Source organism: Arcticibacterium sp. SM2516, assembly GCF_057914865.1.
Genome location: NZ_CP195290.1, coordinates 5,535,479 through 5,593,149, shown reverse-complemented (window position 1 = coordinate 5,593,149; position 57,671 = coordinate 5,535,479). Strand labels below are relative to the sequence as shown.

The 57,671-nt window shown below is 37.9% G+C and carries 50 protein-coding genes (2 of these 50 running past the window's edge); 23 read left to right on the top strand and 27 right to left on the bottom strand.

Features of this window, described 5'->3' with window-relative positions:
- A protein-coding gene (locus ACSBFT_RS22785) for a right-handed parallel beta-helix repeat-containing protein (RefSeq protein WP_489602566.1) crosses the window boundary here: on the bottom strand, positions 1–7,119 show its 5' portion. Its footprint begins 3,321 nt before the window's first position; the window shows 7,119 of its 10,440 coding nt (coding positions 1–7,119); the start codon lies at positions 7,117–7,119; its stop codon lies off the left edge, out of view.
- 59 nt (positions 7,120–7,178) lie between these two features.
- Positions 7,179–7,490 carry a LytR/AlgR family response regulator transcription factor gene (locus ACSBFT_RS22780; RefSeq protein ID WP_463044987.1) on the bottom strand — a complete coding sequence of 104 codons (312 nt, stop codon included), beginning with the start codon at positions 7,488–7,490 and terminating at the stop codon, positions 7,179–7,181.
- 292 nt (positions 7,491–7,782) lie between these two features.
- On the opposite strand from ACSBFT_RS22780, the gene ACSBFT_RS22775 reads away from it, so the two are divergent.
- On the top strand, positions 7,783–8,418 hold the full coding sequence (locus ACSBFT_RS22775) for a LuxR C-terminal-related transcriptional regulator (protein ID WP_489602565.1): 636 nt from the start codon (positions 7,783–7,785) through the stop codon (positions 8,416–8,418).
- A gap of 128 nt (positions 8,419–8,546) precedes the next feature.
- Here ACSBFT_RS22775 and clpB read toward each other — a convergent pair whose 3' ends face one another.
- Complete coding sequence (clpB, locus tag ACSBFT_RS22770) at positions 8,547–11,171, bottom strand: ATP-dependent chaperone ClpB (protein WP_489602564.1); 2,625 nt, start codon at positions 11,169–11,171, stop codon at positions 8,547–8,549.
- A 246-nt stretch (positions 11,172–11,417) separates the two neighbouring features.
- Between clpB and ACSBFT_RS22765 the strand changes: the two genes are divergently transcribed.
- Positions 11,418–12,206, top strand: coding sequence for a 2-oxo acid dehydrogenase subunit E2 (locus tag ACSBFT_RS22765; RefSeq protein WP_489602563.1), 789 nt, complete (start codon positions 11,418–11,420; stop codon positions 12,204–12,206).
- Between the two features lie 11 nt (positions 12,207–12,217).
- Here ACSBFT_RS22765 and ACSBFT_RS22760 read toward each other — a convergent pair whose 3' ends face one another.
- Positions 12,218–13,003 (bottom strand): enoyl-CoA hydratase/isomerase family protein, encoded by a 786-nt coding sequence (locus tag ACSBFT_RS22760; protein WP_489602562.1) that lies wholly within the window; start codon positions 13,001–13,003, stop codon positions 12,218–12,220.
- Between the two features lie 171 nt (positions 13,004–13,174).
- Here ACSBFT_RS22760 and ACSBFT_RS22755 point away from each other — a divergent pair, with 171 nt between their 5' ends.
- Complete coding sequence (locus tag ACSBFT_RS22755) at positions 13,175–15,121, top strand: KUP/HAK/KT family potassium transporter (protein WP_463045997.1); 1,947 nt, start codon at positions 13,175–13,177, stop codon at positions 15,119–15,121.
- A gap of 114 nt (positions 15,122–15,235) precedes the next feature.
- Positions 15,236–16,300 (top strand): NAD-dependent epimerase/dehydratase family protein, encoded by a 1,065-nt coding sequence (locus ACSBFT_RS22750; RefSeq protein ID WP_489602561.1) that lies wholly within the window; start codon positions 15,236–15,238, stop codon positions 16,298–16,300.
- Between the two features lie 70 nt (positions 16,301–16,370).
- Here ACSBFT_RS22750 and ACSBFT_RS22745 read toward each other — a convergent pair whose 3' ends face one another.
- On the bottom strand, positions 16,371–16,493 hold the full coding sequence (locus ACSBFT_RS22745) for a hypothetical protein (protein WP_463045999.1): 123 nt from the start codon (positions 16,491–16,493) through the stop codon (positions 16,371–16,373).
- A gap of 252 nt (positions 16,494–16,745) precedes the next feature.
- On the opposite strand from ACSBFT_RS22745, the gene rsgA reads away from it, so the two are divergent.
- From rsgA to ACSBFT_RS22730, 3 genes are all read left to right on the top strand, one after another.
- Positions 16,746–17,678, top strand: a complete 933-nt coding sequence (gene rsgA / locus ACSBFT_RS22740) for a ribosome small subunit-dependent GTPase A (RefSeq protein WP_463046000.1) — start codon at positions 16,746–16,748, stop codon at positions 17,676–17,678.
- 259 nt (positions 17,679–17,937) lie between these two features.
- Positions 17,938–18,606 (top strand): GNAT family N-acetyltransferase, encoded by a 669-nt coding sequence (locus tag ACSBFT_RS22735; protein WP_489602560.1) that lies wholly within the window; start codon positions 17,938–17,940, stop codon positions 18,604–18,606.
- Between the two features lie 25 nt (positions 18,607–18,631).
- On the top strand, positions 18,632–19,522 hold the full coding sequence (locus ACSBFT_RS22730) for a DMT family transporter (RefSeq protein ID WP_489602559.1): 891 nt from the start codon (positions 18,632–18,634) through the stop codon (positions 19,520–19,522).
- A gap of 43 nt (positions 19,523–19,565) precedes the next feature.
- Here the strand turns inward: ACSBFT_RS22730 and ACSBFT_RS22725 are convergent, their stop codons facing one another.
- Positions 19,566–19,811, bottom strand: coding sequence for a type B 50S ribosomal protein L31 (locus ACSBFT_RS22725; protein ID WP_463046003.1), 246 nt, complete (start codon positions 19,809–19,811; stop codon positions 19,566–19,568).
- 144 nt (positions 19,812–19,955) lie between these two features.
- On the bottom strand, positions 19,956–21,038 hold the full coding sequence (locus tag ACSBFT_RS22720; RefSeq protein WP_489602558.1) for an aminotransferase class V-fold PLP-dependent enzyme: 1,083 nt from the start codon (positions 21,036–21,038) through the stop codon (positions 19,956–19,958).
- Positions 21,039–21,056: 18 nt separating this feature from the next.
- On the opposite strand from ACSBFT_RS22720, the gene ACSBFT_RS22715 reads away from it, so the two are divergent.
- The 4 genes from ACSBFT_RS22715 to tatC all read left to right on the top strand — a co-directional run bounded on the left by ACSBFT_RS22715 (position 21,057) and on the right by tatC (position 24,172).
- Entirely contained in the window at positions 21,057–21,188 is a 132-nt protein-coding gene (locus ACSBFT_RS22715; RefSeq protein WP_489602557.1) for a hypothetical protein, read from the top strand.
- 82 nt (positions 21,189–21,270) lie between these two features.
- Entirely contained in the window at positions 21,271–21,813 is a 543-nt protein-coding gene (locus tag ACSBFT_RS22710) for a DUF4494 domain-containing protein (protein WP_463046006.1), read from the top strand.
- 116 nt (positions 21,814–21,929) lie between these two features.
- The gene (glyA, locus tag ACSBFT_RS22705; protein WP_489602556.1) at positions 21,930–23,213 is read left to right on the top strand and encodes a serine hydroxymethyltransferase; all 1,284 of its coding nucleotides are present in this window, start codon (positions 21,930–21,932) and stop codon (positions 23,211–23,213) included.
- A gap of 92 nt (positions 23,214–23,305) precedes the next feature.
- Positions 23,306–24,172 (top strand): twin-arginine translocase subunit TatC, encoded by an 867-nt coding sequence (tatC, locus tag ACSBFT_RS22700; RefSeq protein ID WP_463046008.1) that lies wholly within the window; start codon positions 23,306–23,308, stop codon positions 24,170–24,172.
- Between the two features lie 519 nt (positions 24,173–24,691).
- Here tatC and ACSBFT_RS22695 read toward each other — a convergent pair.
- The 12 genes from ACSBFT_RS22695 to ACSBFT_RS22640 form a co-directional block, all read right to left on the bottom strand.
- The gene (locus ACSBFT_RS22695; protein WP_489602555.1) at positions 24,692–26,008 is read right to left on the bottom strand and encodes a TolC family protein; all 1,317 of its coding nucleotides are present in this window, start codon (positions 26,006–26,008) and stop codon (positions 24,692–24,694) included.
- Positions 26,001–29,189, bottom strand: a complete 3,189-nt coding sequence (locus ACSBFT_RS22690; RefSeq protein WP_489602554.1) for an efflux RND transporter permease subunit — start codon at positions 29,187–29,189, stop codon at positions 26,001–26,003. The genes ACSBFT_RS22695 and ACSBFT_RS22690 overlap by 8 nt, the downstream gene beginning before the upstream one ends.
- A gap of 6 nt (positions 29,190–29,195) precedes the next feature.
- The gene (locus tag ACSBFT_RS22685; protein WP_489602553.1) at positions 29,196–30,308 is read right to left on the bottom strand and encodes an efflux RND transporter periplasmic adaptor subunit; all 1,113 of its coding nucleotides are present in this window, start codon (positions 30,306–30,308) and stop codon (positions 29,196–29,198) included.
- 208 nt (positions 30,309–30,516) lie between these two features.
- Positions 30,517–31,188: a DUF2461 domain-containing protein gene (locus ACSBFT_RS22680; protein WP_489602552.1), complete on the bottom strand. Its 672-nt coding sequence runs from the start codon at positions 31,186–31,188 to the stop codon at positions 30,517–30,519.
- A 78-nt stretch (positions 31,189–31,266) separates the two neighbouring features.
- Entirely contained in the window at positions 31,267–32,214 is a 948-nt protein-coding gene (locus tag ACSBFT_RS22675) for a hypothetical protein (protein ID WP_489602551.1), read from the bottom strand.
- A gap of 82 nt (positions 32,215–32,296) precedes the next feature.
- The gene (locus ACSBFT_RS22670; protein ID WP_489602550.1) at positions 32,297–33,127 is read right to left on the bottom strand and encodes a ThuA domain-containing protein; all 831 of its coding nucleotides are present in this window, start codon (positions 33,125–33,127) and stop codon (positions 32,297–32,299) included.
- A gap of 284 nt (positions 33,128–33,411) precedes the next feature.
- Positions 33,412–33,819, bottom strand: a complete 408-nt coding sequence (locus ACSBFT_RS22665) for an OmpA family protein (RefSeq protein WP_463048058.1) — start codon at positions 33,817–33,819, stop codon at positions 33,412–33,414.
- Between the two features lie 220 nt (positions 33,820–34,039).
- Positions 34,040–35,089, bottom strand: coding sequence for a DUF2452 domain-containing protein (locus tag ACSBFT_RS22660; protein WP_489602549.1), 1,050 nt, complete (start codon positions 35,087–35,089; stop codon positions 34,040–34,042).
- 90 nt (positions 35,090–35,179) lie between these two features.
- Positions 35,180–35,551 carry a hypothetical protein gene (locus ACSBFT_RS22655; protein WP_489602548.1) on the bottom strand — a complete coding sequence of 124 codons (372 nt, stop codon included), beginning with the start codon at positions 35,549–35,551 and terminating at the stop codon, positions 35,180–35,182.
- 2 nt (positions 35,552–35,553) lie between these two features.
- Entirely contained in the window at positions 35,554–35,676 is a 123-nt protein-coding gene (locus tag ACSBFT_RS22650) for a hypothetical protein (RefSeq protein WP_463048055.1), read from the bottom strand.
- An 88-nt stretch (positions 35,677–35,764) separates the two neighbouring features.
- Entirely contained in the window at positions 35,765–36,214 is a 450-nt protein-coding gene (locus ACSBFT_RS22645) for a hypothetical protein (RefSeq protein ID WP_489602547.1), read from the bottom strand.
- A 497-nt stretch (positions 36,215–36,711) separates the two neighbouring features.
- A complete protein-coding gene (locus ACSBFT_RS22640) occupies positions 36,712–37,812 on the bottom strand; it encodes a Fic family protein (RefSeq protein WP_489602546.1) in 1,101 nt (366 codons plus the stop codon).
- Between the two features lie 242 nt (positions 37,813–38,054).
- Between ACSBFT_RS22640 and ACSBFT_RS22635 the strand changes: the two genes are divergently transcribed.
- From ACSBFT_RS22635 to ACSBFT_RS22625, 3 genes are all read left to right on the top strand, one after another.
- The gene (locus tag ACSBFT_RS22635) at positions 38,055–38,489 is read left to right on the top strand and encodes a hypothetical protein (protein WP_489602545.1); all 435 of its coding nucleotides are present in this window, start codon (positions 38,055–38,057) and stop codon (positions 38,487–38,489) included.
- 457 nt (positions 38,490–38,946) lie between these two features.
- Complete coding sequence (locus ACSBFT_RS22630) at positions 38,947–40,824, top strand: ABC-F family ATP-binding cassette domain-containing protein (RefSeq protein WP_489602544.1); 1,878 nt, start codon at positions 38,947–38,949, stop codon at positions 40,822–40,824.
- Between the two features lie 87 nt (positions 40,825–40,911).
- Positions 40,912–41,547 carry a DedA family protein gene (locus ACSBFT_RS22625; protein ID WP_489602543.1) on the top strand — a complete coding sequence of 212 codons (636 nt, stop codon included), beginning with the start codon at positions 40,912–40,914 and terminating at the stop codon, positions 41,545–41,547.
- Positions 41,548–42,053: 506 nt separating this feature from the next.
- Here ACSBFT_RS22625 and ACSBFT_RS22620 read toward each other — a convergent pair.
- The 5 genes from ACSBFT_RS22620 to ACSBFT_RS22600 all read right to left on the bottom strand — a co-directional run bounded on the left by ACSBFT_RS22620 (position 42,054) and on the right by ACSBFT_RS22600 (position 47,435).
- Entirely contained in the window at positions 42,054–42,962 is a 909-nt protein-coding gene (locus tag ACSBFT_RS22620) for an OmpA/MotB family protein (protein WP_489602542.1), read from the bottom strand.
- Between the two features lie 134 nt (positions 42,963–43,096).
- Positions 43,097–44,464: a sensor histidine kinase gene (locus ACSBFT_RS22615; protein ID WP_489602541.1), complete on the bottom strand. Its 1,368-nt coding sequence runs from the start codon at positions 44,462–44,464 to the stop codon at positions 43,097–43,099.
- Positions 44,461–45,153: a response regulator transcription factor gene (locus tag ACSBFT_RS22610; protein WP_489602540.1), complete on the bottom strand. Its 693-nt coding sequence runs from the start codon at positions 45,151–45,153 to the stop codon at positions 44,461–44,463. The genes ACSBFT_RS22615 and ACSBFT_RS22610 overlap by 4 nt, the downstream gene beginning before the upstream one ends.
- Before the next feature lie 384 nt (positions 45,154–45,537).
- The gene (locus ACSBFT_RS22605; RefSeq protein ID WP_463048048.1) at positions 45,538–46,449 is read right to left on the bottom strand and encodes an OmpA/MotB family protein; all 912 of its coding nucleotides are present in this window, start codon (positions 46,447–46,449) and stop codon (positions 45,538–45,540) included.
- Positions 46,450–46,640: 191 nt separating this feature from the next.
- Positions 46,641–47,435, bottom strand: a complete 795-nt coding sequence (locus ACSBFT_RS22600; protein ID WP_489602539.1) for a UDP-2,3-diacylglucosamine diphosphatase — start codon at positions 47,433–47,435, stop codon at positions 46,641–46,643.
- Between the two features lie 154 nt (positions 47,436–47,589).
- Between ACSBFT_RS22600 and ACSBFT_RS22595 the strand changes: the two genes are divergently transcribed.
- The 6 genes from ACSBFT_RS22595 to ACSBFT_RS22570 all read left to right on the top strand — a co-directional run bounded on the left by ACSBFT_RS22595 (position 47,590) and on the right by ACSBFT_RS22570 (position 53,078).
- The gene (locus tag ACSBFT_RS22595; RefSeq protein ID WP_489602538.1) at positions 47,590–48,057 is read left to right on the top strand and encodes a TspO/MBR family protein; all 468 of its coding nucleotides are present in this window, start codon (positions 47,590–47,592) and stop codon (positions 48,055–48,057) included.
- A 485-nt stretch (positions 48,058–48,542) separates the two neighbouring features.
- Positions 48,543–49,499 (top strand): RraA family protein, encoded by a 957-nt coding sequence (locus tag ACSBFT_RS22590; RefSeq protein ID WP_489602537.1) that lies wholly within the window; start codon positions 48,543–48,545, stop codon positions 49,497–49,499.
- A gap of 91 nt (positions 49,500–49,590) precedes the next feature.
- Positions 49,591–50,862, top strand: coding sequence for a mandelate racemase/muconate lactonizing enzyme family protein (locus tag ACSBFT_RS22585; RefSeq protein WP_463048044.1), 1,272 nt, complete (start codon positions 49,591–49,593; stop codon positions 50,860–50,862).
- 91 nt (positions 50,863–50,953) lie between these two features.
- A complete protein-coding gene (locus ACSBFT_RS22580) occupies positions 50,954–51,505 on the top strand; it encodes a DinB family protein (RefSeq protein ID WP_489602536.1) in 552 nt (183 codons plus the stop codon).
- A gap of 119 nt (positions 51,506–51,624) precedes the next feature.
- Positions 51,625–52,662: a DUF4056 domain-containing protein gene (locus ACSBFT_RS22575; RefSeq protein ID WP_463048042.1), complete on the top strand. Its 1,038-nt coding sequence runs from the start codon at positions 51,625–51,627 to the stop codon at positions 52,660–52,662.
- Between the two features lie 194 nt (positions 52,663–52,856).
- Positions 52,857–53,078 (top strand): PspC domain-containing protein, encoded by a 222-nt coding sequence (locus ACSBFT_RS22570; protein ID WP_463048041.1) that lies wholly within the window; start codon positions 52,857–52,859, stop codon positions 53,076–53,078.
- 119 nt (positions 53,079–53,197) lie between these two features.
- Here the strand turns inward: ACSBFT_RS22570 and ACSBFT_RS22565 are convergent, their stop codons facing one another.
- Positions 53,198–53,398: a PspC domain-containing protein gene (locus ACSBFT_RS22565; RefSeq protein WP_463048040.1), complete on the bottom strand. Its 201-nt coding sequence runs from the start codon at positions 53,396–53,398 to the stop codon at positions 53,198–53,200.
- 17 nt (positions 53,399–53,415) lie between these two features.
- Positions 53,416–53,742 (bottom strand): HesB/IscA family protein, encoded by a 327-nt coding sequence (locus ACSBFT_RS22560; protein ID WP_463048039.1) that lies wholly within the window; start codon positions 53,740–53,742, stop codon positions 53,416–53,418.
- Positions 53,743–53,807: 65 nt separating this feature from the next.
- On the opposite strand from ACSBFT_RS22560, the gene ACSBFT_RS22555 reads away from it, so the two are divergent.
- The 3 genes from ACSBFT_RS22555 to ACSBFT_RS22545 all read left to right on the top strand — a co-directional run bounded on the left by ACSBFT_RS22555 (position 53,808) and on the right by ACSBFT_RS22545 (position 57,058).
- A complete protein-coding gene (locus ACSBFT_RS22555; RefSeq protein WP_463048038.1) occupies positions 53,808–54,431 on the top strand; it encodes a YiiX/YebB-like N1pC/P60 family cysteine hydrolase in 624 nt (207 codons plus the stop codon).
- A gap of 251 nt (positions 54,432–54,682) precedes the next feature.
- Positions 54,683–55,048 (top strand): BlaI/MecI/CopY family transcriptional regulator, encoded by a 366-nt coding sequence (locus tag ACSBFT_RS22550; RefSeq protein ID WP_463048037.1) that lies wholly within the window; start codon positions 54,683–54,685, stop codon positions 55,046–55,048.
- A gap of 69 nt (positions 55,049–55,117) precedes the next feature.
- Positions 55,118–57,058 (top strand): M56 family metallopeptidase, encoded by a 1,941-nt coding sequence (locus tag ACSBFT_RS22545; RefSeq protein WP_489602535.1) that lies wholly within the window; start codon positions 55,118–55,120, stop codon positions 57,056–57,058.
- Between the two features lie 57 nt (positions 57,059–57,115).
- On the opposite strand, the gene tamL is transcribed toward ACSBFT_RS22545, so the two are convergent.
- A protein-coding gene (tamL, locus tag ACSBFT_RS22540; protein ID WP_489602534.1) for a translocation and assembly module lipoprotein TamL crosses the window boundary here: on the bottom strand, positions 57,116–57,671 show its 3' portion. 1,754 nt of this gene lie beyond the right edge of the window; only the last 556 of its 2,310 coding nucleotides appear in the window; its start codon lies off the right edge, out of view; it ends in the stop codon at positions 57,116–57,118.

The following is a 57,671-nucleotide window of genomic DNA, read 5'->3' as shown; positions in this document are numbered from 1 at the left end:
GACAGCAATACCTGCTCTATCTTTACTATTGCTACTTTGCGTAGTTAAGGTCAAGGTATTATTAGAGACCGTTACGCCACCTGCTGGATTCTTAATTTCAATGCCATATCTACCTCCACCCGTAATGGTATTATTATCAATGACGTTTGGCCCAGTTAATTCATTCAAACTTGTTAAGCCCATTCCGTTATCTCCAATACCTATATCTATGGTGTTATTTGAGATGTTGACTGCGGATGCTGTTCCGTCTTGAAGTTCAATACCACAACAGTTACTATTATTAACCGTATTCCCTGTTATGGTAATATTTTGCTTAAAGCCATTCCAAATGACAATTCCCCTTGCTCCGGCAGTATGCCCTGTAATGAGTGAATTGGTAATCGTCACGCCATCTATTGGGCCGTTGGCATAAATTCCAGAACCGCCTACGTTATCTTTAATGGCCACTTTACTAATATTCAGTCCATCATTTCCGCCTATGGCATATATACCCGCATCTGAATTTCCACTTGCTCCGCTGAAGTTCTGAATGCTTAGGTTGCTGATATTTACATTTTTCACGCCGTTGGCAATTTGAATACCATCACCATTGCCCGATAAACCTGTACCATCAATGATTTGAAGTGAACTATCACCCGCAACACCCTGAAGTGTCAATGATTTATCTATTAAGACTCTTTCATTATAGGTACCAGCACAAACTTCAATAACATCACCTGCAGTGGCATCATCTATAGCTGCTTGTATTGTGGCATAACCTTGAATACTATTAAGATTAGACACTGGTAAGGATATTACTTCTGCCGTTGTGGTTACACTAGAACCGTTATTGTCAGAAATAGTAACCGTGTAAGAACCTGCATCCAATCCTGTGATGGTAGCTGTACTATTCACTGTTGTAATAATACTTGCCCCACCCCATGACAACGTATAAGGAGTAACACCTCCGCTAAATGTAACTTCTATAGTACCTTTGGTAGCACACAATTCTGGGCTAGCAATAGCACTTGCTATTGTAATAGTACTACCATCACACGTTCCTGTTGGTTGGAATCCGATGCCGGCTCCATCTCCTCCAGCTGTAAGATATGGACTAAACGTGATAGCGGCAGAAGCTTTACTTAACATCTTACCTGTCAACAAATTATTATCTTCTATCTCATTGAAGACGGCAGTGCCATACCAGTTACAACCCAAGGCAGCAGTAGAACTTGGAACATAATTGACCACGGCATATCCTAAATCAGAAGTACTACCATTGGTAAAGCTACCTGTATCAAAACTATTGTTTTCAACTGTTACGGAAGAAACAAAAGCATTGTTTTCAAATTTCAATCCGTTCAAATCATAACCTCCACCTGCTCTATCTGAGGTTTTAGTACTGGTGAGATTAGAAACCTTATTTCCAGTTACACTTCCGTCTTGTGTATTTCCTTCTAATCCTATAGCAGTGGCTATATGGCCTGAAATATTAGATATTTCATTTTGGTTAATAACGGCGTTCACTACTTTTCCAGTATTGGTCAAGAAGCTTCCATTTCCACCTACGTTTATTTGAATACCGTAGGCTATCTTCCCTGTTGGCCAGTTACCATCATTTACCGTAACATTGTTTATGATGTTTCTCTCAATATTTAGTCCTGTAAGAACACCCGTAGAAGTAGACTGTAAAATTCCTATTGCACTAGAACTATATCCTGTAAGACTTGTGCTGCTGATATCATTGATACAGTTATCTGAAATATTAATACCACTATTATTAGTACTTGCTACTGTATAAATAACTGCATGAATATTCCCTCCAGTAAATGAAGTACCTATATCATGAATATTATTAAACATGACGCTTGCATTGGAAACTTTCCCAATAACAACGGCATTCGAGCTCGCTGGTGCCGTAATTTCAAAACCATTGATAACTACATTATCTGCAGTAATATGAAATGGTAATCCTGATGCTACGGAAACAATGGACTCGTCACTTCTTGTTCCTGCACAATCCTTGTCAACGTTGGCTCCTAGGATTACTAACTCTTTATTTACGACTACATTCTCGGCGTAAGTACCTGATTCAGCTACTAAAGTGTCTCCTGCTGAAGTCTCTGCGTCATCTATTGCCGCTTGAATACTAACAAATGATTCTCCATTTGATATATTCAATACCCTACAATTAATAGCTACACCTACTCCAACTTCATCACTTAAGAAAGGACAAAAGTTAACATTAGCACTCGCCTTGTCTCCAGAACCAGGACCAAAATCAGAAGGACCAGCTGCATCTCCCCACCAGTTAGAACCAGCATTTACTTCCGTAGATGAATAATTATGAACTCCGTCAAGGTTACCCGTGATATTATTATTACTAATAACCATTTGACCTACTGTACCTCCAATACCAACGCCTTCAAAGGCATTGTTTGTAATATTATTCCCGCTAACTTGAACATCCACAGGGCCATCAGAGGAGATACCAACTTGATTCAACACAAAACAGTTATCTGTAATATCAGCATCGGCATTTTGTAAGTAGGTACCAGTATGCCAGCCCGTAAAATAGTTATTACTAACCGTCAAATTAGTGGTACCCGCAATTTCATTTACTACACCACGAGATACATCAAAATCAAGTGTACCAGTCCGTTCAATGTAATTATTCATTACAGAAACGTTACTTAAACCACCCACAATATGAACAGCTGCCAATTCTCCTGCAGGAGCCAAAGCACCATCAAGTAACTTGAAACCGTTTATAGTTACATCTGAAGAAGTTACTTTTATATAACCTTCAATTGTAGCCTCACTTCCTCGTGTATCGCAACCTGATATTCCAGCATGCGGACCTACTAAGCTTATTCCAGTTGGAATTATTAAACTTTCTGTAAAGGTTCCTTGATTAACATTAATAATATCACTAACCGCAGCAATATTAATCGCCCTTTGTATACTTCCAGAATTACTGGTTACAAACCATTCTGTGTTCTTCACTTTTACCGTTCCTAAGGCAGCATTGTCCATTTTATGGGTAATCTTGTCTTCAATGGTGAAGTTTTCAGCCAAGCTTGCCGTAGCACCCGTTTTCCCTTCAAAGGAAGCTGCGGTGGCATCAAAATCATTGGTATTTGCCACGACTTTGATATAATCACCCGATTGTGTGTTAAATGAAATGTCTCCTGTTGGTGAAACAACTTTAGAAGATGCGTTTTCAATTGTAAGACCGTTTGTTCCGCCATTCACGACAATTCCAGCTCCTAGCGTTGCTTGTACTGCGGCATGCGTACTACTTGGATTATCTAGCAAACGAATACCAGTTCCAGTAGCAGTAATATCTACTCCTGAAATAGTTGCATATGCTCCATCGGAAGCAACTGAAGCATAGCCATCAAAGTTGTTAAGGAAAATACCAGTTTCAACTCCTGTTATACTTCCGCCAGTAATTGTGGCAAAGCCATCATTTTTTACATTCCAAACATTAATACCTTCTTTACCTGAAGTGAACGAAGTAATAGCACTTCCATCAATAGTGTTATTACTTACAATACTCGTACCCATATTATTTCCGAGTGAAGCAAGTAAAATACCACGCCAAGGACGAGTTGTTAATCCAGCTTGTGTCGGATTATCTATACCCGTAATTGTATTATTGGATATTGTCCAAGGTGAATATCTATGAAGGTTAAAGAAAATACCTAAATAACGAGTTTCAATGGTGTTGTCTTCAATAACTTGATATTGAGGTGCTCCCACATGTGCTGTTTGGAAATTTCCGGTTTGTATACCGATTCTTACATTAGTAAGAACATTGCTTTTTATATTGGTATAGTGGCTGTTACCTATATACATACCGCCTCCCCAATTATCATATCCACTTCCAGTATTGTAATAACCCAAGTCTCGTATCAGGTTATTTGAAATTTCGTTGCCAGTTTTTGACGTATTTGCGTCAGATGCTGCAGATCCGAACATGAAAACCCCAAAATAACCTACATTTTCAATTATATTGTTTGAAACACTGAGGTTGTTAATATTAGAAACATCAACATTAATAGCTATTCCTGCATCAATATCAGCACTGTTGGTGCCAATCCAGTTGCTTGTCAATGTGGTGTTATCCCCATTAAGGGTAAAACCATCAATTTTAACATTACTGGCTTTGATTGAAAATATAGCCCCATCTGCAGAAGTGCTTGCGGGAACCACTACCGCCTCAGCAACACGTCCTACTCCATTTGGTGAAATACCATAGTTTGGACCTCTAATATCCAATTCTTTATTGACCGTAACATTCTCTGAATAAGTACCCGCCAAAACAGTAATCACATCACCGTTATCGGTATCGGCATCATCAATGGCCGCTTGAAGTTTGGTGAAAGACTCACCGGTATCCTCATTTTTAACTGGGCAGTCCTTTATCACTCCAGTACCTGCGAGACCGTCTAGGAAAGGACAGAAAATGACCTTTTCACTAACGCTATTTCCAATCCCCAAACCTTCTCCGGAAGGGCCGCTAATATCTCCCCACCAGTTTTCACGGGCATCCACTATTCCAGGAGATGAGCTTAGCAAACCAAAGTCATTATCAAAAATGGAGTTTTGGTTTATGCTTAAAGTTGCCGCATTTGCCAAACTCACTCCAGAGGAAACTTTGATTGCTCTATAATTGTCAGAAATTGTATTTCCTGTAAGTGAAACCTCTTTAATATTAAATCGAAGGTATACAGCGGCATCTGTCGATTCCCAGTCACTTACAATATTATCTTGAACATTAACCCTGCTTGTATTAATATAAATCCCGACGCCAGACCCAACATGACCGGTAACGATATTTCCAGAAATTACGGCATTATTACCAAAGGCACTATTTTTATTAAATTCAGAGCCATTTTTATTACCAACCATAATTCCATTTGCAGCAGTATTATTATACAACTTGTTATTGGTAATATTTATAACAGGTCCGTCATCATATAAATAGATCACCGCATCACTTGATCCACAGCTGTACAATTCATTATTATCAATATCTGTATTTGTGGAACCACAACAAAGGTTAATTCCATCTCCATCTGCGTCATAAATTTTGTTATAACTAATTTCACCTCCGTCTACATTTCTCAATTGAACCCCTTCGTCCGTAGAGGAACCATGAACAATACAGTATTTAACTTCCATTCCTGTCTTAACTGGAGCACCATCTGCTGAAGAAACTAAATCACCCGTACCATTGGTAACTTCTAATCCATTTATCACCACGCCAGCAGCAGTTACATAAATGATACGACTTAAAGTACCTCCCCCATCTAAAACAGCTTCCTCTACAGAACCCGCTGTTCTTAATGCTGCGGCCGTTCTAGGATCCACGTCTTTCTGAGGGCCATAAATAGTCAAAGATTTGTCTATTAGAATCGTTGATGTCAGGTTGTAAACACCCGCCCCCACATGAATAATTCCTCCAGAAACTGAGACATCAACAGCCTTCTGAATGGTAGCTAACGGATGTGTTTCATCTCCTGTATTATTGTCATCACCAGCGTCATCCACATAAAGATTATTATCATAGACCACTACATTTACTGTGGCCGTCCCCTTACATTCATTGCCGTTAGTAACGGTAACGGTGTATATGCCTGCCTTACTAGAGCTTGCTCCCGTAATGGTTTGCAAGCTATTATTACCTGCCGTAAAACCATCCGGACCTGCCCAACCGTAATCACCAGAACCAACATCTATTGTGGCCGTTAAACTAATATCTTCTCCGCCATTATAAACCCCTGCCAAACCAGACGTGGAACCATTACTTGCCACCACCGAAACTTCTGGTAAGGCATTAACCACTACCGTGGCACTTCCTGTGAGTTGACCTGCCAAAGCCACACATCCTTTAGCATCAGTAAGAGCTGTGGCGGTAAAAACTTCACCGTCTGCAACACTTTGAACTTCAAAAGGGCTGGTAGAAACGCTACTTGGCCCTGAAGAAGTAGTACCATTGGTATAAGTCAGATCAAATGGTGCATTTCCTGTTAAGACTATAGAAATTGTAGGCATAACATCTCCTACACAAATAGGATCAATGCTGCTAACTAAGGCTGTAGGTAAAGCATGAACAGTACCACTTAGATCTACCCCTAGACCTGCACCTGAAGTAAAACCTCCACCAGTTACTGTTACTTTTCCATTATAACTTCCAGCAATCAAACCATTTTTTAATCTCACATAATAGGTTTGAGACACACTTCCTCCAGAAGGTGTCAATGAAAGACTGGCAGCATAAGTAATTCCGTCTGAAGATACCTCAAAAGAAATTGGAGCAGTAATGGTAATGTTAGTGGCCGTAAGTCCATCCCCTTTAAGATCAAAGGTTTGAGCAGTTCCAGCAAAGTCTAAACAAGCATCGAGTGCTAAAGTTGTTTCTGTAGTCCCTAAAACCCTTCCATTAATAGAAAAATCTGCCCCGCTTACGGCATTATAGATATAAAAAGAACCATCTGTATCCGTAGCATTATAAGGAATGAGCCTAAATCCTATTTCCTTCTTAGTTTGCTGTAAATCTAAATCGCCCATCAGTGTTCTAACCGGAGATACAGCTGCACCACCTGGAGCAGTGCTCCCAAAGTAAAATGGCCCTTGAGAAATACCCGAAAAGGTAGTTCCACCATTTATAGTATACTCCAGTTTGCCTTCCTGCGGTCCAGTCAAAGTTCTACGATAAGAAAATGGATCTAGACCTAGAAGTGAAACAGCAAAACCATCTTTAGGTTTAAAGCTAAAGTTAATGACGCTTTGATTTGTAATGGCACCGGCAGCGGTCGTTTGCCAATTGGTGCCTCCCCAGCCACCTGGCTCACCACCAGAACCTGCATTTACACCCGCACCTCTGGAAAGCCCCATTACATTTTCAATATTGGAATTCAAAACATTTGGTGCGAAAGGGCTCGTTCCATAATCTACAACAGCACTAACGTCCCAACCAACCAATGGCACTTGGGCTTTTACTGCATTAGGTGTAACGATAAGTGCACCTATTAAAAGGCAGGTAACACCATAGAAAGCGGAAGCGTATTTTTCCAAGACTTTAAACTTTAAAGCCTCAATAAAATGAGACAAGGTAATTGTTGAATTCATATTTTTATAATTTGGGGTTGGAAGAATGCTAAATTTTGAAAGAAGTATAGATATGTGTTCTAGGAGGCAATTTGACTGAGCATGTTTTGCCTCCTCCTTGAGACTTTGATTTCCTTACCATTTTTCAAGCGGATGAAATTGGTATGATCTTTAAGCAAGACTTGTTTGATGAAGTCCTTATTAACCATCGTTGATCTATTTACTCTGATAAAGGACTTTAATTCAAGCTTCTCTTCATGCCTCTTTAAAGTCAGAGATGAGATGATTTTACGACCGTCGTTTAGATGAAAAAGTGTGTAGTTTTCCAATGCTTGTAGAAGCATTATCTTTTCAATTTCTACAGGATTATTGCGTTTTAAATAGTAATTCATATTCACAGGGTTTCATGGCAAAAGTTGAACAACAAAATTGCTGTAAACACCAAGCTGAATCAATTCCATCTAAAAGGTAAATCAGTTCCTTTAATCAGGTATTATATACCTGATTAAAGCTAATATTAGCCCAAATTTCCACTGCTTTAGGGCAAGCGTGAGTTGGAAGCCATTTTTTGTACTTACCGAATAATAAATATGACTTAAAATATTTGACTATGAGTACGAATATAAGTTTCTTGTATATGAAATGTAAGTATACCTCTCCATGTAAGCCAAAAAGAAAACTAAAATGACATCATTAATAACCACTAAAATACTGGTTTTAAGTAATCAGTTATTGTACACCGAAGCCCTCAAAAGTCTACTTGAATCTCAAAAAATATTTACTGCTGAGGGCATCTCCATATCAAACCCAAACTTTGATAATATTTTATCTAATTCAAGTCCACAGCTTATACTTATGGACGCCAATGGTATGGGTCAAAATATCTGGGATCTGCTTCATAAAATTCATAAGAACCTTCCGCTAGTAAAAATCATTATGCTGGCAAACAGCAATGAGCCCGTTTACTTGGACTTCGCAAAAAAGAATGGTGCATCAGGGTTTATTCTTAAATCCTCTCCATTAGAACTACTCTTGGCAGCTATAAAAATCATTCAAAATGGAAGTCAGTTCTTTGATACTGGAGATTTTAGTTACCCAAACAAAAAAAACACTTCAAGCTTAGAAAAAAAGTATAATCTCAGTAAACGAGAAATGGAAGTTATCACCTTAATTAGCTATGGTAGCTCCACCAAGACCATAGCGGAGCAGCTTGATTTAAGTTTCCATACCATAGAAGCACACCGAAAAAACATCTATAGAAAGCTGAACATTAATAAAATAACACAATTGCTCAATCTTTATTCCGAGTTTAAAACCTGATGCTCTATGGTTATTAGGAAGTATTATACCTGAATTATCAATGGGTCCGATGTCACAAGTTATAACACAAAAAAACCGCCTCAGAAACTGAGACGGCTTTAATCATCTATTCAATCCTAACCATTTCTTTATAAAACCTCGGTGTTTATCAAGTTTTCAAAAACTATAGCTCCATTGGCTCCTAGTTCCATCATAATCACCGCATCTTTATCTATTTCGTTTGCCAATATTTTCTTGGACAACTCATTGAGTACCATTCTTTGAATCACTCTTTTTAGAGGTCTAGCACCATAAACTGGGTCAAAACCGTCTTCTCCAAGTTTATCTAACACCTCCACTGTGGCGTCAAGCGTAATGCCTTGCTCCGCCAATCTATCTTTTATGCCTTTAAACTGTATTTCTACAATCTGGCGAATGTTAGACTTACTTAGTGGATCAAAAAGTACTATTTCATCTATCCTGTTTAAAAACTCTGGTCTTACAGAAATCTTCAACAAATCCATCACGCCTTCCTTTGCTTCCTGCTTATAATACGTAGCCCAAGCAGATTCGTCACCTTTGGTCTCCAAATATTTTTCTTGGATAATCTGAGAACCAATGTTAGAGGTCATGATAATAATGGTATTCTTGAAATTGGCCACCCTACCCTTATTGTCTGTTAACCTTCCATCGTCTAGCACCTGCAGCAATACATTCCATACATCTGGGTGAGCCTTTTCTATCTCATCTAAAAGTATCACAGAATATGGCTTACGTCTAACCGCCTCAGTCAGCTGACCACCTTCTTCATAGCCCACATATCCTGGAGGGGCTCCCACTAGTCTACTTACCGCATGTCTTTCCTGATACTCACTCATATCTATCCTTACCATGGCGGTATCGTCATTGAAAAGATACTGTGCCAGCGTTCTCGCCAATTCTGTTTTCCCTACACCGGTTGTTCCTAAAAACAAGAAGCTACCAATCGGTTTTTTTGGGTCTTGCATTCCTGCTCTCGATCTCCTCACGGCATCTGCCACCAATTCTATGGCTTCCTCTTGCCCTGCTACTCTTTTCTTCAATTCATCTTCCAAATGAAGTAATTTCTCTCTATCACTTTGAAGCATTTTAGAAACCGGTATTCCTGTCCATTTCCCTACCACCTCTGCAATGTCTTCGGAAGTCACTTCTTCGTTGATAAGGCCATCTTCTCCAGCTTTATGGTTAGCCGCTAGTTCTTTTAATTTTTCTTCGGATTGAGGAATTTTTCCATATCTAATTTCTGCTACTTTACCGAAATCTCCAGAACGCTCCGCCTGCTCTGCTTGGAATCTTAATTGATCAATCTGCTCTTTTAAAACTCTTATCTCGTCTACCTTACCTTTTTCGTTCTCCCATTGAGCTTTGTAGGTATTGAACTTTTGATTCAGCTCCGCCAATTCCTTGGAAAGAACGGCTTCCTTTTCTTTATCTTTTTCTCTCCTAATGGCTTCCCTTTCAATTTCAAGTTGCATGATTCTTCTTCTAAGCTCATCCATTTCTTCTGGCATAGAATCCATTTCTAGTCTTAGTTTTGATGCCGCCTCATCCATTAAGTCAATGGCTTTATCTGGTAAAAACCTATCCGAAATATATCTGTTAGAAAGCTCCACGGCAGATATAACGGCATCATCCTGAATTCTAACGCCATGGTGAACCTCGTACTTTTCCTTGATACCTCTCAGAATAGATATGGCATCCACTACATTGGGCTCGTCCACCACCACAGACTGAAAACGTCTTTCTAGTGCTTTATCCTTTTCTATATGTTTTTGATACTCTTTTAAAGTAGTGGCTCCGATAGCATGTAGCTCTCCTCTGGCCAATGCAGGCTTAAGCAGATTGGCCGCATCCATGGCTCCTTCTCCGCCACCAGCTCCTACCAGCGTATGAATCTCATCGATGAACAAAATTATCTCACCATCCGAATCGGTTACTTCTTTAATAACCGCCTTTAATCTTTCTTCAAACTCTCCTTTATATTTAGCTCCTGCCACCAAAAGTCCCATATCTAACGATACCAAAGTTTTAGATTTCAAGTTTTCAGGAACATCTCCCTGAACTATCCTTTGAGCTAAACCTTCCACAATGGCTGTTTTACCCACACCTGGCTCACCAAGAAGGAGCGGATTATTTTTGGTTCTTCTAGACAAAATCTGAAGCACACGTCTTATCTCCTCGTCACGCCCTATCACTGGGTCTATCTTTCCTTTCTGTGCCTGCTCGTTCAGGTTGATGCTGTACCTAGACAGGGCTTGATATTTATTTTCTGCGTTTTGATCTTTCACTGGGTTATCTTTTCCTCTTAATTCTTTAATTGCCTTTTCTATTCCTTTTTCCACAAAGCCCTGCTTTTTTAACAACTGAGCCACTTTATCTTTACCACTCGCCAAAGCCAGGTAAAGCATTTCTACACTGACAAACTCATCACCAAACGTCTTTATTTTTTTCTGTGCCTCCGACAATACCGACGACAATTCGTTGCCTAAATAAGGTTGTCCTCCTGCCCCGCTCACTTTTGGATATCCATCTATCAAAGATTCCAATTCATTTGAAAGGGTTATTTCTTGTACCCCTAATTTATTAAACAAATAAGAAGAGGTGTTGGGGTCTTGGTCTATAAGGGCTTTTAATAAATGGCCAGGCTCCACAACCTGCTGTTGATTTCCTTGGGCAATTTGAACCGCCTGCTGAATAACTTCTTGTGCCTTTATGGTATATTGATTTAAATTCATGGTTGTTGATTGTCTATTATTTTATGTTCTAACCTAAAATTCTATTCCAATGACTTGGTTTAGGTTTCGTTTTCTTATTAACTAACGGTCAAAAAGTATGCGAGAGGCCATAATCGGAAAACATGTCACATAAAACCCTCATTATCAACACAAAAGAAGCCACTATGTCAGCCTCGCTAATTTCCAATATTCAAAATGAGGTCAAACTGACTGATTTCCGAATTAGAAAGCAAATCCTATTTTTGCATGATGCAAGACCTCAATAACGATTGGCGTAAAACCGCCAGCACCCTTTATAAGAAACCCGAAGATTCCAAAATCCTTGGCTCCGTGGAATTAGACATCACGGAACTTCAGGAATATATTCAAAGAAAAAGGAAAGAAGGTCTTAAAATTACTTTAACCCATTTCTTTACCTTGGCTACCGCACGAGCTATAAAAGAAAGGCTCCCAGAACTCAACACCTTTATCAAAAGAGGAAACGTGAAATCTTACGAAGAAATCAATGCGACCGTTAGCGTGCTTCTAAGAGAAAACGAAATGGGTTCGGTTAAAGTCAATAAAGTAGACCAACTCAATTTTACTGATTTAGTACCGCTACTAAAAGTGAAAATTGCGGAGGCTAAATCTGGAACAGAGAATGGCACCATGCAATTCAAAAAGACCATGGCATCTATTCCATGGCCCCTTAGAGGTTTGTTTTATTGGTTAATCAGAAAAATGCTGGTCGACTGGGGTATATCTATCGGTGGTCTATCGGCCAATAATATGGGCTCCTATATTGTCTCCAATATTGGCAGTTTGGGTCTTGACAATGGCTATCCCGCCTTGTTTCCTGCTACCAATGTATCCTTTGTACTCATTATGGGTGGTGTAAAAGAAGCAGCTTTGGTGGTGGATAAGGAAATTAAGATAAGAACGGTTATTACGCTTTCTGCAGCTCTGGATCACCGTGTGGTAGACGCCTCTCATGCAGGTATTCTTTTCAAGTATTATAAATACATTGTAAAGCACCCCGAACTGCTAGAAAAATAACTTGGGGTCATTTACTTCCCTTTAAAAGCAGGCTTTCTCTTCTCCACGAAAGCGGTAACACCTTCTACGAAATCCTCACTTTCCCCACAAGCTGTTTGAGCCTCGGCTTCCAAAGACAAGACTTCTTTTAGGTTGGAATAAAGACTTTGGTTTAAAACCTTTTTCATTTCACCTATTGCAAAAGTAGCGGCATTTCTATAATAATTAAGTAAGCCATCAACTGCCTCGTCCAGTTGTAATTTTGGTACTGACTTACTCACTAAACCTAATTCCAAGGCTTCTGGCATATAAACTTTCCGCCCTGTACTACAAATCTCAAACGCCTTTTGCGTACCTATCATTCTTGGCAGAAAAAACATAGAACCCGCATCCGGCATGAGGCCTATTTCCACAAAAAGCTCCGACACATAGGCATCTTCATCTGCTATTATTAAATCACACGCCAAGGCTAAAGACATTCCTGCCCCAGCCGCTACACCATTCATTTTACATATAACTGGTTTTGGGCATTCTCTTAAAGCGAAAATAACGGGCTCATAATTTTCTTTCAGTGTTTCTCCTAACGGTTTTTCTACACTAATAGCTCCCTCTTTTAAATCTGCTCCAGAACAGAAGGCCTTATCGCCAGAACCTGTTAACACCACCGCTCTTATCTCTGTGTCTGCTGATGCCTGTTTTACAGCTATCGCCAATTCTTTTAAAAGTCCTCCATTCAGTGCATTAAAGACTTCTGGCCTTTGAAGTGTGATAAAGCAAACGCTATTTTCACAACCAACTTTAAGGTATTTGTAATTCATTATTTGATGATGCGTTTTTTATATTTAGGCAAATTAGTGAAAATAGTCTAGGAACAAATCAATGTTTTATTTGTAGAATTTTAACATATGTTTATCAATCCGAACTAATTTTCAGAAATTGTCGCCGCCATCTATGCTCTTTTAAATTTGTAGAGGGCAAATCAAGAAGTAATGGAGCAAAAAAGTAATCTTGACAAAATTTCAGCCGCAGGTCTACTCGTGGCCATGGGAATCATTTACGGAGACATAGGGACTTCTCCCTTGTATGTAATGAAAGCCATAATTGGTAACAGCCCCATCTCTGAAGAACTCGTTCTTGGTGGCGTTTCGTGTGTTTTTTGGACACTTACCCTTATTACCACGGTTAAATATGTCATGCTCATATTAAGGGCAGATAATAATGGTGAAGGTGGTACGCTAGCCCTATACGCTTTAGTAAGGCGACATGCCAAATGGCTCACTATTCCTACCATGATAGGTGGAGCTGCTCTGCTGGCCGACGGCATCATTGCCCCTCCTATTTCGGTTTCCTCTGCCATTGAAGGTCTAGAAATTTTATATCCAGACATACAGACCATCCCCATTGTCATTGCCATTTTAACACTCCTTTTTGTCATTCAAATCTTTGGCACCAAGGTTGTTGGTTACGCTTTTGGACCCGTTATGGCGGTATGGTTTACCATGCTGGCCATCTTAGGCATTATAGCCATAGTGCAGTTCCCATCTGTTTTAAGGGCCGTAAATCCTTACTACGCCTTTAATCTATTGGTTCATTACCCTGGAGGTTTTTGGCTACTTGGAGCGGTATTTTTATGTACCACAGGAGCAGAAGCTCTATACTCCGACTTAGGTCACTGCGGAAGAGGTAATATTAGAATTAGCTGGGTTTATGTTAAGATATGTTTGCTCCTAAATTATTTCGGGCAGTCTGCTTGGTTACTCCTTCACCTCGGCGAAAAGCTTGGGGACAGAAAACCTTTCTTTCAACTCATGCCAGAATGGTTTATTTTGCCTGGAATATGTATCGCCACCTTGGCCACAATCATTGCCAGTCAAGCCATGATAAGCGGTTCGTTTAGTTTAATCTCCGCTGCCATCAGATTGAACTTCTGGCCAAAAGTAAAAATCCACTATCCTTCAAACGAAAGAGGTCAACTATATATACCAAGCACCAACATACTCCTTTATATTGGCTGTATTGCCGTGGTGTTATTCTTTAAGCGTTCAGAAAACATGGAGGCGGCATATGGACTTTCCATTACCATTACCATGCTCATGGACACCATTATGATGACCTATTTCCTCTATACGCATAGAAGTAATAAGGCTTTGGTATTCCTTTTCTTAATCGTTTTCTTAGCCATTGAATCAGCTTTCCTTTATGCCAATTTGGAGAAATTCCCATACGGAGGCTGGGTCTCTATACTCATCAGTGGGCTACTGGTTTCCGTCATGTATATTTGGCTGAAAGCCCATGAAATCAAACTGAGACTTACGGTCTATTATAAACTAGATAAATACCTGGAATCTTTAAAGGAGCTTTCAAAAGATATCACTGTTCCGAAGTATACCACACACCTTATTTTTATGAGTAATGCCTCTCGTGAAAGTGAAATAGAGTCTAAAATCATTTACTCCATCTTCCAAAAAAGACCAAAACGTGCCGATGTATATTGGTTTGTGCATGTGGACACCACAGATCAGCCAAACACACTGGAATATAAAATAAAGCAATGTGCCCAAGATGACGTTTATAAAGTAACCTTTAGGCTAGGCTTTAGAGTCCCACATAAAATCAACCTTTACTTTAGACACGTGTTGGAAGAGATGGTAAAAAATGCTCAGGTCGACATCAGAAGTAGGTATGAGTCTTTGAATAAACATAATGTAATCGGTGATTTTAGATTTGTGGTTTTGAAGAAATTCTTATCCTACAATAACGATTTACCATTTTGGGAAAATCTGGTTATGAAGGCCTATTTCTTCATCAAACAATACACCATGTCCGAAGAAACGTGGTTTGGCTTAGATTCTTCTTCCGTAAAAATTGAACATGTTCCTCTCATTATAAAACCAGTTGAAAACATTCCTTTAAAGGAAATTCCGTGGGAAGACTAATAGTTTATATAATCATTTGAAAACTTAATAATCCATATTTTTAAATAATTATAGCCTGTCAAATGGTAATTTTGCCTAAAGACATACTATTTATTGACAATCATACATTACTAAATGACAATATTAATTACTGGCGGTGCCGGATTTGTGGGTTCTTCGTTGGCCCTAGAGCTAAAAAGCAACTATCCTACTTATCACATTATTTGTCTAGATAACCTCAGAAGAAAAGGCTCCGAACTTAACGTTTCAAGATTGTCGAAAGCTGGGATAGAATTTGTTCACGGAGACATCAGAAATAAAGAGGATTTTGACGCACTTCCAAATGTAGATTTTGTCATAGAAGCATCTGCTGAGCCTTCTGTTATGGCGGGTCTAAACGGCGGAACTCCAGATTACTTAATGAACACCAATTTATTTGGAACAGTAAACTGCTTGAATTATGCGGTGAAGTCCAAAGCGGCTTTTATCTTTCTTTCAACGAGCAGAATATACCCAATAAAAACCATTGAAACGTTAGAATTCAATGAGGAAGAAACGCGTTTTGCTCTTTCGGAAAACCAAAAAGTAACAGGCGTTTCAGAGAAAGGTATTGCTGAAAACTTCCCTTTAGAAGGTGCCCGCTCACTTTATGGTACCACCAAGTTAGCCTCTGAACTTATCATACAAGAGTATAATGAGTTCTACGGCTTAAAAACCATCACCAATAGATGTGGTGTTTTAACTGGTCCGTGGCAAATGGGCAAGGTAGATCAAGGTGTTATGGTGCTCTGGATAGCGAAGCATTACTTTGAAAAGAAATTGTCTTTCATTGGTTACGAAGGAACGGGTAAGCAAACAAGAGATATGCTTCATGTAAAAGACCTTTATAGACTTATTGACTGGCAGATGCACCACATTGATGAGATAAACGGTGAAACCTATAATGTAGGCGGTGGCGTAGAAGTAAGTACTTCTCTTCAGGAACTCACAAAAATTTGTCAAGAAGTTACGGGTAAAACCATACCTATAGACAAGGTGTTGGAAAACAGACCTGCGGATATTAAATTATATGTAACAGACAACACCAAGGTAACGGAAAGAACGGGCTGGAAGCCAGAAATTGGAATCAAACAAATCGTAGAAGAAATTACCGACTGGATAGCCGAAAACGAGGAAAACCTGAGACCAATCTTAAGTTAAAATTGAGCACAGGTATCTCTAGACAAGGTATTGCCAAAAGTTTAATAATACATAAGAAGAGTAATTCAAATTACTTCCAATATGGTTTATTATTTCCTTGGGTAGTAGAAGTTTTTACTTTTTTGCCACTAATACTGGCTACCACTACACTTACTGCCAAGGCAGCGATTCCGAATAATACGCTCTTTTTCATTTTGTTTAAATTTAGCTGTTATTAAGTTGTATTTGTTAAGACTTTCGATAGACTAAAATAACCAAGTAAACTGTTATTTTGTTGCCTTATTTCTTAAAATTATCTTAAAATCTGATTTAACGGTAAGAAATTTATTTTCCGTATCGTATTTAATCTTACTAATTAGTGTATTGACACAATTTATGCCAATTTTAAGGCTCACTTCGGGCATTATTTCTAAGCTCATTTTGAATTATTAAGAAAATTTTAAGTTTGAAAAACATTAAAGGAAAAGTCTGGAGATCAACAGGGTCTTGGTACGAGGTCCGAAAAGAAGACGGCACCACCATTAGATGTCGACTGAAAGGTAAATTCAAAATCAAGGGATTAAAAGTGACCAATCCGCTTGCCGTAGGCGATGATGTGGTTTTTGAGATGGAGGAAAAAGCTACGGACCTTGGCGTTATACATGAAATTGTACCACGGAGAAATTACATGATCAGGAAATCTGTGCATAAAACTGCACACGGACATCTGATAGCCTGTAATATAGACCAAGCCATTATGGTGGTCACGCTAAACTTCCCGAAAACATCTCTAGGCTTTATTGATAGATTTTTAGTTTCTGCTGAAGCCTTTCGTATTCCTGCGGTATTAATTTTCAATAAGAAAGACCTACTAGATGAAGTAACGGCAGCCTATCAAGCAGAAATAATGGAAATGTATGAGGGTATAGGGTATCCATGCTACAGCATATCTGCATTAAAAGGAGATAATTTAGAGCAAATTGACGCACTCATAGAAAATAAAACCTCCTTGATTTCTGGACATTCTGGTGTAGGGAAATCTGAGTTAATTAACAAACTCGTTCCAGATTTACAACAAGCCACCTCAGAGGTTTCTACTTTTGCAAACAAAGGGGTGCATACCACCACCTTTGCAGAGATGTTTGAAGCCAAGCCAAACGCCTATATTATTGACAGTCCTGGCATTAAGGAATTGGGGCTTATGGAAATGAAAAATCAAGAAATCAGTCATTACTTTCCTGAAATGAGAGCCCTGCTGGGGCAATGCAAATTTAATAACTGCGAGCACACCAACGAGCCTCATTGTAGGATAAAAGAGGCCGTAACCGAGGAATTGATAGCCGAAAGCCGCTATGTGAGCTATTTGAGCATGTTAGAAAACTACGATAACCGCCGTTGATGAACTTTTTGATCTAAAAGTTTATTTTAAATAAAAGCTTAAATATTGTTGATCTTTTTCAATAGCTATATATTTGCGGCGTTTAAGGATTAATGATACAAATAAAACTTCCCATATCGCCTACCCGACGAATGAGGTCCGCAAGGACCCAAGTAGGAAGTATAAGCACCTTTCCGAGGTGAACCTTCTGCCCGTAGGAAATCAATTACATTACACTTAGGATACAGCGTCTCCGGCCGAGAGGGTAAGCCCCTCACAAATGACGATGAAAGTTTTAGAAAAAACGTTTTACAAAGAATTTATAGTTCAAGTAGCTACCGCTGAACACGAAAAGTGGGCAGTGAAAATTACCGACGAAATGGCCAGCAGTGCTGCAGCCAGAGGAACCGGTATAGCTAGACGATCGCCAGAATATATTATCTCTAAAATGCAGGAAGGGAAGGCCATTATTGCTCTTACGAAAGACAATGAATGGGCTGGCTTCTGTTATATAGAAACATGGGAACATGGTAGGTTTGTGGCTAACTCTGGCTTAATAGTTCTCCCAGAGCACCGGAAAAGTGGTGTAGCCACTGCCATTAAAGCTAAAGCATTTAGGCTTTCTAGACACAAATACCCAGAAGCCAACCTGATTGGACTTACCACCAGCATGGCGGTTATGAAGATAAACTCAGAGTTAGGATACGAACCCGTGCCATTTAGCGAGCTCCCAAAGGACGATGCTTTTTGGAAAGGCTGTAGCAGCTGTGTAAACTATGATATTTTAACGCGTACCAACAGGTCACACTGCTTGTGCACAGGTATGAAATACAATGCCAGAGAGCCTAAAAACGAGAAGAAAGAGAAATGGGAGTTTGTAAAAGAATCATCTCTTTATGAAAAATGGCTAAGTATGAAGCAAAGAATCCTTCTCAAAAAGAAGAGTTAGTTATTTTAAAACATCGTTTTATCTTATGCCGGCTCTTAAATCAGACTTCTTAAAGCTACACGGCATAGTGATATTGCTGGGGCTCACTGCCATTTTGGGTAAACTCATCAGTGTACCCACTATTCCTATTGTATTTTATAGAACACTACTGGCTTCGGCGGCTTTCGCTGTTTTATTTTACCTAAAAAAGGGTCTTAAAGTAAACCGGAAAGAAGCCATATATATGCTCTTTGTAGGTGGTATTTTAGGCTTGCATTGGTTTTGCTTTTTTGGCTCTGCTAGGTTATCTACGGTTTCTCTTAGTCTGGTCACATTTTCTACCACCTCTTTCTTTACCAGCATTATAGAACCCTTGAGTAAAAAACAGGCTATCAGTAAAAAAGAGCTTTTTCTTGGCCTTTTGGTGATTTCTGGAATGGCTATGATTTTCAGTTTTGAGCGTGAGCATACTTTAGCCATTCTTGTGGGCCTATTAGGCTCTATTCTCTCTTCTATATACTCCGTAGCCAATGTTCATCTTAGTAAAAGACATACGGCCATCAGTATTAACTTCTTTCAACTGAGCGGTGCTTTCATCATCACAGCTGTGGTCTTGTGCTATCAATTAAGTACGGGAGCGGCAGACCTCAGTCATCTAAGACTAAAGCAAACAGACCTAATCTATTTCTTTATACTCAGTTTTGTTTGCACGGTATATCCTTACCTAGAGCTTATTCGTCTGTTTCGTAAGATATCTGCGTTTTCTGTTAACCTCGCCGTCAACATGGAACCTATCTATGGTATTTTGTTGGCTTGGGTCATCTTTGGTGAATCTGAGAAAATGACAAATGGATTTTATTGGGGAGCAGGATTTATCATCGCTTCCTTACTATTAAACTTTTACTGGAACACTAAAAAGCCTTCCCTATCTGAATAATTTCAGTAGAGAAGGCTCTTAATAATTCTTCTTAATAGAAGGATTATTTCATACCGTAACGTTTCTTGAACTTGTCAACACGTCCTGCAGTATCTAATAATACGTTTTTACCTGTGTAAAAAGGGTGAGACTTAGAGCTAACCTCAACTTTACAAACTGGGTACTCTTTGCCATCTTCCCATACAATGGTTTCTTTGGCCTCTACACAAGAACGAGATATGAATTTGTCGTCTGAAGAAAGATCCCAGAAAACCACTTCTCTATAATTTGGATGAATGTCTTTTTGCATTACTATATATCTTTAAAAACAAATATTTTCCTAAATGGGCTGCAAAGATAATAAATCTTTAACTATTTAAAAAACTATCACTTAAGGTTTTCGGAAAAATATAGGGGTATCTTAAGTTAAATAGGTTTGAAGTCCTAATTTGACCTAAAATAATTCGTCCACCGTGCTCAATAATAAATCGATGTGTTCTTCTGAAGTAGCAATGAAATTCGCAATCCTAATTTGAGATTCCTTTTTAGGACCATAACCACTGCCTACTATTAAACCCCTCTCCTTCAAAACGTTAATCACATCCCCAGAGGGTACCTCTGTATTGATAACTGCTACCGTTCTAGATCTGTGCTCTTCTTTTTCCACTCCAATAGAAAAGCCTTCCTTCTGCTCAAAATAGTTATAAATCTTTTTGGCTTTTAAATCGGTTAACTTTTGAAGATTAACTCTTCCTATTTTGTTCATGTCTTCAGCCACTCTACCCAAAAGGTAAATGCCCAAGACATTCGGCGTAGCAGGAGTTTGAAACTCCTTGCTTTGACTCCATAAATCTGGCAAGGTATGATGTGCTCCGTTGCCGTGTTTCTCTTGAATCTTTATGGACCTTTCCAAACATGCTTCATTGGCTATCCAAACACCTAAGCCTGCTGGCAATCCAAAAGACTTTTGAATGGAAAAGTAGGCTGTATCTATCAGGGATAAATCTATGTCTGGGATAGGAGCAGAAGAAACCATATCTACGGCCACCAGCTTTTTCAGGTTACTTCTTTTAAGTTTATGAATATCCGCTTCACGCATTTGAACTCCTGTACTGGTTTCGTTCTGCGTAGTGGCTATCAATTCTGCATATTCTGGTACTGTTATTTCTCCATATGAAAAACCTTCTCCCATAGGCTTTTCAAATTTATGTGCATGCCTTCCCACGGCTGTGGCATAACTATGAAACTTCTTAGAAAAAGAGCCGTTAACCAAATGAAAAGTCTCCAGCTCGGTGCAGTTTAAAAGAATTCTCTCCCAAATTTCGGAAGCGGAGCCCGTAAACATCACCGCATTTTCTGCAGGTATTGCTAAAAGCTCTCTAAGCTGCTCATCTGTATGCTGATAAATCTTTTTAAAAGCAGCACTTCTATGAGAAATAGAACCAAACTGATTTTTTACAAAATCTTGAAGAAACGCTTCAAATTTAGGGTACAATTCAGATGGACCCGGGGTGAAAAATATTTTTTCTCTAGACATTCTTTAAACTGAAAATGAATGGCAAAAATAGAGGAAAGAAACATGAAATTCAATTCAATTCGCATTGAAGCTAGATGTAACACGCATTATGGAAAAGCTATCCTATCAAACAGCCTGTCTTATCTTAGCAATACCTCACTAAAACTATAAACTTAAAACCTATTTACCGCTTCTTTTTGAAACCGATACCTTAGTTTTGCACCTTCATTTTTCATACTAGAAAATCTATATTATGCTGACTTCTTGGTTCCAAGTAAAAATAAAATTTCAGGAAATTGCCGAAGGCGATAAAGTAAAAAACGTTACAGAAGCGTATCTTTTTGATGCCGTTTCCTACACAGACGCAGAAACCAGAGGGTATCAGTATCTGGCGGGAGGTCGTCAAGACTTCCAACTTTTCTCTATTAATAAAATGAAATTGGTAGAAGTTTTCATGCAAGAAAACGGTGCTGAAGTATGGTTTAAATGCCGTGTGCAGTATATCATTTTTGATGAGAAAACGAAGCAAGAGAAAAAGACGGCAGTAAGCATGCTTATTAACGCTCAAAATATCAAAGAAGCTTATGAATCTTTGGCAGAGAGATTGGGCTCTGTTGATGATTATATAATTTCTGACATTAACGCAACCAAAATTTTAGAGGTGGTGCCTTATGAGCAAACGCCAGAACAAATTTTATCGCAGGGAAACTTCAAACCTATGAATGAAGTAGTTTCTACAGACAATGAGCCTTCTGATGCCGCCTTAGTCGCTGAGGAAGAGAACCTAGAAGAATAGATAAATTCTCTTTTTCTTAGTAAAAGAGACACAATATTTCAGGTTCTTAGCATCAATAAAGTATTTTTGCAATCTATTTCATAGTGAATTTATTATAACATCAAATTTTTGTTTTAATGGCTACTTCAATTTCAAGAGATAACACCATTTTTGACCTTATCAATAAGGAGCATAACAGACAGCTTCATGGCATTGAGCTTATTGCCTCTGAGAACTTTGTTTCTCCGCAGGTTATGGAAGCTACCGGCAGTGTTTTAACTAATAAATATGCGGAAGGCCTTCCAGGCAAACGTTATTATGGTGGCTGCGAGGTGGTGGATGAAATTGAGACCCTAGCCATAGACAGACTTAAAGAACTTTTTGGCCTTACTTGGGCTAATGTTCAGCCGCATTCTGGAGCACAAGCAAATACAGCCGTATTTTTAGCTTGTTTAAATCCAGGTGATAAAATCTTAGGTTTTGACCTTTCTCATGGTGGACACCTTTCTCACGGTTCTAAAGTAAATATCTCTGGTAAATATTTTGAACCACATTTTTACGGTGTAGAAAGAGAAACGGGCCTAATTGACTGGGATAAGGTAGAGCAAAAAGCTTTGGCTGAAAAACCTAAAATGATGATTTGTGGTGCTTCTGCTTATTCTAGAGATTGGGATTATGCCAGACTTAGAAACATTGCCGATAAAATAGGTGCTATACTGTTAGCAGATATTTCTCATCCAGCAGGTATGATTGCCAAAGGACTTTTGGCAGACCCTTTTGACCATTGTCATATTGTAACCACTACGACGCACAAAACCTTAAGAGGTACACGTGGGGGTGTGATTATGATGCGTAATGATTTCGAGAATCCTTTCGGAGTTACTACGATGAAAGGTAAAATAAGAACCATGTCTTCTCTTTTAGATTCTGGTGTATTCCCTGGAACTCAAGGTGGGCCACTAGAGCACGCTATAGCAGGTAAAGCCGTTGCTTTTGGCGAAGCCCTTACAGACCAGTATAAAGATTATGTGATACAAGTTCAAAAGAACGCCAAAGTAATGGCAGAGGAGTTTGTGAAGAAAGGATACAAAGTTATCTCTGGAGGAACAGACAACCACTTAGCCTTAATAGATCTAAGGCCTAAAGGTATTACTGGAAAATTAGCGGAGAATACACTCATCAAAGCAGATATTACGGTGAATAAAAACATGGTGCCTTTTGACGAAGCCGCGGCTATGACCACCAGTGGCATGCGAGTAGGTACTGCCGCTATGACCACCAGAGGTTTGAAAGAAAATGACTTTGTAAGGGTAGTGGAATTGGTAGATAGAGTTTTGACCAACCATGACAATGACACCGTCATTACCTCCGTAAGAGGAGAGATAAATGAATGGATGAAAAACTATCCACTCTTCCAATAATAAACTTTTATCGAATCAATGTATTTAAAACCTTGTTGACTTTTACGTCAACAAGGTTTTTTGTTTAAATTTGACGGACTCAAATAAAGAAAATGGCTTTAGATCAATCTCCAGAAATAGACTACGACGACGAAGACGACGAATTAGAAGGTGATGGTACAGAAATGACCTTCATAGAACATTTAGAAGCCCTTAGGTGGCATTTAATAAGAGCTATTGTAGCGATACTTGTTTTCATGATAGGGGCCTGGTTTTCTATGGGCTTTATCTTTAACAAAATAATATTAGGCCCCGCTAAGCCAGAATTTTGGACTTACAGGAAGCTTTGTGAAATAGGCGACCTAGTGGGCATTCCAAGTTTATGCGTGGATAAACTCAACTTCTCTTTAATGAGTCGTGAGGTTTCTGGGCAATTTATGATGGCTTTGACTGCCTCCGCTATCATCGGCCTCTTGTTCGCTTTTCCTTATATTTTCTGGGAAATATGGCGATTTATAAAGCCTGGACTTAAGTTTACCGAAAAGAAAGCGAGCCGTGGGGCAGTGTTTTTTGTCACACTTTTGTTCTTTATGGGTATCTTATTTGGATATTATATTGTGGCTCCTTTTGCCATCAACTTCCTTGTAAACTTTCAGATAGACCCAAGTATAGAAAACCAGTTTGACATACAGTCTTATATAGGCGTGTTGGCCACTTTAACTTTAGCTTGCGGCATTACCTTTCAGTTACCTATGGCCATCTTTGTTTTGACCAAGGTGGGCGTAGTAACTCCAAAATTCTTAAGAGAATACAGAAAGCACGCTATTGTGGTTTTACTTATTGTAGCCGCAATTATTACGCCTTCTCCTGATATGATTTCTCAAATATTGGTTGCCATACCACTTTATATACTTTATGAAGTAAGTGTACTGGTGTCTCAAAAAGAGCATAAAAGAATGGAGAAAGAGTCCGCTAAATAAGCTACTTAAAAGTAAGATTTATCAAAATATCTAAAAAGCCTTTGAGAGCACTCAAAGGCTTTTTTTTATGGATCTTCAAGGTGGATTGCAATCTTAAACACCAATAAATGAATCGTTTGTCCTGACTTTGACTTGGCTTCTAAAATCTCAGTCACCGTGCCAAAATCACGCCAAACAAATGAGCTGTTCTATCCTTATTCCCTATTAAACCGGATTATGCATTGGGAAATCGTAATGAGTTTTAAAGTGCAATAAATCAGACAATTAAAGGGAATTAGCATAGCGTTTTCCTTGAGCTTATGCCGAAGGGCTATGGTGATTGAGTTTAAATGAGTTTACGGCTGCACTGAGCCTGACGAAGTAAACTGATTTTAAGCATTAGGCAATCTCCCGATAGCTATCGGGAGATTGCCTAATGCTTAAAGCGGGTTAAATGCTGTAATGTACATTCTGCAAAAAAAAATCACCATGACTAATTCATGATGACTTTCTTTAACCATTACCTTGGGAAAACATTTCTTAATATATCGCTTCCTGAATTTTACCAGCAATACTGTAAACCTGAAGTTCGCTTAATTTGGCGTTGAATTTTGCTCTGTTTTGAGAAGTAAGAGCATTGATAAGATTTGACTGAGCCTGACGAAATTCTATATTCGTTATTTGACGTAGTTTATATTTCTCTTCAGACCGCTCAAAATTCAGTTTGTTGGTCACCACGTTTTGCTCCAGAGCTTTCCATATGGTCAATCTGTTTTGATAATCGCTCCATGCATTTTCAAAGTCTCTTCTAATTTGCTGATAAGCCAAATCAAAATTCAGTTGTGTATTCAGCTGATTAATTTTGGCATTTTGCTCTTGCACTCTTCTTCTACCACCATCAAAAACAGACCAATTCAAACTTAAACCACCGGTAAAACCATTTGAATTTGCCCTATCTAAAAATGAAGCGGAGTTGTTTTGAGACCTATTAAAACCATAATCACCATTAAGACTTACCGTAGGAAGCCTGGAAGTGGTTGTCAATCTTTGGTCAATCTCACTAAGCTTTATATCCGACGCCGCCAATAGCAAATTGACATTGGAGGTTCTCAAGCCTTCCAGAAAATCTTTCTTGTTTAATATTGGGGCAAAAATCACATCTGTTTCTACTTCGAAATCATTGGTGATATCACTGTTTAAAACAAAATTTAAATTATGGACAGCATTACTTAAAAGCTGCTGTTGGTCTAATAAAGCAATACTATCTGTATTAACATCGACTTCTGCATTTGAAATATCCAGTAAAGTAACCGCACTGTATTCATAGGATACTTTTGCTCTGGCTAATCTTTCTTTTGAAATACTTAAAATCTCTTGTAAGTTTTCATAATCCAGCTCTATTCGAGCTATTTCATAGTAGGCATTAAAAAGCTGTAAAAGCACGCTTTCCAGAGCCACCCTGGCATTCAGTTGCGTAGCAGTAAGACTCTGTAAATTCCTTTCTAGATTATACTGTCTATTAAAACCATCAAACAACACATAATTAATTCCCACACCGGTGTTGGCACTATTAGACGCTGCAAAATTAAGCTGGGCTTCTCTCCCATCCTGAAAAACAGTATTGGTGTTGTCCAGATTAAAATTAGCCCCGGCCGTAGCAGTTACGGTAGGTTTAAAACCCAGATTATCTCTGGAGGCACTACCTTCAGCTACACTGATGTTATTATTGGCAATTTTGATGTTAAAATTTTTCTCGAGAGCCATCTCCACTGCTTTTTCCTTCGTTAGTAATAGCTGAGAGTGGGCGTTAAAACAACTGAAAAAAGTTACTAATATGATAAATCCTTTACTACGCATGAATTTCATTTTTTTGTTCAATTACCGCTCTTTCTACTTCCTCTTTGGTGATGTCTCTGCCTGTAAGAAGCCATTTAAAACCTACCTTCAAACTGTTACTGGTAGATAATAAAATCGGTAAAAATAATAAGGTAAGCACAGTGGCAATGCCTATACCGTAAGCGATACTAATGGCCATTGGAATTAAAAATTGGGCTTGTCTACTGGTTTCTAGAATAAGTGGAGCCAAACCTGCTATGGTAGTAAGCGATGTTAAGAAAATAGCTCTAAACCTGGAAGAGCCTGCCTCTACCAGAGCTTCATCAAAGGGCATACCCTCTTTCAAGAAACTATTAAACTTCCCTATCAGCACCAGGCCGTCATTCACCATAATTCCGATGAGGGCAATGATACCCAAAGCGGAAAGTATATTGATAGGGAAATCATGCAGCCAGTGACCCCAAGCAATGCCTATTAAGGCTAGTGGAATCATAATTAACAATAAGAAAGGCTGGCCATAAGACCTAAAAGTAAAGGCTATAGTAGCATACATTAAGAAAAGAACAATAGGAATCACAAGTGCCGCCGACTTCGCTAGTTTGTCAGATTCTCTATTTTGTCCTTCATACAGTGCCGTAACCGTAGGGTATTTAGCCAGAAGCTCCGGTACTACATTATCCTTTAAATCTTGAAGAGCATCTGTGGCAGAGGCTTTGCTATCTCTTAAATCTGCAGAAACCTGAATTTCTCTTCTGCCATCCAAGTGGTTAATTGCTATTTCTCCCCTTTCTATGCTATAATCTGCTATTTCCTTAAAAGCCACTCTCTGCCCATCTGGTGTTAAAATTTTCATTTTATCCAGACTGTTGATGCTAGAACGGTTTTCTAAATCATACCTCACCCAAACTTTGATTTCATCTTGTCCACGCTGAAAACGTTGAGCTTGAAAGCCAAAAAATGCACTCCTGACCTGCGACATCACGTCTTGCGTATTTAAACCTAAGGGAAAAGCACTTTGCTTTAACTTGATTTTTATCTCTTTAATACCTTTAGGGTCATTGTCAGAAATATCTTTCAAGGTAGGATTATTGGACATGGTGGCTTTCAGCTCTTCCTTGGCACTTTTGAGCTCATTAATATTGCTTCCTAATAAAGAAACTGAAACAGGGCTTCCTCCAAAATTTCCACCAGAGCCAAAAGTCAACAGTTCGGTACCATACACCGGTCCTACCCTATCTCTGATGTCATTGGCTATTTCTATAGAAGAAGACAATCGTTTCTCTCCCGGAAGTAAATTGATAGTTAAACCTCCATTGGCAGAGCCAGCACCTATCTTTTTAATAATATTTTGAAAAACCTCATCTCCCGTTCCTTGAGCATCTGTGTATTCTTTACCCACCTCCCAAGCTTTCTCTTCTATTATAGATAAAATAGAATCTGTGATAGCCACATTGGTTCCTTCCTCCATTTTTAGCGTAATGCTAATTCTATCTGACGCAACATTAGGGAAGAAAGTAGTTCTAATAATACCTCCATTTATGGCTCCAAATGTCAAAATCAAAAGACCAATAAAAACAGCCGCCATTAAGAATTTATATGCCAAGCCAAACCTCAATACAGGCATGTACACTTTATTTCTCAAAAAGTTAATAAACGCTTCTCCGAACTTATTGATGTAACGTAGTTTGGAGAAAACTAAACCTAATCCACTTTTAGTCTTGCTTTCCACTTGTGGTTCCAATGCCTTAGAATGTGCCAAGTGAGCTGGTAAAATAATAAGTGCTTCAAATAGGGAAACCGTAAGCGTAAGAATAACGATGATAGAAACTTCGCCGAAAAACTCTCCTATCCTACTGTCTAAAAACAAGAAGGTTCCGAAAGCCAATAAGGTGGTAATAATGGCAGACACAATAGGCGGTATCACTTCCAGCGTACCATCAATGGCCGCATCTATCTTACTCTTGCCCTTTTCATAATGGTTATAGATATTCTCAGCTATCACTATACCATCATCCACCAAAATACCGATAACGATGATCATCCCAAAAAGGGAAAGCACGTTAATGGTCACATTAAAAAACGAAGCGAAAATAAACATCCCTAAGAAGGAAATGGGTAAACCCGCAGCTACCCAAAATGCCAATCTGGTATTTAAAAATAAAGACAAAAACACCAGTACCAGTAACATTCCAATCGCGGCATTTTCTGCCAAAAGCTCCGTTCTTTGGTTCAATGTAATGGAAGCATCGCTTAAAACAGCCAGCTGCACATTTTCATTATTGGCATTGAAAGTTGCTATGTAATCTTTAATATTATCTGCTGAAGTGACCAAGTCCTCGTCATTGGTATTACTAATTGCAATATTCACCGCAAGACTACCATTATAATAACTGGAATTTGGCGTTTCGGAAAACCTATCACTTACATCTGCTATTTCTCTAAGGCGAATCACTTTACCGTTAGGATTACTCCTAACAATTAACTTGTCGAGGTCATTGGCATTATAAGTTCTACCATTTGCTCTAATCAAATATTCTTCTTGTGATGTTTTGATGTTACCCCCAGTCACTAAGATGTTTTCCCTTGAAACCGCCTGAGCCACTTCCTGAAAGGTGATGCCATAAGCTAACATATCCTTTTCTCTTAAAGCAATTTCAATTTCCTCGTCTGGATATCCTGTAAGCTCTACTTGTGAAATACCATCAATGGCTCTAAGGTCGTTTTCAATACCCCTGGCGATGGTTTTTAAAGTTTTTAGAGGCAGGTTTTGACCTGTAACCGCAAAATTTATGGTTTCTCTTATATTCTCCGTTTTCTCCACCACTAGTGGTTCCATCCCACTGGGAAATGACGGTACCCTATCCACGGCGTTTTTAACCTCCGCTAGAATGATATTAATATCTCTACCCTTTTCTATTTCCACCACTACAGAACCCGAACTCTCTCTAGACACAGAGGTCACCCTGTCAATACCCACCAAGCCTTTAAGGTTATCTTCAATCTTGAGCACGACCCCTTCCTCTATTTCTTGAGGAGAAGCCCCAGGGTAAATAGCAGAAATGGTTATAATCCTTGACTCTACTAAAGGGAAATAAGAAGACTTAAGACTTTTAATACCAATTATCCCGAAAATGACAAAAGCGGCTATAATTACATTGACTGCTACAGGGTATTTGATAAAATACGCTATTACTTTTCTCATCTAAACTTAATCTTTTGAAACTTTAACAATCATGCCATCATAAGCACCTGGTAATGGTTTACTTAGCAGTATAGAGCCATCCATTAAGCCTCTTACCATTACTTTTTTATCTGAAAGATGTACCACCTGAACAGGTTGAGTACTTAAAATGGAGTCGTTTTCTATAATAAAAACGGTATTATCTCCAGATAATAAGGAGCGGTCAATCTCCAATACATTACTTTCAGTATTGGCCATAACAGAAGCCTCTAGAAACATTCCTTCTGTAAGGTTACTTCCGCTTATCTGAATGTAAGCTTGAACCGTTTGAGTGGTAGGATCTATAACCCCATTAATTCTTTTCACAAATCCCTTCCAAGTGTGCTCTCCGTTTAGATCTTTCACATCTACCCGCTTGCCAACCTTTAAGAATTTAAGGTTTTCGGCATTGATGTTAGCCTCCAGCTCAAAAACAGAAGGATTAATAAATGAACCCAATTTCTGACCCGTTCTTATCAGCGTTCCGGGATCTACCAGAGCTTCAGTAAGTATACCACCGAAAGGAGCATATATCTTATACTTGGTTAGTCTCTCCTCCAAATTTTTAATGGAATAATAAGTAGATACAATCTGCTTGGCATTGATAAAGTATTTCTCCTTCTCATTTACTGCTTCTGGCAATTTCTTGACCGTTTTCTGGATATCAAACTGATCTAGATAAGACTGCCAGTGCTGAAAAGACTCTGGTAAGTCAAATTTCAAATCAGGCATTATAGAAACAATGTTATTATAAAGCACACTTCTTTGAGCCACCAAACTAGAATAAAACTCCTGAGAATCCATTTCTAATAATAGCTCACCTTTGGCATATCGCTGGCCTGGCTTGAAAGCTGTTTTGGAAGGTTTAAAAACACCCCCAACCTCCGAGAAAAGTTCAATTCTCTCTTGAGCTCTAATGGTACCGTTGGTTTCAATAAAAACAGGGGTGTCTTTATTGGCAACTACGTCTGCATAAACGGTGTTGGTGGTTTTTTGATTTTTGCCTCTAGGGGCTTGTTTACTGTCTGCTATTTCCTGAGAAAGAAAGTAGGCTCCGATGAGTAAAACCAAGCCTAAAATAATACTAACAATTAGTCTCATTTAGTTTTTTGAGTGATGATAAAATTTAAGCAACTGCCGACCTAAATGCATCTCGGATGATTCAGACAGTTGTCTCTATATTATCAAAGGTCTTATTTTTAAGTTAAAAAAAGCGAACTTATTGATTAATCGCCCTATATTCTAGATAACCTTCGAGGTTTAATCGATGGTTCAGATATACCAAAAAACACTTAGAGAAGACTAAGTACTACGAAACAGCACTGTTCAGGAAGTCGCCCAAAGGTTTCAAAGTTTCAAAAACTTCTATGGCGTGGGGCAAGAAACTATCTTCGGTCACTTCAGCATCTTTTACATCATGCTGAGCCAAAAAGCTCTTCTTTTTTAATAAATCAATGTATTTATGGTCTTCGCCAAAACCCTTGGGTGGTCTTCTGAGGCTTTCACCAATTAAAGTCCCAAAGGTTTCTTTAAACCTTGGCGATTCTAGGACAGCTATAAGCGAGGCTCCACTATAATCTATCTCTTGTCTAATACCTTTTATCCACTCTCCTTGTGGCAGATATGCTCCACCTGCCAACATGCATTCACCCTCACCTATGTGTATATAGTAACCAGAGCGTGTGTGAATATCCGATTTCTTTAAGGCAGAAGTAATATGAGCTCCCATGTGGGTTTTATAGGGCGATTTGTCCTTTGAAAAACGGACATCTCTGTAAATTCTAAAGACACAACTCTTTCCGGTATGATGAGCTATGCTTGGGTCAAACTTGGAGATCCCTTTGATTAAATCATCCATAAAAGCTTCAAAGTTCGCTTTTGCTACCTCGTATCTGGCTTTATGATCCGTAAACCATTCTTTGTTATTATTGGCTTTAAGTTCTTTTAAAAACTGAAAAGTGTCTTTTGAAATGGCTGTCATGGTTAATACTTTTAGGTTAAAATAGAAAGTAACTTAAATATAGAAAATAACTTACCATAAGCGTTTAATAGCCACTGGCTACCTCCTCTTAAAAGTTTTAATTATTGCTTTTATATCTTCAAAAGCTGTCTCACTCCCTTTAAGGTACATGCCATTCAAAATATAATAGCCGCCATCTTCTCCAAATAAAATCACCTGATACATTTCTTCTGTTTCATCCTCATTATTTTTCGCAAAAAGCTCATAACCACTCAGTCCATCAATCTTTATCTCTTTTACTTCTTTATCTAAAATGACTGAATAATCTCCTGGATATTTCCTGATTCTTGACAGGCAAAACCACTTTTTGTTTTCAATATTCGCCTTGGCAAAAGACATATCAGTTATTAAACCCACTCTATCTTCACTTTCGGTTGGCGTTTTCAAATCTCTATTGAATATCATGCTGTTTCCCATCACACCCACCAGTTTAAGATCTCCCACTGCTTCATCCAATGTATAATTTAGAGCTCCCCTAGGGTCTGCTTTTAAACTACTTTTTACTACTATAGAAAAAACGCTCTCCTTTATTTTAATGCCCAATTCCACAGAATCTTTCAAAAACACTCCATTTATAAGAACCGTAAAAGACTCATCTCCGTAAACAAGAATATTTTTAGCATAAACCAAACCGTTGGCTTCTTGATCTAAATCAATCAAGTAGCCATCAAAACCAGAAAGCTTAACTTCTTGCTTCTTGTTAAGCCTCATCCCTCTTTCTTTTAACATTTCAGCATTAAAACCCTCTGACACCTTAGAAAAAGGGCCAGGTATTTCAATGATCATAATCATGGAGTTAGGGTCTTCTGAGTTCTGAAAACCTTTAAAGTTTTCGCTAGAGATGAAGGATTCTGGGGGAATCATTGAAACATTGGTGCCGTTAACCAATTGATGACTATCTGAAGAAATGGTGTAAGGGAATTTTTCTTGTGCTAAAACTAAACTTGATAAGCCAGCTAAAAGTAATAGTAATAAGAGTTTTTTCAATGTGCTATTATTTGAGGATTACGATATCTCAACCCAAAATTAAACTTTTATACATTAACCGAATATTAAAGTTGCTACCCTTTCAGAGCCCTTTACCTAGTCTTAAAAGGCTATTGAGTATCATTTTATTTTGAAATTTACTAGAAAAGCTGGAAGATAGCGTTCGGTTGGTGCCCCCCTCATAGTCTATGTCGTTATGACCTATGTTAAAATAAACCATCCTATAATTTTTGTTTCGCCAGGCTATAGGAAAATAGCCTTCATGCCAAATTTCGTGAGGTTTTGGACCTGTGCCGAGTGGAAAACTAAGGGGGTCTACTGATAGCAATATCTTGAAATTAGGCAAATTTCTCAAATCGTTTTGCCAACTATACCACTCGCAGGGCGTTGAGAGGAAGGTTTTGGGCATTTTTTCGCAAAAAACGTCCTTCCTATCTTCTACTTTTAGAGTAGCGGCTGTGGGTCTCCATGTATTGCTTTTATACTGCCCTACACCCAAAAAAGTTTCATGATACCAGTCCCAGTTTTGAGGATATGTAGCGTTATCTAATGCAAAAGCAGAGAAATGAAAGCCCATCCAAGCCCCACCATTTTCCATGTATTGTTGAAAAGCTAATCTTTGAGAAGCTACTTCTGGCCTAGTATCCAGAAATAAAACCACTTCATAATTACTTAAAAAGTCCTCCTTGAGTTGACTCCAGTCGTCTGTGGCAGTATAAGTAAAACCATTTTTTAAACCTTCGGATTCAAACCACTGATTGGCTTCTTTCACAAAGCTAATATGGGCTTTGTCGTTTTTCCCGGTATAAAAAGCAATTACATTAAACTGGGCAAAGAGTGGCTTTACTCCAATAAATAAAACCAACAATATTAAGGTCTTTAAAACAGACCTAGACTTATTTCTAAAAGGCATGGTTAAAAATAACCAGCTTTCAGAAAACAATCAAAAAAGTGCATCTATTAAATGAGTGAAGAAACTCATTTAGTAAGATTTTGTATAGAAAACAAAGTTTTAATTTATTGAAACCGACAATCAAAATACTGGTTATCAAATCAAAGATGCGAGCCTTTGATGAACAATCGTTATTATCCTTTTATTTATAGAAGTAGCCTTTTTTTATACAAATTATATTCTTCTAGGGCAAAATGGCCCACTATTAAACCCGGTTTATCAATAAACCATAAGTGATGATGACCTCAAAGCGGAATGGGAATAAACAGAATATCTACTCGCCTGTTTCGCATCCTGCCTTCGTTGGTATTATTATCAAATACAGGAGCATCAAAAGCGAAGTCTTTAAACTTAATGATTTCTTGTGGCACCCTGAGATTAACAAGTGTTTCAATAACCGATGCACTACGCATTCGGCTCAGGTATTCATTAAATTCTCTCCCTCCAATGTTGTCTGTATGACTGGTTATTTTTATCTCATAGAATTCTAGGTTCGGAATACTTTGAATAAGCTCTTTTAAACTTAGTTTTTGATCCTTGTCTATTAAGAAGCTTCCTCCTCCGAAGTAGATACTTCGCATTATCTCTTTTGGCTCTTGGGCTATAGATTGAAAAGGAAAAGAGAATAAAAATAGTATGACTAGTTTTTTCATAATCCCATAAATTAGATTAACTAATTTAATACAAGACGTTTAGAAAAGCAATCATACCAAACTATAAAACAAATTAGACAGCTATTGACATCTCTTAAGAAATGGCTTTTAGCGATTTATCATTTAATACTTTAGGAGAATAGGTCAAAACCTAGCATTTTTAAATGCTTGTTCCGTTATTTTGCCTTCCGCTTACCTATTTCTCTAATGTTCGGTCGTATTATTCCGTTTCATTTTCATTGAACTCTACCTCTTCCCAAACCTTATCACTATTTAGCTTAAACGATCCCAAATACTTTTTACGCCAACTTCCCGGTGGTATAAGCGACAAAAACTGTTCGTCTTCGTTGGCTTTAGCATATAAATGATACACCTTTCCGATGATAGGTTCGGAGCCCATTTTGGCATTATAGAGCAACTCGTTTACCTTATACTCATCTATCAGCTTTTGATAGTTGTTTTTTATGCTTTCAATCTTACTGTTAAACGTATGGTTAAAACTGCTGATACTGCTGTTTTTCCAGCTGGACAATTGAGTGGTCTGAATACTGGGTGCACCAATATTGGTTCCATAGGGTAAAAGACTGGAATTATATGTTTGACTGGTCTTATCAAAAGAAACATTGTCTGGACGTTCTTTGGTATAAAAATTCGGAACCTCTTCCACTCTGGCGTAAGGGTAGTTTATTAACTTGCCAACCGAAGAATATTGATTTAACCCCGTTACACAAATGTCATGAGCTTTTTCTAAATCCAATTGGCCATCCGCCTCTAGGTATGCCTGTTCTATATTGATGACCTGAACCTCCCCAATAATTAAGTGTGTCCCGTTAGATTTGATGGCTATATCTTCCACCAACTTTAATCCCAATTTTATGGTACTCTCCTGAACAAATGGAGCAGGAAATTCAGCAAGATACTCCTCTTTCAGGTTACATGCCTTAAATTCCGATTGATCCCTTTCAAAATTAGCAGATGTGTAGTGAGCCTGCTTTAGAAAGGATTTATGAACATGGTTTATAGTGAAGACACCCGTTTCTTTGATATTATGATAGGTATCTTTTTCAACCGTTAGCGGTCTCATTATAAAACCTAACTGAGGAGGATTAGACCCAATATGAACAATGGAACTAAAGAGACCTAAGTTGCTTATTCCGTCTGACGAACGCGTTCCTATTAAATGAACACCCTTATAACCAGAAATAGAATTGACAAACTTTAGTCTGTATTTATTTTCCCAAGAAGAGATATCAGCGGGCGTGATGAGCATAAAGAAGTTACTTTTGTTGAACAAAAGTAACTATGTGGAAGACAAATACTACCGTATTTTATATAACAAAGTTATGCTAAAGTAAATGGTTTAATCCTCCATTTCAGAATCTATATCCTCTTTTTTAGGAGCACCGTATCTTGCCAAAAGTTTACCAGAAACCTTGTATGAGGCAGAATAGGCTAAACCCTCCTGACGATGCGTAAAAGTTGAAAATGCTTTTTTATACCATTTTGCATCGGTCGCTTTCTTTTTAAAAGTCTCATGCATGGCCGTATCGTATGCTTCGCCATTAAGTCTTGGAGAAATTTGATAAACACCAATTCCAAAATATTCAACTTGCTCCAGTACCTTTTCAAAATCAGATTGAGAAAAATAGTGAATGGCACTATCGTCAAATCCGTCGTTCAGATTTTCTAAACCTACAAATACATGTTTCTCTAAAAACTCCGCTTGCTCCATATCTAATTCAAATAAATTTCCGCAAAGATTGCTTGTTTTTTTTGTAATTTAGCAAGGTTTGAAAATACTTTCTGCCCTGCGTAATTAGCAGTGTGACCAATATTCAAACTTGATAAGTTTTCCATTCTTAACTTCCAGTTTATTAATAACCTCTCTTTGGAAAAATATAACTAGGTTTCCTCTGGAGCTTAGCCTACTCTGAAACGTAAGGATTTAATACCCTCTAATTATTTGAAATTCCTCAACAGATTTAGGTCCACAATTCCTTAGTTTTTCGAAGTGTCTAGGTTTTAAATCTTCTATAAAAACCTCTTCCACATCAAAATTATCATATAATATATTTTTTAATCTACCTGAGACTATGTTCTTCTCAATAAACTCCTCAACTGTCGTTTTTGCTCCGTAAATCTCCTTTTTATAATTCTTTGAAAGATTAAAATCAATTTTATCGAGCTTATCTACCATTTCAAGAATAATTGGTTGGCACATTTTAGAATCTAATTCAATTGAAAACAAGTTTAACAATTTCGAAAAAAACTCCATTGAAGAATTTAAATCGTCTATTTCATAGCACTGATATAGATTCAAAGGAGGAGAAATCTCTTGTCTTTTAATTTTAAAGCATACTGGAATAACTTCACACTTTTCTAAGGCTTGTCCCATGCCGCTTTCGAAATAAACCCATGGTCTATTAATACTATTGGGAGTCAAAAGGGCTTTAACAGCTTGACTTTCGGTAATTTGCTTTAATATTTTATTAAACCAAATATCGCCAGGGATAAGGCCATTATTACCCTTATTGTCCGAAGAATATCAAGGAACTATTTGCTTAAGTGTAATTCGGTTTAAAGTACTTGAAAAAATGTCAGCAATTTCTTTATCCTGGTTAAAATGGCTGATAAAAAAAGCGATGTTTCATATTTTGTTTTTTTTGCTTTTAATTCTTAGCTCGGAAGTGAATTTGAATTCAAATTAACATATTAGCCCTATTAAACCAGCTACTCTGATGACATTAAATAGCTAATAATAACCAACAAGGATTTGCTTTAGCAAACGAAAGTTACAGACCAACCTTTATCCTTCGAAAATTAGGCTAAAAAAATATGTAAAGAACAGCTATTTATTAGGTGTCTAATATTTGGAAAGCCTAATAATTTCATTTAAACCAGCTCATAACTAGTACTTCGGCCGCCACTTTCACTTTTCTTTAAGATATCTTTATTTATTAAATCTTGTATATCTCTCAAGGCCGTATCAGATGAGCATTTTGCTATTTTAGCCCATTTTGAAGAGTTTAATTTGCCTTCAAAACCATCTAAAAGCTTATTCAGTAGGAGCTTTTGTCTGTCGTTCTGGAGCCTTGAAGCGTTCTTATTCCAAAACTCATGTTTCTGAATAACTTTCTCTAGCACAATCTCCGAAGAGCTTAATGCCTCCTTTAAACAATTTAAAAACCACGCTAGCCATTTTGTGATATCCATTGTTCCTTTTTGAGTTCTCTCCAAAACCTCATAATAGCCCTTTCGTTCTTTATTGATTTGAGAAGACATGCTATAAAAACGCTGTGGCATACCGTCAGATTTAGCCAATAACATATCGGTTATTGCTCTGGCTATTCTTCCATTTCCATCTTCAAAGGGGTGAATAGTTAAAAACCATAAATGAGCAATACCCGCTTTTATGACGCTATCTTCATTATGGTTTGTACTTAACCAATCTAAAAAAAGTTTCATCTCTGATTCTATCACAGTAGCATCGGGGGCTTGATAATGCACCTTCTCTTTTCCCAAGGCTCCAGAAACTACCTGCATGGGTCCTGTAGAATCGTCTCTCCACCCTCCTACCTTAATTTTGTACAAGCCACTTCTTCCGGTAGGAAAAAGCGAAGCTTGCCAATCAAACAAACGTTCTTTATTTAAAGTCAAATCATAATTTAAGGTAGCGTCTAGCATCATCTCTACTACACCCTCCACATCTCTATCTGAGGGTATTAAACCTGAAATATCAAGCCCCAACCTACGTGCTACAGAAGAGCGAACCTGCTCTCTATTTAGAATTTCTCCTTCTATTTCGGTTGACTTCAGCACATCCATAGTCAAAGTCTCCAAAGTAGCTTCGTTTCTTAAATCATAGCCCAATGACTCCATCTTACCCACAAGTTTCCCTTGAGAATGGCGTACTTCCGCTACCAACGAAAATAACTCTTCGCTGTCCCACGTAAACTTAGGCCAAGCCTCTTTTTGATAGATATAAACTTTCATTCACCGCATTATATGCGGCGAATATATACATTATTCGCCGCAATACAATCCTATTCACCGCAAAATATGCGGCGAATAGGTTGATTATTCGCCGCACAAGTTAAAAGCCACCTTTCAAAGCACTTTTGGACATTAAATACCCACTAACTGGATATTAATAATATTGAAGTTGATTCATAAGTAGTTTTAAGAACTACTAAGAAGGAATAGCTAATTTAGCACTAATTAAATTGAAATGACTTATGCAGAAATTGGTTCACACAACCATCTTCATGCTTTTCTTTCTGGCGGCGGTACAAGGGCAAAATAAAATATATTACACAGCAAATTTCGCCCTATTTAATGATAAGTATTACGACTATAATTATTCCTATAGTGATGGGTTATTAAAAAACTCTTTTCCTCTAAGAAAGAACGCTCCTTATGTTCTTTTTACACCCTCAATTATTCAAGAAACAAAAAAAGGAAACTATAGAGAGCTTGAACTCAAACAAATTAATTATTTTAAAGGTGTTGAGGATTTCAGCCAGACTGTGGATGCTGAAGTAAGACGGGCTGGGTTTGAATTAAACCATAGATACTACACGAAATTATTCAAGAAAAAATATGATAAAATTGAGTTCAAGGTTTCCTATGCCACTTCAATGGCTTTTATTTTGAAAGCATTAACCCCCTAACTCAGAAATACCATTATGAAAGAATAAGAAAAACCTTATTTTCGAAAAATTCAGTCGCATGTTCTATAGCCTATAGAATTAAAGAGAATCTTTTATTAAATCTAAGGTCTGATTTTGCAAATATTACCCTTCGATATGGTTTACTTTTCACCGATGATAATAAAACACCGGAATACCTTAAGAAACGACCAGTTTTCGAGTTCGACTCTCATTACCCAATACCATTCATTAGTCTAAATAATGTGAGTTTTTCGTTAAGCTACAAACTGAACAAATCTATAAAGCAAACCGCTTTAAAATTATAATTGCCACTAGTTTTGATATTCATTACTTTCAAACACAATATACAGTTGGTATGCCAATAAACCTCCTCTTCATTTAAGCTCATTCTAAGCCCTCACATATTAAATACCCACCAACAGGCAAGGAATAATAATAGCTAAGCTAAATTTGCGGCATGAATTATTTATCGGCAGAAAATATAGGCAGAGACCTAGGTGAACATTGGCTTTTTAAAGGTTTGACCTTTGGCATACTTCAAGGAGAAAAAGTAGCTTTAATTGGCTCTAATGGCTCTGGAAAGACGACATTACTAAATATGGTGGCTGGAATTACCGAGACAGACGGTGGTGAAATTTCTTTAAGAAACGACATCCGCGTGGGTTACTTACCGCAGGAGCCAGAACTTATAGATGAACTTACGGTCATGGAAACCATTTTTAATGCTGAAAATGAGATTACAACGGCCATTAGAAATTATGAGATTTCTATGGAAACCAACGACATTGATTTGATGTCTTCTGCCATAGAAACATTAGATGCTCTTCAAGCTTGGGATTACGAAGCTAAAGTAAAGCAGATTTTAGGGAAACTAGGTATTCATGATTTCACCAAGTTGATTTCTCAGCTTTCTGGTGGACAGAAAAAACGTGTGGCTTTAGCCAAAGTTTTGATAGATAATCCTGATTTCTTAATTCTGGATGAGCCTACCAACCACCTTGACTTACAAACCATTGAGTGGTTAGAGGGTTTCCTTTCTACTTCTAACACCACCTTATTTCTCGTTACTCACGATAGATATTTCTTAGATAAAGTTTCTAACCGTATTATGGAGTTGGCTAATAACCAGATTCATAAATTCACCGGAAATTATGCGTATTTCTTGGAGAAGAAAGCCGCTCGTGAAGCCAATGATGCCGTGGTACACGAGAAAAACCAACAACTGCTTAAGAAGGAGCTGGAATGGATGCGTAGACAGCCTAAGGCTAGAACCACCAAAGCACAATATAGAATAGATGCTTTTCATGATTTGAAAGAGAAGACGGCGGCAGGATTTAAGAAAGATGATAAAGTAGAGCTGAATGTCCGTACCGAAAGAATGGGCAAGAAAATATTGGAGATTCAGGACATCACCAAAGCCTATAACGACACTACCTTTATAGACCATTTTAGCTACACCTTTAAACGTGGAGATAAGATTGGCATTGTAGGTAAAAATGGTATGGGGAAAACCACCATGCTGGATATTATCATGGGCATTACCAAACCAGACAGCGGCTCTGTGGTAAAAGGTGAAACTATAAAAATAGGTTATTATTCACAGGGGGGATTGGATTTCAGTGAAGACCAAAAAGTAATAGACGCCATTAGAGAATATGCGGAGTTTGTGAAGTTAGGTGATGGCAGAGAGTTGTCTATATCAGCCTTTTTGACGATGTTTTTGTTTCCGCCAAAAGTACAGTACAACCCCATCTATAAACTTTCTGGAGGAGAGAAAAGACGTTTGCAACTGATGAAAGTATTGGTTCAAAGCCCCAACTTCTTGATTTTGGATGAGCCTACTAACGACTTGGACATTGACACTTTAAATGTTTTAGAAGAGTTCTTAGAGAGCTTTGGCGGTTGCCTATTAGTGGTATCTCACGATAGATACTTTATGGATAAGATTATTGACCATGTATTTGCCTTTGAAGGCGAAGGTTACATCAAAGACTTCCCTGGAAACTATACAGAATATAGGCTTTGGAAAGACGAAGAAGAAAAAGCTGCTCTTGCTGAAAAAAAAGAAAAACCTAAAGAAGAGTACGTAGAACCTCCGAAAGTAATAGCTGCTGACAAAAGGAAAATGAGCTTCAAAGAAAAAAAAGAGTTTGAAGATCTAGAAAAGGCGATGAGACAGCTAGAAAAAAGAAAAGAAACGGTTATTGAATTAATGAATGGTGGTGAAAGTGATTTTGAAAAACTAACTGCTTTAGGACAAGAATTAGCGGAAATAAAAACTAATTTGGAGGAAAAAGAGTTAAGATGGCTAGAACTGTCGGAAATAGAAGGTTAAGAGCATTCCTAAAAAAAATCTTATTATGACAGAAAGCATTTTCATTTAACCCTATAAGCTTTATTTTTACGCCCTAAGCAGAGCACAATGGAACAAATCACAGAATTCTTTCAATATTTAACTAACTCTGAAGAAATCATTCAGACGGGTGGTTTGATAGCGATAGTGCTGATTGTGTACATCGAAAATGGCTTATTTTTTGGATTCTTTCTGCCTGGCGACTACCTGCTTTTCCTTTCTGGTGTATTCTGCGGATTAGCCATTCTTAAGGTTAATATTTTCTTATTAATATTATGCGTTTTTTTAGCTGCCGTGTTGGGTTCCTTTACGGGGTACATCTCCGGCTATTACTTTGGCGAAGCCCTAGAAGCTAAAAAAGAAAACCTTTTCTTTAAGAAAAAGCATATCAAAAAAACGAAAAAGTATTTTGAGAAATACGGCAGCAGAACCCTTATTATAGCCCGCTTTTTACCTATTGTTAGAACCTTTGCTCCTATTATGGCGGGCTTGGTTAAGATGAGAACCATACCGTTTTGGGCTTATAATATTTTGGGAGCAGCCATATGGGCGGTGGTATTGGTTGGTGGCGGTCATTATTTTGGAGTTCATTTTCCATGGATTATAGACTACGTCCATTACATTATCATTATTTTCTTGGCTGTTACATCTTTTACCGTGATAAAAGGATATTTCTCTGCCAAAAATGAGATAGAAGAACTCTAAAGAAATTACTCCCCAAGCAAAAGCCCGAGAAGTAGTTTACATTGGGCTTATCATATTTTGGATGCAGCCATACGGGTGGTCGTATTGGTTGAAAGAGGTCATTATTTAAGAGTTCATTTTCCATGGATAACAGACTACATCCATTACATTATTATTCTTTCCTTGGGCATTACAGCTTTTAACCCGGATCATGCGTTGCGGAACCTTTATGAGTTTTAAAGTAATAAACCAGACAATTAAAGGAAATTAGCATAGCGTTTACCTTGATCTAAGTGATTGATTTTAAATGGGTTTACGTACTAATTTGTGTTACCCTGAGCTTGCCGATGGGAAGCAATTTAGCTACGGTCCCGATAAAATCGGGAGATTGCCTAATGCATAGAACGGGTTACCGTGATAAAAGGATATTCGCAGCCAAAAATGAGATAGAAGACCACTAAAAAAAATCACTCCCCAAGCAAAAGCTCGAGAAGTGATCTACATTCGTGAAAGCACCTTAAAACAAACTACTTAGCCAAATCAGGATTTAATAAATCATAAAACTGATCTAATTTAGGCATCAAAATTATTCTGGTTCTTCTGTTTTTAGCCATGTTTTCTGAAGAATTATTAGGCACCAAAGTGTTAAATTCTCCTCTTCCAGCGGCAATTAACCTATCAGGGTTTATACCATAGGTATCTTGTAAAACTCTTATGACAGAAGTAGACCTTTTTACACTAAGCTCCCAGTTATCTTCTATAGCTCCAGAAATAGGTTTATTATCAGTATAACCTTCTACCATTACTTCTAGCTCTGGTCTAGATTTAATAATCTTAGCTATTTTACCTAAAACCTCCTTGGCTCTTGGCGTAAGTTTATAACTTCCAGAACTGTACATCATGGCATCAGAAAGGTTAATCATAACCACTGTTTTGTCCACTTTAATGTCTACATCCTTATCGTTAAGGTCCATTCCTAAACTACTCTTTAGGTTAACCGCCAGTGCCAAGTTGATAGAATCTACTTTAGTTCTAGCCGACTGTAGTAAATTAATGTATTTGTCTTTTTGGCTCATCTGAGTGAGCGTCTTGTCTACGTTATCGCTAGCTGTTTTTGAAAGCACCGTAAGACCTTCTACCTGCATAACTTGCTGGTCTCTGTTTTTTTGTAAGTCGGCTATCTGACTTCTTAAATCCTTTAATTGGTCCTCTCTTAGTTTTGAAGTATTGGAAGAAGACATGTTGCTGGCATCCAAATCACTTCTTAGTTTTTGATTGTCTTGTTTGGCGACCAACAGCTCGTCGCTGCATTTCATCAAACTTGCATCCGCCGTCTTGTATTTGGACTGCATCGTTGTAAATTTCTTTTTACTAACGCATGAAACAAAAGTTCCGGCAAATAAGAGCGAAACCAATATCCATTTTAAGCTTTTCATTCTCGTTTTTTTTGATTTTAATTGTTTTTGAAAATCAAAATAGAGGTCAGATTCTAATTATTCTGCGTTCTATTTGACGAAACAAAATAATCAGCAAATTCTTTATTAAAACTTAAGTGAGGCTTAAAAGAAACTTAAATTTTAAAGCCAATTCTAAAACGATTCAAAAAAGCCGAGGGTGCTTCATAAGACAATTCTGCCGAATGAAACTGAAGAATACGCTTAGTAATTCTAAGGCCTAAACCATAACCGTTTATTTTGGTGGCATTGCTGCCCCTCATGAAGGAACTAAAAAGTCGTGTTTGTTCAAATTCTGAAATGGTTTGACCGTCGTTTTCTATCAAAACTTGAATTCCAGTTTTAGGCTCCGAAATGATTTTGACCTGAATGGCGTTGTCGGACGCGTATAGAAAAGCATTTTTAATGAGGTTACTGACCGCTATCTGCAGCAAGGGCTTTATGCCCATAATTTCCATTTGATACTCACCGCCAAGGGATTCTACTATCTCAAATTTCATATCATACTCTGGATCCAGCTTTTTCATTTCTTCGTAAGCTGCAAAAATCAATTCATCCACACGTACTTTTTCGAAATCTTTACCCTTTTCTTGTTTTTCAAGACGAGATAGTAAAAGCAGCGTATTGATCAAATCTGACATTTGATGTACGTCGTTTTTTATATTCTTCAAATATTCCAAAACCTCTGGAGGATGTGTATAATTCTGCATCATACCTTCCAACTGAAAAGCTATTCTGGTCAACGGTGTTTTAAGTTCATGTGAAGCATTGGCCGTAAACTCCTTCTGCGACTCAAAAGCCCCATCTATCCGTTCTATCATGCTATTAAATGAATTTGCCAGTGTTTCTATTTCGTCGTTTCTATTGTTTCCTGTGATACGATGGTTTAGTTTATTGGCAGAGATATCCACAATCTGAGATTTGAAATTCTCCAGCGGCAGCAGTAATTTTTTAATAAGAAAAAGTGTAGATATCCAAACTAAAACGCTCCCTACAAAAAATGTAAAAAGCAGAATATAAAGCAGATAAGACAATTTCCTTCGGCCATATTTATCGCTGGCAGAAGTAATCACAAAGTAATCTCGCTGCTCAAAATCGTAATACATACCCACCACTTCCTTCTCTTTCTCATTTCTGTAAAAAAAGCCTTTCTCTTTTAAAAGCTCTAAGTCATTTTGGTTCCAATGGATTTCTGCATCATCAAGGCTACTATAGATGAGGTTAGAACTGTCGTCAAAAACAATGGTCTTTTCGTCAAAAAGCTTATAAATGGTGTTTTGATCAATGCGTTTTAAGAGCTGCTTATCCACTTCTTTGACTTCCAAAAGTAATTTCGCCGTTGTTATAGCCTTATTTTGTAGTCTATTAACAAATTCTGTTTTGCGATACTGAGCCGATGTGCTATAAATTAAAATACATGCCAAAGCCAAAAATGCCGAAAAAACAGAAGACACACCTACGGATATTCTTCTTCTTAATGTCATGACTCTTCTGCCGTAAGGTAATACCCAAAACCTGGTTTGGTATGTATAAGTTTTTGACCAAAACCCTTGTCAATTTTATTCCTGAGAAAGTTAATATAAACCTCAATGGTGTTAAGGCTGGTTTCAAAATGAATATCCCAAATTTGTTCTGCAATGGTTTGTTTAGAGACCACCCTACCTTTTGCCTTGGTCAAAAACACCAATAGCTGATATTCTTTCTTTGTCAGTTCAATAACCGTGTTAGCCCTTTTCACCACCATGTCGGTTTGGTTTATTTCCAAATCACCCACAGAGAGCACTTCTGCGTGAACTTTTTCAGTGTTTCCTCTTCTAAGAATAGAATTGATGCGAAGCAATAACTCTTCAAAATGGAAAGGCTTGACCAGATAATCATCTGCCCCAAAATTAAAAGCATCCTTTTTATCCTGAATATCCCCATAAGCAGTCAGCATAATTACGGGTGTGGTTATTCCCTCTTTGCGAAGCCTTTGGCAAACCTCCAAGCCATTCAATAATGGCACATTGATGTCTAACAAAAGAACATCATAAGAACTTTGGCGAATTTGCCTGAAGAGTGTCTCTCCATCAAAAACCACATCACACTTAATATCTCTGGAGTTCAAAAAGCTTTTTACTTCTTTTACAAGCGTTTTATCATCCTCCAGTAAGAGTGTATTGATTTGCATCATGTTTTAGGTAATTGTTGGTTTAAGCATCATTACTAACTCTAAACCAGAGTCAATATTGCGGAGCAAATCTCAACAATATTTTTGAGTTTAAAATATTATTTAAACCCGTATTATGCGTTGGGGAATCGTAATGAGTTTTAAAATACAATAAATCAGACAATTAAGGGAAATTAGCATAGCACTGCTATGGTGATTGAGTTTAAATGGTTTTACGTACTGATTTAAAGCAATTTAGCTCCGGTCCCGATAAAATCTGGAGATTGCCTAATGCATAAAGTGGGTTAAATGACGTATAAAATTTAGGCATTCATACCCTCCCGACACCTGAGCATAAAAAAACCGCCTTATGATTACTCACAAGGCGGTTTTTACGGTTAAATAAGTTTATTTACCCGCCAAGTCAGGGTTCAATAAATCATAAAACTGATCCAATTTTGGCATCAAAATTATTCTTGTTCTTCTGTTTTTGGCCATGTTTTCTGCTGTGTTATTAGGTACCAGTGTATTATATTCTCCTCTACCAGCAGCTATTAATCTGTCAGGATTCACACCATACATTCCTTGTAAAACTCTAATTACAGCAGTCGATCTTTTCACACTTAACTCCCAATTATCTTCTATTGCTCCAGATATAGGCTGATTATCTGTATAACCTTCTACCATCACTTCTAACTCAGGTCTAGACTTAATAATTTTAGATATTTTCCCTAAAACTTCTTTAGCTCTTGGTGTTAATTTATAACTACCTGTACTGTACATCATGGCGTCAGAAAGGTTAATCATGACCACCGTTTTATCTACCTTAATATCCACGTCGGTATCGTTAAGGTCCATTCCTAAACTACTTTTTAGGTTAACAGCTAAAGCCAAATTTATAGAGTCCACTTTGTTTCTAGCTGCGTGCAATAAGTTAATATATTTATCCTTTTGACCCAGCTGAGTAAGTGTTTTATCGACGTTATCACTCGCCGCTTTTGAAAGTACTGTAAGACCCTCCACTTGCGTTACCTGCTGGTCTCTATTTTTTTGTAAATCGGTAATTTGGCCTCTTAAATCTTTAAGCTGCTCTTCTCTAAACTTAGCAGTATTTGACATTTCCATGTGAGCAGAAGATAAATCACCTTTTAGTTTTAATATATCTTGATTTGCCGAAATCAAATCATCATTACATTTCATTAAATTGTCTGATGCGGACTGCCATTTTGTTTGACTATCCACATATTTCTTTTTACTAACGCACGATGTAAAAGCCCCTATGAGTAGCATAGATACTACAATCCATTTAAAATTATTCATACTTATTTGTGTTAAGGTTTCTCTAAAATATTGATTTATAAAGTCGTAAACCTAAATATTCGTTCCGGTACTGGTATAGCTAATTCCAACAATCTATATCAAACTTACTGTCAACAACTTAATAGACAAGATACAATATTAACACGGATACCTCAACTGGGAAGTGTAGAAAATACTCAACAGGAAAATCATTAGATTTGATAGGTCTGCAAAGACAAAGAAGTGCCATCATAAACACCATACGTATTAAACCTAATCCAATCTCCAAGGTTTATATATTTAGTGGTTTCTGAAACGGGGTGTTCCAGAGCAATATGTCGATGACCAAAAATATAGAAATCATGATGGTTTCCTTTTTTCTCCATTTCCAAAATGTAATGAAAAAGAAACTCTCCGTTAATGTCAATTTCTTCAAAAACTACATCCTCACTTCTGTTTTTCTTCCAAGAATTTAACGACCAAAGATTACCCAATGACATTCCCAAATTAGGATGCATAAACCTACCAAATAGGAAAGTACAAACGGGGTTATTGAAAAGCGAAGCCTTAAGGAATTTATAGGCCTTATCGCCAGGGCCTAGTCCGTCTCCATGGCCTACATAAAAAGTATGATGAACACATGAAAAAGATTGAGGCTCAAAACAAACGGATGCTCCTATCTCCTTCTGAAAATAGTCTGCCATCCAGAGGTCATGATTTCCAGTGAATATTTTAATGGTTATTCCTTCGTCTGCCAGTTCGGCTAGTTTACCAAAAAAACGAATATACCCCTTAGGAACCACACGCTTGTATTCAAACCAAAAGTCGAATAGATCCCCTACCAAGAAAATTATTTGGGCATCGGTTCTGATACTTTCAAGCCAAGAAACTATTCGCTTTTCACGTACCAAACTTTCTTCATGGTTTGGAGCTCCCAAATGAAAATCTGAGGCGAAATAGAGCTTTTTGCCAACTTGTAGGTCTATGTGAGGAATATCTTTTTTCATGCGGCTGCAAAGTTAGCCCAAATTTTGAATCATTAGGAGCAAAATGAAATCCACATTTTTTAAATCTCACGACGAATACCATTTATGCCGATTCTCGTATTTAATTTAGCATTAAATACATCGCTTTTAAGCTTCATGCCATTGCAATTTCAACATGAAAAAGATACTATCATTTATTCTTTGTTTAGCCATCCCTTTAGCAATAGGAGGCATTTCTGGATTTGCCACGGTTGCGGGTATAGCGTCTTGGTACAGCACCCTTAATAAACCTTTCTTCAACCCTCCCAATTGGATATTCGCACCAGTTTGGACCACCTTATATGCCATCATGGGTGTTGGATTGTACCTGATCTGGCAAAGTCCTAAAAGCCTAGAAAGAACCAATGCTCTGACTATTTTTGGCATACAATTGGCTCTTAACTTTATCTGGAGTTTCTTGTTTTTCTTCTTCGAAAACCCAGGCTTAGCACTCCTTGAAATTTCTATTCTTTGGATGGCTGTTTTAATGATGATAGTATTCTTTAGAAAAGTCAATAGAACCGCCGGAAATATTCAAATACCTTATCTACTCTGGGTGTCTTTCGCCAGTTGTCTTAATGCAGCCATTTGGTGGCTAAATTGAGTAGTAATGAGGCATCATGTAATAGAATATAGCACTTTGCTTGATGTCTGAAAATACTGGATTCCGTGTCTAAAGAAGAACACAAAATTTCTGCGTTTTAAGCACTTTGTTATTTAGATATATTGCCGCACTTGAAAGAAAACCCGTGACGACTTTAACCTTAATTTTGCATTTGCAATTTGTTTTTAGACGAATCCATCTATCTTAACAAAGAAACGTTTAAACAGATATTCACCAAGAAATTTCTGTGTCTTTTGAAATGCATGCACCCCTTCTCAAGCCTTACCTTTTTAAGTCTGCTCTGATTGATGAGGAAGTTTTTTAAAGTAAAAAGAAGAGCTGACTACAGAATCACTAAAACTCAAAAAAGGGGCTTGGGTCTACTAAAAAAGTTATTATTGTCTATTTGACCATATCTTTCCTGGGTCATAGCGGTCCGAGTCTTAATGAATTGTTTAAATTGTCAAAGATTCAAAGAACCCTATATGAAAAAATTAAACTATTTGGCATTATTATGCCTTGGAGCACTTATGCTCTGCCCAAAAATTGGGTACTCCCAGCAAATCTCAAAAGACTACCTACTGCTCCTCACCAGAGAATGGAAAGGCGAAAGATTTAACGATGGTAGACCCAAAGTTTCTGATGACATCTTGAACCGTATGAAGTTGGTAACCCTAGAAGAAGCATGGGCAGTTTTGCGAAATCATAACTATAAACAGCAGTTTGAAGGTAATTGGCAACTCATAAACCCTGACTCTGTGATGGTAGGAAGAGCTTTAACAGCCACTTTCATGCCAGGCAGACCAGACATTCAAAAAGCCATAGATGATAAAGGCCATAACAAAGACGGTCGTGTGCAGTCCCAAAACTCTTGGCCCATTGACCTTTTACAAAAACGCGATGTCTACGTGGCAGACCAATTCGGTTCTTATAAAGATGGCCCTACCATTGGCGACAACCTCGGCAACTCCATTTTTACCAAAAGCGGAAACGGCATCGTATATGATGGGGCCATAAGAGACATTGGGGGCTTGAAAGACATTGGAGGTTTTACCTCTTTCTTCCGAAGCTATCACCCTTCTCACCATCTCAATAACGCTGAAAAAGATCTTAATACCACTTTAGTGGCCATAAATCATCCAACAAGAATTGGAGACGCCACCTGTATGCCCGGCGATGTGGTTTTAGGAAGAGATGGCGGTGTGGTATTTATCCCGCCTCACTTGGCTGAAGAGGTGGTTAAAGTGTCTGAAGTGGTTCGCTTAAGAGACATGTTTGGCCATCAGCGTTTAAGAGAACAAAAATATACACCAGGTGAAATAGACATGAGATGGTCTGACGTCATAGAAAAAGACTTCTCAGGATGGCTAAATGAGCATATCGACGCCCTACCTGTTTCTAGAGCACAAATTCAAGAAATACTTAGCAAAAGAACTTGGTAAACTGAGCATGACCATCACATTTTCTAGCTTATTTCTTTCTTTAAAATATACTTAATTACCTACCAGTAGGACAACCCTAAATCATCATTAAATGAAACGTAGATCATTTCTAAACAAAGCCGCACTCACATCAGCACTTACGGCCGCCCCCCTTTTAAACTTCGCAAGAGAATATGAAACAGCCATTGACCGCACCCCAAAAAGTTCCATGCCGTCGGATTTGAAAATTACGGATATCAAATGCGGTTATATTAGAGGCGGGCACAGCTTATTTGTGAAGATTTACAGTAATCAAGATATAGTAGGTCATGGTGAAGGTGTAGACGCCACACCAGGAACCTATCATTTAGTAAAAATAATGGGCCAGAGAATTAAAGGTCAAAACCCATTAAATGTGCATAAGCTTTTTGAGACAATCAGGAAATCTGGCTTTTTTGAAGGGGCACAGTCTGGAATGTATGTTGCCGTATTGACGGCCGTAGAAACCGCCCTTTGGGATTTGGCAGGCAAGGCATTAGGCCTACCCGTTTATCAACTTTTAGGAGGTAAATTTAGAGATTCGGTACGCGTTTACATGGACACCGCACTGTATCAAAACCGATTACCGAAACCAGAAGATTTTGCAGAAGCTGCTAGAGAAGCTGTAGATATGGGTTTTACAGCCGTAAAATTTGACTTAGACCAAGCCAACGACCCAAATAAATACGACAAGTTTAATTGGACGGCTAGTCCTGCAGAACTTCAACGGATGTATGACCAAATGGCTGCCACACGTGCTGCAGTAGGCCCAAATATAGACATCTGTGCAGATATGCATGGAAAATATGACGCTATCACCGGAGAGCGTGTAGCTAAAATGCTAGAGCCGTTAAACCTAATGTGGTTAGAAGAACCTATAGCTGCTGAAAACGCCGATGCATACAAAAAAATAACGTCTTCTACCTCAACCCCTATTTGTGCCGGAGAAAATCATTATTTGGCTCATGGCTTCCGTCCATTATTAGAGAGCGGTGCGGTAGACATCATTATGCCAGATTTACAAAAATGTGGTGGTCTGGGCGAGGCCCAAAGAATAGCCAACTTGGCCAATCTTTATTATGTGCCATTTGCACCTCATATGGTGGCATCTTATTTAGGTGCTATGGCCTCTGCACATGTTTGTGCCTCTGTACCGAATTTTATGATTATGGAATGGCAAATCTATTTCCATAAAGACCCTATGTATAAAGAAATAGTAAGTTTTGAAGGTGAAGCTGTAGAGAATGGCTTCATAAAAGTTAGGGATGTTCCTGGTATAGGCGTGGAGATAAATCAGGAGGCAATGAGAAAATATGCACCAGAAGGTGTCCCATTTTTTGAATAAGAAACGTCTTGGTATAGAAATAGGTCGAACTTCTGTAAAGAAGTTACTGTTAATATAAAGACCTAATTTTTTAACCTAAACTTATTAAACGATGAAACAAATATTGACACCCCTAAACCTTCTAATCGCCCTTTTTATAGCGTCATTTTCTAGTGCTATGGCCTTAGAAACCCCTAAGACTTCGAAATCTGATATGGCAGCGGACTTTGAAAGGGCTAAGATTTTTTCTTTAGAGTACCTGGAAGCAATGCCAGCAGATGGTTACGCTTTTAAACCAACCGAAGACATTCGTTCATTTGCAGATCAATTCTTGCATATGGCAGACGCCAACTTTGGTTTAACATCTATGATTGCTGGCGTGGCAAATCCAATGGCTGATAAGAAGCTAGAAGGAAATGAAGCTTCTCAGTCCAAAGAGGCCGTTATCAAGGCCGTAACGAAAAGTTATGACCACATCATAAGTACACTAAACGGCATGAGCGATGAAGACCTAAGCGAAACAGTTAAGCTTTTCAATACCTTTGAACTGACTAAAGCCCAGGGAATGGCGAAAGTTTTTGAGCATGCTACACATCATAGAGGTCAAACGACTATTTACCTAAGACTAAAAGGTGTTACGCCTCCTAATGAAAAGTTATTCTAAGGATTAATTATTCCTACAAAAACTCAAGCCAAACGGTTTGAGTTTTTTTTTGCTTAGTGTGAACATATTCGAACACATTTTACGTTAGACTGCTACCTTTCTATAAACAAAGGACACAAGTGAGACTATTTTTCAGTATTATTTTTTCGTTATCATTCGCTGCTCAGGCCGCTCTTCCGCTCGCTATCGGCGATAAAATGGGAGATAACCCTCCACCAAGAATCATTAGAACATGCTGCTCTTTTGGCTCAGATGTTAAAGTCACTGGCATACCTTTTCTAAAAATTTCTGATATTACGAGTGTTGAAAAATTAGGTTCTCATACCTACTTAGGTAACGAAACAGAAAATAATGGTATCATTTATACTCATAAAGGTGGCTTTATTGACATTGGTCACCTAAGAGATCAAGCAGATTGGACGGCCTATTTGTACCAAAAAATTCTTAAAGCCAATAATCAAGATTTTATTATTGAACTCGGTAGAGAAGGAGGTCAAAAGAAACTAGAAATTTATCCTGGTCAACTGGAAACTACAGCAGACAAAATTGCCCTTGCAGGAAAAATAGCTTATAACCTTTCTGTTTGGCATGAAATAGCCACTTTTTTTGGTGCTTCCTATATTCCAATGGTGCCAGAAAGATATTCGGCCTTTAGTATGGAAGATGCTTACTCTAACCTTTTAGGAGTTCAGTTGGGAATGAAAGCCCTTCAAAGTAAACTACCATTTGAGGAAGCTATGAGTATGCTCTTAAGTGAAAAATTGGCAGAATTGGATGCCGTATCAGGCATTGACGGCACTTTAGAAGCCATGGAGGTCGTTAGAGACATTTGGTGGACCAGAGAAGCCAAACTACCTAGCAAAAACATTTTATTACAAAGGGAGTTTGAAATTGAGAACTGTCTGACCCCTTGGTTAATAGAAGATACTAAAAATGAATCTAGTGATAAACTACAGATTTGCCCGCCAACGGAAACCCTTGATGGCACTGACTTAGAAAACTTTTATGAGCTAAGCATACAGCTGAACAGTAAATTTCCAGTGAAACGAGTATTGCCTAAAGAGTTCCACAGGGTAATTACGCAAAAAGATTTCAACTTACTCATATCTGAAGCGGAGCGTAAAACCGAACTTCGAGATAGCCGAATCAAGCTTTAAACAAGCCTTAAAAGGCCGTTTAAGAAGCTCCTTCCAAAACCCAAGCGAAAATTACCATTCTTCATTTTAGAAAACCACTCATGTACTATGTATTGCAAAGTACCTTGTCTTAGTTTAGGTTTGTATCATCAAGTCAGCCACAGTGTTGACGAAAATGATAAAAATTGAAAACTTATACAAAACAAAATATTATTATGAAAAAGCTATTTAGAATTAAAGGTTCAGAAAAAATGTTAGGTGGTGTGGCTGCGGGTTTAGGTCATTATTTCGATATCGACGCCACTTTGGTGAGAGTGTTATTAGCCATTGGCTTTTTCACCCCAGTGCCTGTAGTTATTATTTATCTTATTCTATGGGTGGTTATGCCTGCCGAGCATACCTATCAGCTAAGTCAAACTACTGAAATGCACGCTTAAGATTAATTAAAAAGTTTTTTAGATTAGGGTTTATCTAGGTTTCTTTTAGAAGAATAGATAAAAAAATAAACCTGTCGGACGATGTCTGACAGGTTTTTACTTTTCGCAATGAAATCCTATTAATTCCCTTCTTTGGGAACAACAAATGCCATAATAATATAAATAAGAATAGGCGAGCCTACCCCCAAAAAGGTTAGCACCACCCACAAGATTCTTATCAATGAAACATCGAGATTGAAAAACTTAGCCATACCCCCGCTAATTCCAAGTAACATGGCCTCGCTTCCTACTGTTCGTCTAAGTTTTTTAGATGTACTCATAATTATATCATTTCTTTTTAAACGGAGAAACTCTCTCCGCAGCCACAAGTTCTTGAAGCATTCGGGTTTTTAAATTGAAATCCTTTACCGTTTAGGCCGTCAGAAAAGTCTAACTGCGTACCAATAAGGTACAAAAGACTCTTTTTATCCACAAAAACCTTGACGCCGTTATCTTCAAAAACGTGATCGTTATCTTTCTGAGTAGCGTCAAATTCCAGGTCATACATCAAACCTGAGCATCCACCGCCTTCTACGGCTACTCTTATCCCCTCGCTTTCGCTTTTACCTTCCTTAAGTTTGAGCTCCGTGATTTTATTCCTTGCCTGCTCTGTTACTGTTATCATAAAATAACTAATTTGCTGTTAAATCTAATGTACAAAAATAACCCTTCATTACCTTTAAAAGTTTCATGGCAATTCCTTTATATAATAAGCGAAAGTTAGAAAAGCTATTCGCCAGAAAAGACCGCGAAACTAATTTACAAAATTACAACAAGATTAGGACTGAATTTAAATCAGGCGATCTTCTATTTTTTTCTGGCGACCATTGGCTTTCAAGCTTGATAAGAGGTCGGTCACGATCTGCATGGAGTCATGTGGGTATTGTGATAAAGCTAGAAGAAATGAACAGGTTGTTTTTGGTGGAAAGTATCCTTGGAAATGGCGTTAGAATGGTACCCCTCTCTAATGTTTTTAATGATTATGGTGGCAATCAAGAGCCTTATGACGGGAGAGTAGCTTGGGCCAGACACACTAACCTGAGCCAAGACGAGATAAAAACAAGAATTATAAAGGAATTTTGTTTAGATAACCTCACCAAACAATACGACAACTGGGAGTACTTTAGAATACTCTGGAGAACATTACTCGGCAGTAAGGAAATCTTTCATGATGATAAGTTTACCTGTGCAGAGTTTATCCTAGAGGCATTTAAGTTTGCCGGCATTCGCCTTCCAAAAGAAAGAGGCTACTTCATTAGCCCTGGTGCATTTTGGAGATTAGACGAGGTGAAAATGATGGGTTCGTTGATTTAAGTATCTTATCAAAAAAGAAAATCAAAGTAACCCTCGCCTATCTTCAATCCTTAATTTTAATGCGTTAAGTATATTTAACAATTCGCAAAACACAGCACCAATATACTTATATTCAATAAGTTAATCATAATACCTTTCACTTAACCTCAAGCGTAAAATCCTCAACTACGAAAAATTTCGTAGACAAAACTTGGAACTACGAAATAGTTCGTACTATATTTGTTACGAAATTAATCGTAGATGAAAAAGCAATGCAAAAACCAACAGATTCGGAATTAGAAATTTTGCAAATATTATGGCAAAAAGGACCTTCTTCTGTAAGAGAAATTAATGATGAATTAAATATCAACAAAGAAGTGGGTTACACTACTACTTTGAAAATCATGCAGCTTATGCTGGGCAAAGGATTACTGAGCAGAACAGAGCAAGGTAGATTTCATATCTACAAATCCGTAGTTTCTCAGAAAAGCATGCAAGAGCATTTAGTAAACAAATTTGTGGATGCGGCATTTGGTGGCCAAGCCATGAATATGGTGATGCAGACTTTAGGAAATCATAAAGCATCAAAGGAAGAATTGGCACAAATAAAAAAGCTCATAGAAGGTCTTGAATCCTGAAAAAGTTTTCAATAAACTGGAAATAGCATTGAGCAAGAAACTAACACAAATTATGAAAAGCTATACATTATGAACAACCTACAATCATTCTTTAACACGCCACTGGCCGGCACATTTGGGCAGACCATGTTCCATTCCCTTTGGCAAGGAGTACTTATCGTTGGCCTTTATTTAATTGCCAATAGACTTATTAAATCTGCTTATAATAAAGTATGGGCTGGTTTATCGGCGTTTTGCTTGCAGTTCTTCGCATCCATCATTACTTTTTTAATCCTCCGACCTTCTTCTGCTGATGAAACTGTCTATGCAGAATCAACCAACCCTTCTGTCTTAATTCCATTTACGGAACTGGTAAACACTGCTAACTCTCAGTCTTATCTTGAACTTATTCGACAAAATGCACATTGGCTTTTTGTAGGCTGGGTCATTGGCTTCAGCTTTCTATTCTTAAGACAGATAGGAGGGCTGGTTTATGTTCAATTCCTAAAGAGTTCTGGCACTTTTGAACTTCCAGAAAAAGCAAAAATAGCTTTGAGTAATGTTCTAGAAAAAATAGAAGGAAAAATACCCGACTTTAAAGCATTGTTGTCTCTCAAAGTAAATACAGCCATGGTACTTGGCTCATTCAAGCCAGTAATCCTTATCCCTTCTGCTCTGATAAGCGGATTAAGTACTGCTCAACTGGAGTTGATTATAGCTCACGAAATAGCCCATATTAAAAGAAATGACTTTTTAATTAATCTCATTCAAACCTTATTAGAGAATCTATTCTTTTATCACCCAGTTTATTGGATCGTAAGTAGTCAAATAAGAGAAAATCGTGAACATGCCTGTGACGATTATGCCGCAGAAATAACGGGCAACCGGGTATTGTTAGCCAAAACTTTGGCTCAAATACAGCTTTCTGCTCACCAACCTACCTTAGCCATGGCCTTTGGCAAAAAAAGGATGCCCATGTTAAACAGAATTCAAAGACTTTTAGGGGTTAATCCCGAGGGTCAGAAAGTAAAAGTTACGGCCCTGCTTTTGATGCTTACCGCGATGTGTACTTTTGGTTTGGTTCAAGCTCAGAACTCGTCAAATGATGAAGACGAGATAGCATTAATGCAAATTCCAGAAAACGATATTGTTCTAAACCAAGAAGATATCGATGAAACAGAATTTGTTTCAATTGCTACCCCTGAAACAAGGCAAGATTCTGGAGACATTGATATTGAACAAAATATCAACTATGATTTAGGTGACCAAGAACTTAATATTAAAACCAACAAATACAAGATCCATATTAATCCTGACAAAATTATAATTAATGGTAAAGAACAAACTTTGACTGCCCAAGAAAAGATGGCCTTAAAATCTCACTTTCTAGGCATGCAGAAAGCCAGTCATCATATTGAGGCCGTTTCTAAGGAAATGAATGTTGAGGTTCAGAAAATGACTTCGCTTCAACAAAAAGCGATGGGCGATATAGATTTCAATCCTCAGAACGACCCAAGTTTCCAAAAATCTTTAGAAAGTATTCAAAAAGAGTCGGAGATGATTGCAAAGTATGCCAACACCTTTCAAAACGATCTTTCTAAATTAGACATCAGATCTAAAACCTATGAAACGGATGTGAACAAACTTGAAAGGGAATTTGAAAACAAAGTAAAGGTTCATGAACAGAAGATAGAAAAAATGGAAGTCAACATGGAGGGCTTTGAATCTAAGATGAAGGCATTTGAAGTAAAAATGGAAAGGGAATTTGAAATCCCTGTAAGAGAAATAGAGGTTATTTTGGAGAAAAAGGAAATCATTATAGATAAACACGCCGATGAAATGGAAAAGCATCATGAAGCCATAATAGACATGCTTCCAAAGGAAGTTAGAGACCATTTAGGCGTGAATCTACATCAACGCCCCGAAAGACCTGAAAAGCCCGCAAAACCAGCTAAGCCACCAAAACCAGCCAAACCTGTCAAACCAATAAAACCTGTCATTGAAGCCCCTTCTCCACCAATTGTAGACTAAAGAAAAACTCCCCATACTTTTTTATGAGCATGGGGAGTTTCATTCTAAAGTTTTTTCTTAAAATGGATGAGCAATGGCCAGATTGAAAATCAGATTTCCAGTCCTCCAATCCTTGTTTCCCAATCTTATATCGTTAAGCACCCAAGGATCATCCAACCATGGTTTTCTAACAGGGATGGCTATGTCTCCTCTTAATACCAGATAAGTAAAATCTAACCTAAGACCCACGCCGATATCGGCCGCTAAATCTTTTATGAAATCGCTGGTAAACTTAGCCTTCTCTCCATAAAAAGTGTCATCTCTGTAGGTCCAAATATTTCCTGTATCTACGAAAGCAGCTAATTCTATATAACTAGAGGCTTTATATCTCAATTCCGTATTTAATTCCAGTTTTATATCTCCTTGGGAGTTGGCACCAAATAATTCTGCAGTGAAATCTTCGGGAGAAACCCTTCCTGGCCCTAGGCTTCTTCCTCTAAAACCTCTAAGCCCATTAGTTCCTCCTGAGAAGTACTGCTTGGTTTGAGGGAGCATAATAGAGTTTTTATAAGGAATACCAAAACCTGTAAAGAGTCTATTAGCCCATGTCGTTTTACCAATGGTTTTAAAGTAT

Coding starts and splice junctions, on each gene's coding strand:
- ACSBFT_RS22620 (WP_489602542.1), bottom strand. CDS start 42,962: ATGAAAAGCTTAAAATGGATATTGGTTTCGCTCTTATTTGCCGGAACT.
- ACSBFT_RS22570 (WP_463048041.1), top strand. CDS start 52,857: ATGAAAAAGCTATTTAGAATTAAAGGTTCAGAAAAAATGTTAGGTGGT.
- ACSBFT_RS22765 (WP_489602563.1), top strand. CDS start 11,418: ATGATGCAAGACCTCAATAACGATTGGCGTAAAACCGCCAGCACCCTT.
- ACSBFT_RS22695 (WP_489602555.1), bottom strand. CDS start 26,008: ATGCGTAGTAAAGGATTTATCATATTAGTAACTTTTTTCAGTTGTTTT.
- ACSBFT_RS22610 (WP_489602540.1), bottom strand. CDS start 45,153: ATGATGCAAATCAATACACTCTTACTGGAGGATGATAAAACGCTTGTA.
- clpB (WP_489602564.1), bottom strand. CDS start 11,171: ATGAATTTAAATCAATATACCATAAAGGCACAAGAAGTTATTCAGCAG.
- ACSBFT_RS22760 (WP_489602562.1), bottom strand. CDS start 13,003: ATGAATTACAAATACCTTAAAGTTGGTTGTGAAAATAGCGTTTGCTTT.
- ACSBFT_RS22565 (WP_463048040.1), bottom strand. CDS start 53,398: ATGAGTACATCTAAAAAACTTAGACGAACAGTAGGAAGCGAGGCCATG.
- ACSBFT_RS22615 (WP_489602541.1), bottom strand. CDS start 44,464: ATGACATTAAGAAGAAGAATATCCGTAGGTGTGTCTTCTGTTTTTTCG.
- ACSBFT_RS22725 (WP_463046003.1), bottom strand. CDS start 19,811: ATGCAAAAAGACATTCATCCAAATTATAGAGAAGTGGTTTTCTGGGAT.
- ACSBFT_RS22650 (WP_463048055.1), bottom strand. CDS start 35,676: ATGGAAAACTTATCAAGTTTGAATATTGGTCACACTGCTAATTACGCA.
- ACSBFT_RS22685 (WP_489602553.1), bottom strand. CDS start 30,308: ATGAGACTAATTGTTAGTATTATTTTAGGCTTGGTTTTACTCATCGGA.
- ACSBFT_RS22590 (WP_489602537.1), top strand. CDS start 48,543: ATGAAAAAATTAAACTATTTGGCATTATTATGCCTTGGAGCACTTATG.
- ACSBFT_RS22780 (WP_463044987.1), bottom strand. CDS start 7,490: ATGAATTACTATTTAAAACGCAATAATCCTGTAGAAATTGAAAAGATA.
- ACSBFT_RS22605 (WP_463048048.1), bottom strand. CDS start 46,449: ATGAATAATTTTAAATGGATTGTAGTATCTATGCTACTCATAGGGGCT.
- ACSBFT_RS22640 (WP_489602546.1), bottom strand. CDS start 37,812: ATGAAAGTTTATATCTATCAAAAAGAGGCTTGGCCTAAGTTTACGTGG.
- ACSBFT_RS22745 (WP_463045999.1), bottom strand. CDS start 16,493: ATGAAAAAGAGCGTATTATTCGGAATCGCTGCCTTGGCAGTAAGTGTA.
- ACSBFT_RS22595 (WP_489602538.1), top strand. CDS start 47,590: ATGAAAAAGATACTATCATTTATTCTTTGTTTAGCCATCCCTTTAGCA.
- ACSBFT_RS22670 (WP_489602550.1), bottom strand. CDS start 33,127: ATGCCTTTTAGAAATAAGTCTAGGTCTGTTTTAAAGACCTTAATATTG.
- ACSBFT_RS22775 (WP_489602565.1), top strand. CDS start 7,783: ATGACATCATTAATAACCACTAAAATACTGGTTTTAAGTAATCAGTTA.
- ACSBFT_RS22720 (WP_489602558.1), bottom strand. CDS start 21,038: ATGTCTAGAGAAAAAATATTTTTCACCCCGGGTCCATCTGAATTGTAC.
- ACSBFT_RS22550 (WP_463048037.1), top strand. CDS start 54,683: ATGCAAAAACCAACAGATTCGGAATTAGAAATTTTGCAAATATTATGG.
- glyA (WP_489602556.1), top strand. CDS start 21,930: ATGGCTACTTCAATTTCAAGAGATAACACCATTTTTGACCTTATCAAT.
- ACSBFT_RS22755 (WP_463045997.1), top strand. CDS start 13,175: ATGGAGCAAAAAAGTAATCTTGACAAAATTTCAGCCGCAGGTCTACTC.
- ACSBFT_RS22655 (WP_489602548.1), bottom strand. CDS start 35,551: ATGGAGCAAGCGGAGTTTTTAGAGAAACATGTATTTGTAGGTTTAGAA.
- ACSBFT_RS22635 (WP_489602545.1), top strand. CDS start 38,055: ATGCAGAAATTGGTTCACACAACCATCTTCATGCTTTTCTTTCTGGCG.
- ACSBFT_RS22750 (WP_489602561.1), top strand. CDS start 15,236: ATGACAATATTAATTACTGGCGGTGCCGGATTTGTGGGTTCTTCGTTG.
- ACSBFT_RS22625 (WP_489602543.1), top strand. CDS start 40,912: ATGGAACAAATCACAGAATTCTTTCAATATTTAACTAACTCTGAAGAA.
- ACSBFT_RS22580 (WP_489602536.1), top strand. CDS start 50,954: ATGAAACAAATATTGACACCCCTAAACCTTCTAATCGCCCTTTTTATA.
- ACSBFT_RS22555 (WP_463048038.1), top strand. CDS start 53,808: ATGGCAATTCCTTTATATAATAAGCGAAAGTTAGAAAAGCTATTCGCC.
- tatC (WP_463046008.1), top strand. CDS start 23,306: ATGGCTTTAGATCAATCTCCAGAAATAGACTACGACGACGAAGACGAC.
- ACSBFT_RS22735 (WP_489602560.1), top strand. CDS start 17,938: ATGACGATGAAAGTTTTAGAAAAAACGTTTTACAAAGAATTTATAGTT.
- ACSBFT_RS22560 (WP_463048039.1), bottom strand. CDS start 53,742: ATGATAACAGTAACAGAGCAGGCAAGGAATAAAATCACGGAGCTCAAA.
- ACSBFT_RS22600 (WP_489602539.1), bottom strand. CDS start 47,435: ATGAAAAAAGATATTCCTCACATAGACCTACAAGTTGGCAAAAAGCTC.
- ACSBFT_RS22660 (WP_489602549.1), bottom strand. CDS start 35,089: ATGCTCATCACGCCCGCTGATATCTCTTCTTGGGAAAATAAATACAGA.
- ACSBFT_RS22630 (WP_489602544.1), top strand. CDS start 38,947: ATGAATTATTTATCGGCAGAAAATATAGGCAGAGACCTAGGTGAACAT.
- ACSBFT_RS22690 (WP_489602554.1), bottom strand. CDS start 29,189: ATGAGAAAAGTAATAGCGTATTTTATCAAATACCCTGTAGCAGTCAAT.
- ACSBFT_RS22645 (WP_489602547.1), bottom strand. CDS start 36,214: ATGGGACAAGCCTTAGAAAAGTGTGAAGTTATTCCAGTATGCTTTAAA.
- ACSBFT_RS22710 (WP_463046006.1), top strand. CDS start 21,271: ATGCTGACTTCTTGGTTCCAAGTAAAAATAAAATTTCAGGAAATTGCC.
- ACSBFT_RS22715 (WP_489602557.1), top strand. CDS start 21,057: ATGGCAAAAATAGAGGAAAGAAACATGAAATTCAATTCAATTCGCATT.
- ACSBFT_RS22680 (WP_489602552.1), bottom strand. CDS start 31,188: ATGACAGCCATTTCAAAAGACACTTTTCAGTTTTTAAAAGAACTTAAA.
- ACSBFT_RS22585 (WP_463048044.1), top strand. CDS start 49,591: ATGAAACGTAGATCATTTCTAAACAAAGCCGCACTCACATCAGCACTT.
- ACSBFT_RS22665 (WP_463048058.1), bottom strand. CDS start 33,819: ATGAAAAAACTAGTCATACTATTTTTATTCTCTTTTCCTTTTCAATCT.
- ACSBFT_RS22730 (WP_489602559.1), top strand. CDS start 18,632: ATGCCGGCTCTTAAATCAGACTTCTTAAAGCTACACGGCATAGTGATA.
- ACSBFT_RS22545 (WP_489602535.1), top strand. CDS start 55,118: ATGAACAACCTACAATCATTCTTTAACACGCCACTGGCCGGCACATTT.